This window comes from Asanoa ferruginea, assembly GCF_003387075.1.
Classification (GTDB): Bacteria; Actinomycetota; Actinomycetes; order Mycobacteriales; family Micromonosporaceae; genus Asanoa; species Asanoa ferruginea.
In genome coordinates this window covers 5673232-5729751 of sequence record NZ_QUMQ01000001.1, presented here as the reverse complement: position 1 = coordinate 5729751, position 56520 = coordinate 5673232, and the positions used below count along the sequence as shown (strand labels likewise).

The following is a 56520-nucleotide window of genomic DNA, read 5'->3' as shown; positions in this document are numbered from 1 at the left end:
GCGACATGCCGCCGACCCCTTTGTTTGGATCTAAATTTAGGCAGCAATCTAGGCCGGACGTGAAGGGGCCGTCAAGACCCTTCGATATGAGGTGGTGCGCCCCGAAAGGACCACTTTCGACAGTGCGCCCCGCATGCGGAAACGGGCTCGCTGACCTGCCGCCTTCCGGCGCGGTCAGCGAGCCCGTCGTGATGGCCCGATCAGCAGTCGGCTAATCGCCGTCGTACACCCGGAGGTGCGAACCCGTCTGCGGGTCGGTGATGTAGCGCCGCTTGGCGTTTTTGGAGATCTTTTCCCGGACCGCTTCGGCCAGGTCTATGTTCGTCATGGTCGCCAGACCCAGCACATAGATCACGACGTCGGCAAGCTCTTCGGAGAGACTCTCACTCTTCGTGCGCCATGCCTCGAACGCCTCGGCCAGTTCGCCTTGGATATAACAGAACTCGGTCGGAACGTCGCTCTTGTCGAAACCCTTCGCGACTTTGTTCTCCCACACGAGCTTCTGGGCATCGGCAATGTTCACGAGTGTTCCGGCTCGCTGTTTTCCGCAAACCACTGGTTGAGGCTGTCCAGCGACGCCTTACACGTGCGCTGCACAAACATCGCCTCGGTATTGACCATCGGGATCTCGGGAACATGGATCGGAATATCCAGGAACTCGCAGAGCTTTTCCCAACCGTCCGCAGGGGTCCAGACAAGCAATCGGTCACTCGGGACGGTCTGCCGGACCTCGTCGTTATACGCCAGCATTGCCTTTGCGACCGCCGCGGAGTCGAAGGCTTCCTCGCTCGATGCCAGCAGGCCGCTCTTCTGCCACATCGCCATCATCAGCTCGCGGTATTGGGCCCACTCCGGCACGACCCGCGCCCGCGCCGTCGACAGATCACGCATAAGTGTGTCGCCGAACAGCGCACTCCAGATGGTGCTCTTGATGCTGGCGGCCCACGAGTCGGCGTCGCGCGTGCTGAGGATCACCTTCGCGTCGGGATAGGCAACCATCAGTTCTCGCCAATAGAACGACCCGGGCCAGTCGACCGAGGCCGCATAGCCGCGAAAGACCTCCGACCACTCAGGTCGCCCTTCGAAGGCGTCGACCCAGTATTTGACTTGTCCGAGATCTTCCCAGACCCGCGTCATGTGATAGCACTGCCCGACGCCCGAGGTCTCCAGGAAGACCCGCTGAGCAAGGGTCGCGGTTCGCGGCAGCCCGGCACCTATCACCTTCATTTTCGACTCTCCTTTTCGATCATTTCCAGTGCTGTGCGAATCGGCCGGGCGGCAACCGCCTCAGACCGCGATCGGAGCCCGAATCGCCGGCTCGGGGTCGTAGCCACTGATCACGATGTCGTCGAAGGTGAACGCGTCTATCGATCGGCACCGTGGGGACAGCCGGAGCGTCGGCAACGGGCGTGGCCGCCGCTCGAGCTGAAGTCTTGCCTGCTCAACATGGTTGAGGTAGAGATGGACATCCCCGAACGAGTAGACGAGCTCGCCCGGCTGGAGGTCGCAGACCTGCGCGATCATCGACAGGAGCAGCGCATTCGATGCGATGTCGAACGGCACTCCCAGGAACAGGTCGCCGGAGCGCTGATAGACCTGGCACGACAAGACGCCGTCGAGCACATAGAACTGAACGAGCACGGGACAGGGCGGCAGGGCCATCTTCGGGAGGTCGGCCACATTCCAGGCGCTGACGACGTGCCTGCGCGAACCGGGATCGTGCTTGATGGAATCAATCACCGACAGGATCTGGTCGACTCCCGCACCATCGGGCGTGCCCCAGCTTCGCCACTGGTGCCCATAAATCGGCCCGAGCTCGCCGTCGGCATCCGCCCAGTCGTCCCAGATATAAACGTCGTGTTCTTGCAGCCACTTGACGTTGGTCTCGCCACGCAGGAACCAGAGAAGTTCCATGACGATGGCTTTCATGTTGAGCTTCTTGGTGGTGACGGCCGGGAAACCGTCGCGCAGGTCGAAGCGCATTTGATACCCGAAGACGCTCAGCGTGCCGGTGCCTGTGCGGTCGGATTTCCGCGCACCATTGTCCAGCACGTGTTGCAGAAGCTCGAGGTACTGCTTCATTCAATGCCTTCCGGTTCGAACACGCAACGACATGCCTCCCAGGGGGTAAGCGGCCACGCTAGCAGCTCCCCCTTAGCGGCGACAGCGGGCCGGACTCAGCACCTTCGATCTCGACATTGTGCATGCCGCCGGGGAGTTGTGGGGGGCGCGCACCCCGATCCTGGGTGTCGCAACGGCACCGAAGGCGGCACGTTGAATGACGGAAGCCGAGGTCAGCGCCTATGTGGCCGCCGACATCGACGGTCCGAAACGTCCGTTATCCTGTTCGCGGATGACAGAAATCCGCGCCACCGCTGGCGGCCCGGCGCATCGCTAGTTAGGGTTTGACCGGACGGCGGCGACGTCCTTAAGGTCCTCCGACATGGACACCCGCGACGAGCCCGGAACAGGACGCAGCTTGCTGCTCACTCCCGGCCCATCGCGGTTGCTCATCGCGGTCTCTTTGCTGGGCAGCGTGGGGCTTGGGCTCTATCAAGCCGGCAGTGTTGTCTACTTCGTGAAATACGTTGGGCTGACAACGACCCAGGTGGGCCTGGGCCTGTCCGTCGCCGGCCTGATCGGTCTGTTCTGCGGATTGCCGATCGGGCATCTCGTCGACCGGTTCGGTCCGCGACGCATCGCGATCGTGCTCGCGTGCGCGAAGGCCGCGACGCTGCTGGGTGCCCTGGCGGCCGAAAACTTCTGGCATTTCCTGCCGATCGTGATGCTGCTCAGCATCGCCGAGTCGGGCCTGGTCGTGTCCAACGAGGCCGTCATCGCCGGCCTGGTCTCGGGTCTGGCCAGGGTGCGACTGGCGGCCTGGCTCAGGTCGGCCTTCAACGTGGGCCTCGCCGCCGGTTCGATGCTCGCCGGTCTCGCGCTCGCCGTCGGCACCACCACTGCCTATCGCGGCTTGATCGGCTCTTATGTGGTCATCTCATTGCTGGTCGGATGGCTCTACGCGCGGCTGCCCGCGGTCGCAACGGCCGAGCACGCCGGACGGCGCTCCTGGATACGAGCGCTCGCCGGACTGCGCGATCGTCCTTATCTGGTGATGGCGCAGGTGCTGTGCCTATCGCAACTCGGTGACATCGTGCTGACCGTCGGACTGCCGCTCTGGGTTGTCTCGTTCACCCATGCGCCCACCTCATTCGCGGCCTGGCTCGGCACGATCAATACGGTTCTGGTGGCACTCCTACAGGTGCGCCTGGCGCGCTTCGCCGAAACGGTGGCCGCCTCGGTGCGGGCTCAATACTGGGCACTCGGTCTGATGGCGATTTGTTGTGTGCTGGCCGGGGCCGCTTCATCGGTAGCCACCTGGTCGGCCGTGGCACTCCTGGTCACCGCGGTCATCGCGCTTACCATCGGGGAGATGCTCGGGCAGAGCGCCCGTTGGCAACTTCGCTTCTCCTTCGCCGCGGCGGATGCCCAGGGTGCCTACGGAGCGGCCTTCCGGCTGGGCCTGATAGTCCCGTTCGCGCTCGGCCCGCTGCTGGTTACGGCGCTCATCAGCAACCTGCGCTTCGGCGGATGGCTGATTCTGGCGGCGATCTTCGTCGCCGGCATGGCGGCGAGCCGTTTCGCGATCGCCTGGGCGGAGAGCACCCGACCGCCGGAAGCGGAACGCGCGTCCGCGGCGGAGGTCGCCCGATGACGCGACTGGTCGTCGTTTACGACAAGGGCGCGGCGACCCCGGTAGAGGTGGGAGCCGGGCTCGGCGATCTCGGCGAGGTGGTCTTCGCCCTACCACCATCACCCTTCAACGACCGGCTGCTTCCGCTGGTCCGCGAACTCGGCGAGGTGCTCCCGCTGCCACCCGAGCGGGCCGGCGCCCAGGGTTCGGTGGAGGCGGTGCGGCGGCTGCGGCCCACCGCGGTGCTGACCTTCAGCGAGTCGCGCCTGCGGCTGACGGCGACGCTCACCGAAGCCCTCGGCCTGCCCGGGCACAGTGTGGACACCGCCAACGCGCTGACCGACAAGCGCCTGCAGCGCGCACGGCTGCGGGAGGCGGGGCTCACCGTCCGGAGCTCTCCGATCTCCGGTGCGGCGACCGGCCCCGGCTCCTGGGCCGACGCGCTCGCGGAGGTCGGGCTGCCAGCGGTCCTGAAACCCGCACGTGGGGAGGGCAGCCGCACCACCCACCTGGTCACCTCGGCCGCACCGCACCCGGACGCCGGGCCGGGAATGGTGCTGGAAGAATATCTGCCCGGTCGCGAGATGGCCGGGCACGGCGACTACGTCTCGGTGGAGAGTGTGGTCGCCCGCGGTGAGATCACCCATGTGGCGATCACCGGCAAGCACGCGCTCCTGCCACCGTTCCGCGAACAGGGCGACTTCTGGCCGGCACTGCTGGAGCCCGGCGAGGAGCAGCTGATCCAGCGGATGGCCGCGCGGGCGTTGCGGGCGCTGGGCGTCGACACGGGAGTGACGCACATCGAGATCAAGCTCACCCCGGCCGGCCCGCGAATCATCGAGGTCAACGGGCGGCAGGCGGGCTATCTCAACGGCTTCGCCAAGCAGGTGAGCAACGTCGACGTCGTGCGGCTCGCGGGCCTGGTGTCGCTCGGTGAGCGTCCCGACGTCGCACCGGTATCGGTCGCATCCGGCGTGGTCTTCCAGTTCTTCAACCCGGCGCCCACGTTCGCCTGCCGCATGCTTTCCGTGACCGGCACCCGTGACCTGCGCGCGCTGCCCGGCGTCACCGGATACCGGCGGCTGATTCATCCGGGCACCGAGATCGCCGGCGGCGTCATGACGAATCCGCTCGACGTCCTCTACGGATCCGCCCCCGATCACCTGGCCATGCTGCACCTGATCGAGCGGGCCGGAAAGCTGCTCGCCTTCACCTTCGGCCTTCCCTCCGGCGAGAGGATCGAGGTTAGTCCGGGCGAGATCGATGAAAGGACGGGGCATTGACCGCGCCATCAGCCGCTGGGCACCGGCGTTCGCTCGTCGACGCGTTCGAGGAGGTCGCCCGGCGTCATCCGGAGCGAACCGCGCTGTCGGACGGCCAGCGGAAGCTCTCCTACGCCGACCTGGCCCGCGCGTCGAGCCACGTCGCGGCGGCCATTGCCGCTCACGGGGTCGGGCGCGCCGGCTATGTCGGCATCCTCGTCGACCGGACCGTCACCACACCCGTGGCGATCCTCGGTGTGCTGAAATCGGGGGCCGCCTACGTTCCTCTTGACCCGACCTATCCAGCCGAGCGACTCAGCTACCTGGTCGCGGACTCGGCCGTGAAACTCGTGGTCGGCCGCCGGTCCGAGGTCGTCTCTTGTGGACTGACCGGCCTCGCGGTCGTGGATCCCGACGATCTCGACGCGCGGACCGGTCCGACGGCCGCGATCAGCGGGGACGATCCTGCCTACGTCATCTACACGTCTGGATCGACGGGCCAACCCAAAGGCTGTGTGGTGTCGCACGGCAACGTTCTGGCGCTCCTCGACAGCACGCTGCCGTTGTTCGATCTCAGCCCGGCCGACCGGTGGGCGATCTTTCACTCGCACAGTTTCGACTTCTCCGTGTGGGAGCTGTGGGGCGCGCTGTTGACCGGTGCGGCGGCAGCGTGCGTCCCACTCGAGGTGGCCCGGTCGCCCGAAGACTTCCTGGCCTTCCTCGACGCTGAGCAGATCTCCGTACTCAACCAGGTGCCGTCCGCCTTCCGCGGCTTGGTCCGCGCGCAACACGGAGATCTGCCGCCGCCCGCCTCGCTGAGGTATGTGATCTTCGGAGGCGAGCGGGTCGACGTGGCCGCGGTGCGGGACTTCATCGCGCGGCACAGCCAGATCCACCCAACGATGGTGAATATGTACGGCATCACCGAGATCACGGTCCACGCCACGTTCAAGGAACTGCGGGCCACCGACCTGCACGACGAGCAGGTGTCACCGATCGGCCGGGAGCTGCCCCACCTGCGCATCCAGATCAGGAGCGAGAGTGGCCAGCCGTTGCCGGACGGTGAGATCGGTGAGATGTGGATCGCCGGTTCCGGCGTTGCCTCGGGCTATCTCAACCGGCCGGAGTTGACCCAGGAGCGATTCCCCGAGGTCGACGGTGAGCGTTACTACCGCTCCGGCGATCTGGGACGGCGGCGCCCCGATGGCGAACTGGAGTATCTGGGTCGCAACGACGAGCAGGTCAAGCTGCGGGGGTTCCGCATCGAGCTGGCGGAGATCGACGCGGTGTTGCGCTCCCACGACGACGTGCGCGACGCGGCCGTGGCGGTCGTCGATCGGGCGTCCGTCGGTCAGGTCATCGCGGCGTTCGTCGTCGCCCGGCCCGGCACGCAGCCCGCCGACCTCCTCAAGTCGGTCCGGCGCCACGCCGCGGCGAAACTTCCCGCCCACATGGTGCCGTCCCGCTACCGGTTGGTGGACGCGCTGCCGCTGACCGCCTCGGGCAAGCTCGACCGCAACCGTCTTTCCGACCACAAGCAGGGAAGTGAGTAGTTCCGCATGGAGATGATGTCGGTAACCACGCCTCAGGAACGACTCGGTGGGATCTGGGAAGCGTTGCTGGAGGCGGAGGTTCAGCCGGACGACGATTTCTTCGACCTGGGCGGAGATTCGTTGTTGGTGGTCGAGCTGGTCACCCGGGCCCGGCAGGCCGGCCTACAGATCAAGGTCGGCGACGTTTTCGACAACCCGGTGCTCCGCGACCTGGCCGCCGCCGTCGGCCTGCCGGGCGCCGAAGACCAGCAGGCGCGGCCGGTCGCGCCCAGGGCGCTCTCGACCGAGCAGGTATGGACGTCATACCTCAGCCCGTGGAGCGGCCAGGCGCCGCCGTGCCTGGTTCCGTTCCGCGAGCAGGGCGACGGCGACCCGCTCTTCGTGCTCCCCTCGGGCGCCGGAAACATCCGGTTCATTACGGAAGCCAGTGCTTGGGGTGCCGGCCGGCCCGTCTACGGGTTCGAGGCACCCGGCTACCGGGGCGAGGTGCGGCCCTTGGCGTCGGTTCCCGACTATGCGGACCGTTATCTGCCAGAGCTCGTCGCGCGGCAGCCGCAGGGTCCCTACCGGCTGGCCGGCCTCTGCCTCGGTGGCGTCATAGCGCTCGAGATGGCCCGGCGGCTGCGGCAGCGGGGTCAGGAGGTCGCGTTCGTCGCGCTGGTGAACGCGCCCTCGATGGACCCCTTCATCGACCGCGGCTGGGGCATCGACGAGATCTTCGACTATCGCCTCCGCACCGTGCAGGAGCGGTTCGGCATGAGCGAAGGCGATGACGTCGAGAAGTTCTTCGACGTGATGCTGGAGCAGCGGTGGATCGAGCCAGACATGGCGCCCGCCGATTTCCTCCGGCTCCAGATGCTCTGGTCGTTCCTCGCGTTCGCGCAGACCCAACACGAGCTTCGCCCGTACGACGGCCGCGTGATCATGTTTGAAGACCCTGCGGCGGCCGATGCCGTCGCCCGCAACTGGCAGCCGCTCCTGCCCAACCTGGAGACCCACTGGATCTCGGGCGGAACCGACTATCTGGCGGCGATCGCCGCCAACCCCGTCGTTGCGCAAACCCTGCGGGATGAGATGGGCGCCTAACTCCGTCAAGGCGCTAGGTTCGTGCGGTGACCGTGCACCGGCTGTCCGCGCGCGACGCGCGACGCATCGCCGTGCGGGCGCAACTCCTCGACCGCAACCGGCCCGAGTCGATGCACGATGTCGTGCGGCACCTGACCTTCCTGCAAGCCGACCTCACCGCAGCGGTCGCGCCCAACGCCGATCTCGTGCTGTGGAGCCGGCTCGGTTCCGATTACGACCCGGCCGAGCTGGTCGACGCCCTCGACCGCCACCGGCTCGTCGAGCTGCTCGGCATGATCCGGCCCCGGGAAGACATCGCCCTCTACCGGGCGGAGATGGCCGAGTGGACCGGGCCCGACGACCCCGACGACTGGCGGCAGCTACGCAAGGAGTGGGTACGCGTCAATGACGCGTACCGCCGCGACATCCTGGCGAGGCTCGACATCGACGGGCCACTGCCGCAGTCGGCCCTGCCCAACACGTGCGCGGTCCCGTGGAGTTCGTCGGGGTGGAACAACGACCGCAACCGCGCCATGATGCTGCTGGCGATGGCGCGGCGCGGCGAGATCGCCGTGGCGGGCCGCGACGGCCGGGAGCAACTCTGGGATCTGGCGACCCGGATCTACCCCGACGACGTCACGCCCGCCGGCGAGGCACAGCTGATCCGCGCCGCCCGGCGGCTGCGTGCTCTGGGCATCGCCCGGGCGCGGGCCAACGACCTCGGCGAGGCCGGCGAGCCCGCGGTCGTCGAGGGCCTCCGCGGCACCTGGCGGGTCGATCCGGCCCAGCTCGACCAGCCGTTCGCCGGCCGGGCGGCGCTGCTCTCGCCGCTCGACCGGCTGGTCTTCGACCGCAAGCGGATGACCGACCTGTTCGCGTTCGACTACACGCTGGAGATGTATAAGCCCGCCGCCAAGCGCCGCTGGGGCTATTTCGCGCTGCCGATCCTCTACGGCGACCGCCTGGTCGGCAAGCTCGACGCGACCGCCGACCGCAAGGCCCGGGTGCTGCGGGTCGACGCGATCCACCGCGACGTGCCGTTCACGGCCGCGATGACCCGGGCCGTCGACGCCGAGATCCGCGACCTGGCCCACTGGCTGCGGCTGGCCCTCGACGTTCCTGGCTAGTGCGCCTGTGCTCAGCCGGTGAAGGCATCCCAGTCCGGAGCTGGATCGGTGCCACGCAGGAACGTGACGATCAGCGGATTGACGAGTTCTGGGCGCTCGAGCGGGAGGGTGTGCGTGCCCGGTAGCACCGCCAGGCGTGCCTCGGGCAGCGCGGCGACGACGGCCAGCGAGTGTTCGACGGTGACCTCGTCGCGGTCGCCTTGCAGCACCAGGGTCGGTGCCGTGATGCCGGCCAATGTGTCCAGTGGGATCTCGGGCTCGGTGGCGATCATGTGCATCATCTTGGCGTGCACGACCGGGAAGTGGTCGGGACCGTCCGGCGAAACAGGGTCGTAGGCCCGGCGCAGGAACGTGATCGCCTCGGGCGAGTTGAGGTAGGCCACCAGTTCTTCGCCGGCGACCCGGCCGGAGGAGTTGTAGTACTGGCCGATCAGCACCATCCGTGCCACCAGGTCCGGACGGCGCCGGGCCACCAGCAGCGCGACCACCGCCCCATCGCTCCACCCGACGAGGTGAGCCGGCGCGCCGACTTCCTGCTCCAGATAGGCGACCATGTCGTCGGCCATCACCGAGTAACTCACCGGACCCTCGACATCCGGCGTGTGTGCGTGCCCGCGGCGCTCGGGGACATGGACCCGGTAGCCGGCCTCGACGAGCGCCGGGACCTGAGCGAAGAACGAGGACGCACCGACGAAACCGCCGTGCAGCAGGACGAGCGGATCGCCCTCACCGGATACCTCGTGCCACGTGCGCAGCCCGACCACCTCGACATAGCCCGTCATGCCGTCACCGTATCCAGGGCCGCAGCTTCTCCGGGTTGCGGATCACCCAGATGTGCCTGATCCGGTCGCCCGCGACCTCGAACGCGAACACCGTGACCGTGACGCCGGCCTGTTGTGCCACCACGCCGGGCTGGCCGTTGACCGTGCGTTCCAGGAACGTCATGTCGCTGGGCGTCCGCTGTGCGATCCCGACCCAGGCCCGCGCGATCTCCTCGGCGCCGACGATCGGGTCCACGAAGGTGACGGCCAGGCCGCCGCCGTCGCCGGTCGCGGTGGCGTCGGGGTCGAGCAGGCCGACGAGGGCGTCGATGTCCTGGGCCTCCCAGGCCTTCTTGAAAGCCTTGACGGTGGCGGCCTGCCGGGCGGCCGGGGTCGTGGGAGCCGCCGCGGCGCGGGTCTTCCGGCGGGCCGACGAGGCCAGTTGGCGGCAGGCCGCCGGCGTGCGACCGACGACGTCAGCGACTTCGGCGAAGGAGTAGCCGAAGACGTCGTGGAGGATGAACGCGACCCGCTCGGCCGGGGTCATCGACTCGAGCACCACGAGGAACGCCATGCCGACCGACTCGTCGAGGGTGACCCGGTCGGCCGGGTCGACGATGGTGCTGTCGGGCAGCGGTTCGGGGATCCAGTCGCCCACGTAGCTCTCCCGTCTGACCCGCGCCGAGCCGAGCACGTTGAGGCAGATGCGGCTGGCGACCGTGGTCAGCCAGGCGCCGGGCGACTCGATGGCCGCCCGGTCCTGCGGTGTCAGGGCATACCAGCGGGCATAGGCCTCCTGCACCGCGTCTTCCGCCTCGGACAGCGAGCCCAACAGCCGGTAGGCGATGTTGATCAACTGCCGTCGCTCACTGATCACCGCACCCATGTCGCCACCCCCTCACCTTGTTCGACAAGACAGCGGACCGAAACGTGAGGCCTGACATTTCGCGGCGCCGGATTGTCGAACCACCATGACATCTTTCACCGAGCCGGCGTCCGCCGAGCGTCTGGAGCGGGCAGCCGCCGCCTTGACCGCCCACAACTTCGCCGTCGAGATCCTCGACGACGTCGCCGCCGCGCGCGCCCGCGTCAAAGAGCTGGTTCCCGAGGGTGCCAGTGTGTTCACCGGGGCCAGTGAGACGCTGCGCCGGTCGGGCATCGAGGAGGACATCGCGAGCAGCGGGCGCTACGACCCGGTCAAGGGCCGCACGGTGGCCATGGACCGCGCCACCACCGCCCGCGACATCTGGGCGATGATCTCCAGCCCCGACGTGATCCTGGGCAGCGTCCACGCGGTCACCGAGACCGGCTCCCTCGTCGCGGGCTCGGCCAGCGGCGGCCAACTACCCGGCTACGCCGGCGGTGCCGGCCACGCGATCTGGATCGTCGGTGCGCAGAAGGTGGTGCCCGACCTGAGCACCGCCCTGCGCCGCCTCGAGGAACACTGCCTCCCGCTGGAAAACGGCCGGGCGATGGAGGTGTACGGCCAGCCGAGCGCGCTCAACCGCATCCTCATCCTCAACGCCGAACCCCAACCGGGTCGCGGCACCGTCCTGCTCCTGCGCGAAGCCATCGGATTCTGAGTGGTTACGGCGTCAGTGGCAGCGTGGCGCGGATGTCGCCCAGGCCGCGGGCGACCAGCAACGTGCCGCCGGTCAGCGTCGCCCAGCCAGCGCCGTCCCAGCGGCGCCAGAGGCGGGTGTCGCAGTCCACCGTGACCGGCACCGACTCACCCGGCGCCGCCTCCGCCGCGGCCCAGCCCACCAGCCGCACCGGCTGGTCCGGTTCGGACGGTGCGAAGTAGACCTGCACCACCTCGCGGCTGGGCCTCGTTCCGGTGTTGGTCACGGTGACCGAGACGCTCGGGTGCGACCAGCGGGCGTCGCTGTAGGACCAGGTCGCGTAGCCGAGCCCGTGCCCGAACCAGAACGCCGGCGCGGGTGCCCGGCCCGCGTGGTGGCCCCGGTAGCCGATGAAGGTGCCCTCGGTGTAGGGCAGCTTGCCGTCGACCGGGGTCACCGACCAGGCCGGGCTCGCGCCGTCGGCGGCCGGGAACGTGGTGACCAGCCGGCCCGCCGGCTCGATGGCGCCGGTCAGCGCCGCCGCCACGGCGTGCCCGCCCTCCTGGCCGGGCAGGCCGGCCCAGAGGATCGCGTCGACCTGCTCGCGCCAGGGCATCAGCACCGGTGTCGCCGCGTTCACCACGACCACGGTCCGCGCTGCCGCACCGGCGACGGCGAAGACCAGGTCGTCCTGCCGGCCGGGCAGCCGCAGGGTGTGCTTGTCGACCGCTTCGGTCTCCTGCTCCTCGGTGAGGCCGACGACGACCACCGCCACGTCGGCCGCGGCCGCGGCGGCCACCGCGTCGGCGATCACCTCGTCGGGGTCGCGGGGCGCCGGGCGGGCCACGATGCCGAACCGGCCCACGCTGCCCATCGGGCCCGACGGGTCGAGGGTGACCACGCCTTCCAGCAGGTCGCCGGCCACGACCGGCACGCGGCTGGTCGCGACCGGCGGTGCCAGGACCTCGACGCCGAAGCCGCCTGGGGGCACCACCAGGTCGTACGCCACATCGAGTGCACCCACCCGCAACCGCCACGAGCCCGCGCCGATCGCGCCCACCTCGATCTCGCCGCCCACGGCGAACCGGGCCTGCACCGAGATCGTGGCGATCTGGCCGGCCAGCCCGTCGTCGAAGCCCGCCACGATCGACGACCCGCTGGCCACCCGCTCGTCGAGCACCGCGCCGTCGGCGCCGCGGATGGTGAACCGGAGATCGGGCAGGAAACCGGCCCGCGCCGGCACCGGCCGCGACCGCACCTCCACCCCGTCGGTCACCGTCGCGCCGGTCAACGCGTCGGCGACGCTGACCTGGTAGGGCGGGTTGACCTGGGCCGAGCCGCCGCCCATGCAGATGGTCTCGACCGCGTGCCGGCCGATCAGCGCGACCCGCGCGTCACCGGCCAGCGGCAGCACCTCGTCGCGGTTGGTCAGCACGGTCATCCCGGCCGCCGCCAGCCGCGTCAACTGCTCCCGCCGGGCCGGACTGTCGGGCGCCGGCAGGGCCGCAGGCCTGGTGCGGAGCGAGCCGAGCGCACCGACCCGGTCGGCGAGCCGGAGCAGCCGGGCCACATGATCGTCGACGACCGACGAGGTGACCTCGCCGGCCTCGACGGCGGCCACCAGCGCGTCACCCCACGGACCGTCAGGGCCGGGCATCACCAGGTCGAGCCCGCCGTTGGCGGCCGGCGCGGCGCTCTTGGTGGCGAACCAGTCGGAGACGACCAGCCCCGGGTAGGCCCACTCCCCCTTGAGGATGCCGTTGACGACGTGGTCCTGCTCGGTCGCCGGCACGCCGTTGACGTCGTTGTAGGCGGCCATCACCGACCAGGCGTCCGCCTCCGCGACGGCGATCTCGAACGGCAGCAGGTAGAGCTCGCGCAGCGTGGCCTCGTCGACGACGCTGTCGACAGTGGTGCGGTCGGTCTCCGACTCGTTGGCGATCAGGTGCTTGAGACAGGCGCCGACGCCGCTGTCCTGCATGCCGCGGACGTAGGCGGCGGCCAGCTTGCCGGTCAACAACGGATCTTCGGAGTAGGCCTCGAAGAGCCGCCCGCCAAGCGGCGACCGGTGCAGGTTGATCGTCGGACCGAGGACCACGTGGATGCCTTGCGCCATCGCCTCCTCGGCGAGCAGCCGACCGACCTCGTAGGCGGTGTCCGCGCTCCAGGCCGACGCGAGGAGGGTGGCGTTGGGCAGCAGCGCCACCACCGGGCCGCCGGCGAAGGTGAGCCCGCGTACCCCCGTCGGTCCGTCGGACATTCGCACCTCGCCCAGGCCGACGGCCGGCTCCGGCGCGAGCGTGAACACGCTGGCACCCGTCAGCAGCCGCACTTTCGCGGGCAGGTCGAGCGATTCCGCGAGCTTCCGGTAGTCCATCAGGCCAAACCTCCGAAGCCGGAACGGGTCTTGAAAGGATTCAATCGCCGTCTCGCCAGAGTAGAAGGACAACGGTCAATGGGTCAACCCTGGTCCGCCAACCCTGGCAGCAGGGCGATGGCGGTGTCGAGGTCGGGCTCGAGGCTGCGGTCCGCGTCGTCGGCCGGGAGGCGATCGGCGGCCGTCGCCAGTGTGGCGGGTAGCCGGCTGCCCCGTTGCCGCACGGCCCGCGTCGCCGCCACCAGCTCGCAGGCGACGACCACGGCGGCCGCGTCGAGCCCGGCGGCGAGCCGGGTCACCGACTGGGTCGCGAAGCTCGCGTGCTCCTCGGCGCCCAGCGACAGCACGCCGCCGGAAGCCGCCGCGACCGCACCGCCGGCTTGGCCGCGCAGGTCGGCGAGGGCGCTGTGTGCGACGTACTCCAGGATCATCACGCCCGAGCTGTCCTCGGGGCCGGCGGCGAGGAACGCGCGCAATCCCGTCGTCTGCGGGTCGACCAGGCTCGCGAGGCGGGCCGCCGACAGAGCGGTGGTCTGCGCGAGCGCGCTGCAGAGCGCGTCGGTGGCCGCGGCCAGCGCCGCGGTGTGGAAGTTGCCGTTGTGCAGGGGGCCGGCGGTGTCGACGAGCGGGTTCTCGGCCGCGGCGTTGAGCGCGACCGTGAGCACGGCGTCCAGCCGGTCGGCGGCGTCCAGGGCCGTGCCGTGCACCTGCGGCAACGCCCGATACGCGTAGGAGTCCTGCACCCTGCGGGCCGGCGGGGTCCAGCTCTCGGTCAGGCCGCGCACCAGCGCCGCCACCCGCGCCTGGCCAGGAAACGGGTTCGCAGCCTGGACCGCGGCGGCGAACGGCTCCGGCGAGGCGTCGACCGCCGCCATCGACAGGGCCGCGACGGTGACCATCGCCCGCAGCAGCCGGTCGGCGTCGCACCACGCCAACGCCGCCGCGCCGATGGTCGCCGCGCTGCTGCTGATCAACGGCAGCGCGTCGGCGTCGTCGATGTCGACCGGTGGCATCGCGCCGCCCTGCCACGGTCGCTCGCCGAGCAGGCACAGGCCGGTGGTGGCGAGCGCGGTCAGGTCGCCGGTGCCGATCGCACCGATCCGGCGGGCCGGTGGGGTGAGTCGCTGGTTCAGCGCGTCGACCAGTGCGGCGACGACCCGCGGGTGGATGCCGGCTCCGCCCGCCGCGAGCTGGTTGACCCGGACGGCGAGCATCGCGCGGGCCTGGTCGGCCGGCATGGGTGATCCGGCGCCGGCGGCGTGACTGCGCAGCAGCCGCAGCCCGTTGCCTCCGGTCGCCGGCGTGTGTTTGTTGGCGCCGACGGCCGTGGTGCGGCCATAGACCGGTGCACCGGCGAGCTGCCGGGCGGAGTCGGCGGCCGCGGCGATCCGGCCCCAGCCGGCGTCGGTGACCCGCACCTCGGCGCCGCCGCGGGCGATCGTCTCGACGTCGCGCGACCGCAGGCCGGCGCCGTCGAGGTCGACGGTGGGACCCGGGCTCACGAGGCGAGGGGCTGGCTGCGCGGCGCCCTGATGTCGTTGCACTGCTCGCACACGGACTCGGGGATCAGGTTGGCCCGCATCAGCAGAGCGAAGACCTTGCAACCGATGCAGAAGGCGAACACCGACTCGAGGACCGCCGCCACGATGACGAGCCCGATCAGGACCTTGCCGGCGGTGGCCAGCCCGAAGCCGGCCCAGAGGACCGCCGCCGTCGTGGTGATGACGGCGCCCATGCCCTGCGCGAAGCGTTTCGGCGGCCCGGGAACCGGTTTGGCCGCGACCGGCAGCAGCGGCGTGACGACCCGGGTGACCAGTTGCCCGAGCGGCGAGAGCGTCGGACCGGTCGCCACCCGGGCCAGGAACCCGTATGCGATGGCGACCGCCAGCCACCGCAGGTCGAAGATCAGGGTGACGGCCGCCAGGACCACGACGCCGCCCGCGACCAGGCGCGCCGAGACCTCGTTGACGGGGTTCGGGAAGCTGAACAGGTTGCGCCACATGTGTCGCTCCGGAGTGAGACGACGACTTGCCCTAGACCATAACCTATCAAGTCAGTAGGGTTGCTCGACATGAGCGTCACTGACGAACTGCTCACCAACGCCGCCCGCTATGCCGACACCTTCGACAAGGGCGAACTGCCACTGCCCCCGGCCCGCAACGTGGCCGTGGTGGCCTGCATGGACGCCCGGCTCAACCCATACGGGCTGCTCGGCCTCAGCGAGGGCGACGCACACGTGATCCGCAACGCCGGCGGCGTGGTCACCGCCGACCAGCTCCGCAGCCTCGCGATCAGCCAGCGGCTGCTGGGCACCACCGAGATCATCCTTATCCACCACACCGACTGCGGGATGCTGACCTTCAGCGACGACGCGTTCAAGGCCGCGATCCAGGCCGAGACCGGGCAGAAGCCGGCCTGGGCGGCGGAGGCGTTCTCCGACCTCGACGAAGACGTCCGCCAGTCGATCCGGCGCATCCAGGCCGACCCGTTCATCCCGGTCAAGGATTCGGTGCGCGGCTTCGTCTACGACGTGCACACCGGCGCGCTGCGCGAGGTCAAGTAACTCCTATCGGTTGATCATTCGCTGCATGTGCTCGGGGTAGCGCTCCCCCAGGATCTCGACCCGGTCAGCGGCAGCGGTGAGCTCCTTCAGGTCTTCGGGCGTGAGGTCGACGTCGACCGCGCCGCTGTTCTCGTGCAAGCGGTGGAGCTTCGTCGTGCCGGGGATGGGCACGATCGACGGGTGCTGGGCGAGCAACCAGGCCAGCGCGACCTGCGCGTTGGTGGCACCCTTGCGGGCGGCGATGGTGGTCAGCAGGTCGACCAGGTCCTGGTTGGCCGCACGGGCCTGCGCGGTGAACCGCGGAAGGGTGTTGCGCACGTCCGTGTCGTCGAACGCCGTGTCGCTCGTGATCGCCCCGGTCAGGAAGCCCTTGCCGAGCGGGCTGAACGGCACGAACCCGATGCCGAGCTCGATCAGCGTCGGCAGGATCCGCTCCTCGGGCTCGCGCCACCACAGGGAGTATTCGCTCTGCAGCGCGGCGACCGGCTGCACGGCATGCGCGCGGCGGATGACGTCGACGCCGGCCTCGGACAGGCCGAAATGCTTGACCGTGCCGGCCGCGATCAGCTCGCGCACCGCGCCGGCCACATCTTCGATCGGCACCTCAGGATCGACGCGGTGCTGGTAGAGCAGGTCGATGTGGTCGACGCCCAGCCGCCGAAGGGAGTCCTCAACGGAGGCCTTGATGTGCTCGGGCCGGCTGTTCAGGCCGCCGGTCCGGTTGCCGTCGAAGGCGAACCCGAACTTGGTCGCGATAACCACCTGATCGCGCAGGGGTGCCAGGGCTTGACCGACAAGCTCTTCGTTGACGAACGGGCCGTACATCTGCGCGGTGTCGAAGAAGGTTATGCCCCGGTCGACGGCCGCGCGGATGAGGTCGATGCCGACCCGATCGTCAACCGGCGGCCCGAAGGCGTGGCTGAGCCCCATGCAGCCCAGCCCGATAGCCGAAACGTCCAAACCGCTGTCGCCAAGGGTACGAGTGTCCACAATGCTCTCCTAATCAAGGGTTGTCAGTCGACGCGCCGGCCGCCGAGCCACTTCACCATCGCCGGGTCGCGGTGGTCGAAGAAGGCCGACGCGCCCGTGTCCAGGCCGGCGATCCGGGACATCTCGTCGTCGGTGAGTTCGAAGTCGAAGACGTCGAGGTTCTCCGCCATCCGCTCCTGGCGCACCGACTTAGGGATGACGATGACGTCACGCTGGATGAGCCAGCGCAGCACGACCTGGGCGACCGACCTGCCGTGCGCACCGCCGATCTCCACCAAAGCCGGGTTGGTGAACAGGTCGTTGCGGCCTTCGGCGAAGGGACCCCAGGACTCGATGCGTACGCCGCCGTGTTCGCGCATGACTTCCTGGTCGGCCCGGCGCTGGAAGAAGGGGTGCGTCTCGACCTGGTTGACCGCCGGCGCGACGTCGTTGTGCTCGATCAGATCCACGAGCCGGTCCGGGTAGAAGTTGGACACCCCGATCGCCCTGATCAAACCCTCGCGGTGCAGCTTCTGCATCGCCCGCCAGGAGCTGTAGTAGTCGCCCATCGGCTGATGGATGAGATAAAGGTCCAGGTAGTCCAGGCCGAGCCGGCGCAGCGATCGGTCGAACTCCCGCTTCGCGGTGTCCTCTCCCGTGTGCTGGATCCACATCTTGGTCGTGACGAACAGCTCGTCGCGAGGGATGCCGCTGTCGGCGATGGCGCGGCCGACCGCTTCCTCGTTGCCGTAGGAGGCGGCGGTGTCGATCGACCGGTAGCCCGCGGCGAGGGCGTCGGTGACGACCTGCTCGGTCTGCTCCGCCGGCACCTGGAAGACACCGAACCCGAGGACCGGCATCTGAACGCCGTTGTTGAGGGTGATGTGTGGGGTCACGACGACCAGGAAACCGGACTTTCCGTGCAGGAGGCAGTGACGGTCTTCCCCGGTAATGCCAGACCCTCCCTGCCGTGCGGCCGCCGTCATAGGGTCGATCCATGGAAAACCGGGACGAGGTGCGCGACTTCCTCACCACGCGCCGCGAACGTCTCACCCCTGAACAGGCCGGGGTGCCGCTGTTCGGCGGCAAGCGGCGGGTCAAAGGGCTCCGCCGGGAGGAGGTCGCGATGCTCGCCGGGATGAGCACCGACTACTACACCCGCCTCGAGCGCGGCAACCTGAGCGGCGTCTCCCGCTCGGTGCTCGAGTCGCTCGCCGGTGCGCTCCAGCTCGACGAGGCCGAACGCACGCACCTGTTCGACCTGGCCGAGACGGCCACCGGTCGGCCCGCACGCCGGTCGGCGAGCCGGTCCGGCGTGCGCCAGGGTGTGCAGCGGATTCTCGACACCATCAATGCTCCGGCGTACGCGCGAAACGGGCGGATGGACATCCTGGCCACCAACCGGCTCGGCCGGGCGCTGTTCGCCGACGCCATCCGCGGCGGCGGCTTCAACCTCGCCCGTTACCTGTTCCTCGACCCGCGGTCACAGGAGTTCTATCGCGAGTGGCAGACCGTCGCCGCCGACTGCGTGGCCGCGCTACGCACCGAGGCCGGCCGCAACCCCTACGACCGCGGGCTGACCGACCTGGTCGGCGAGCTGAGCACCCGCAGCGAACGGTTCCGCACCTGGTGGGCCACCCACAACGTGAAACTGCACTTCACCGCGACCAAGACGATGCACCACCCGATCGCGGGCGACCTCGAGCTCACCGGCGAAGCCCTCCAACTCCCTGGCGACCCGGGCCTGACCATCATCACCTACACCTGTGAGCCGGCCAGCCCGTCCGCGGAGGCCCTGACCTTCCTCGCGAGCTGGAGCGCCCGGGAGGCGCACACGGAGCCGCGCTAGTCACGCGATGAGCAGGCGGAGGCCGAGCTCCGCCGCGTCGAGCGTGAGGAGATCGCGGTTGCGGTCGGCCCACCGGCCCGAGTCGAGGTCGGCACGGAGCTCGCGCACGGCCCGCTGCTCGGCCTCGGGCCCGACCGTGGTCCACACCGACGTGCCGCGGCGTACGCCTTCGTCGAGGTATGCCTCGGGCCGGCGCCAGTAGGCCTCGAAGAAGCCGTCGACGCAGTCCCAGGGAACGGGCACCGGCTCTGTGCGGGCTCCGATCGCGCTGGCCAGCTCGGTCAGTGAAGGCCGGCCGACCCGGTAGGCACCGATCTCGGGCAGGTAGTCGCGGGTCAGCCAGAACCGGTGCAACCAGCCGGCGTCGGTGGTCTCGTGGGTGAACACCACGACGCGGCGGGCGACGCGACGCATCTCGCGCAGGCCGGCGATCGGGTCGGGCCAGTGATGGATGGTGGCGAACGCCATGGCGGCGTCGAAGGACTGGTCGGCGAACGGAAGGCTCCCCGCGGTCGCCGCCACGGCCGGCGGCGCACCCGCGGCACGCTGGGCCCGCATGAGCGCCGACGGCTCGACCGCGGTGACGGCACGGTCCGGGGGCTCGTAGGAGCCGGTGCCGGCCCCGATGTTCAACACCGTGTCCGCGTCGCCGAGCGCGGCCCAGAACTGTGCGGCGATCCTGGGCTCGGTGCGCCGCGTCGCGGTGTAGGTGGCGCCGATGGAGTCGTAAAGCTGTGTGCCGGGCATGCCGGGATCGTCCCCAGCCGCGACGAATACTGTCAAGCGGCGCCGTCGGGCCAGGCGCAGACGCAGACGCGGTTGCCGGCGCGATCGGAGAGCGTCCACGCCGCGGGCGCGCTGGAGTCGTCGACGATCCGGCCACCCGCCGCGAGGGCGGCGGCCAGGCGCTCCTCGACGTGCTCGCGCGCGACGGTCACGTCGACGTGCATCGCGTGTCGCAGCGGCTTCGCCGGGTCGAGGTCCTGCATCCAGACCGTCGATCCGTGGCCGAGCGGGTCGACGGCGTTGTCGTCGGCGGCGCCGGTGTAGCCGAGGACCGCGCGCCAGAAGCCGACATCGATCGCGTCCGGTCGCGACGCGACAGCGAGTTGCACCTCTTGCGCACGGGCGCGATCGACGACGGCGCTGTGTTCGCGCGCCACCGCGGAGACCGCCCGGGCGAGGTGAACGTGCTGTTGCTCCAGGTGCCAGATGTCGCGGGTCAACCGCACCGTGAGTTGGTCGTCGGCGATCGTCATCAGCGCGCCGGCGCCATCGAAACCGGCGACCTGCGCCACCGCTGCGGCCAGCCGGACCGCGTCGGCCAACGACGGGACGCGGTATACCGCCATCGCACCGCCGTGCAACACCACCCAGTCCGCGACACCGTCCGCGGCGAGGAACCCCTGCCAGCCCTCATTGCTCATCGGTGCACGTTAATCGGTCGGCCCAGCCGCTGTCAGGTCGCTAGGGTGTGGCCCGTGACGGTGCACGAGCCAGGGGCAAGAGTCTTCGGCGAGGTGGCCGACGAATACGACCGGATCCGGCCTGGCTATCCACCCGCGCTGGTTGACGATGTTCTCGCCTATGCGCGGCTCGGCGGTGCGCCGGCCATCGAGATCGGTGCCGGCACCGGCAAGGCGACCGTGGCGTTCGCGCGCCGGGGCGTCGCCGTCACCGCGGTCGAGCCCGACGAGAAGATGGCCGCCGTCCTGGCCGGTCGGGTGTCCGACGTGACCGTGGTGGCCTCGTCGTTCGAGGAGCATCTGCCGACCCGGCGATACGGGCTGCTCTACAGCGCGCAGGCCTGGCACTGGACGGATCCGGCCGTGCGGTGGCAACGAGCCGCGGACGCGCTCGCACCGGGCGGGGCGCTCGCCCTGTTCTGGAACATCGACCGGCCCGCCGACCCAGACGTGCGGGCGGTCGTCCTCGCCGCGCACCGCCGGCACACGCCGCAGATCGTGCCGAACTTCGAAACCTCCGACGAGCGATCGCTGCGCTCATCGTGGCCCGGCACCGACCTGGTCGCGCTGCCCGAGTTCGGTGACCTTTCCGAGCGGCTCTACCGCTGGGACCGCCCGATGTCGACCGTCGACTACGTCGCCTACCTGTCCACGCGCTCCGACTACCGCCTGCTCGACGGCGACGTGCGGGCGAGGCTCTTCCTCGACATTGAGGGCTCGCTCGGCGACCAGGTCGACCTCCACGTCGAGACAGCGCTCTACCTGGCCCGCCGTCGTTAATCGATTGGCCGCACCGCGCGAGATCGTTACGTTGCCGGCCATGCAGATTCGCGACGAACGAGTAAGTGACCGGGACGCGGTGGGCGCCCTCCAGCGGACCGCTTTCGGTGCCGGTGAACACGGCGACACAGTGGCGCGACTCGTGGACGCGCTGCGGCGCGACGATCCGGCGGCGTTGTCGCTGGTGGCCGACGAGGCGGGCGAGGTCGTGGGGCACGTCATGTTCAGCCGCGCGCTGGTCGATGCCCCGCAGCGGCTGGTCGAGGTGCGGTCGCTGAGCCCGCTCGGGGTCGCGCCGCAGTGGCAGCGCCGCGGCGTGGGTTCCGCGCTCATCCGGGCCGGGCTGGAGCGACTCGACGGGAGTGGCGTCCCGCTGGTCTTCCTGGAGGGCGACCCGGCCTACTATTCGCGCGCCGGCTTCAGCGCGGCCGTCGAGCACGACTTCCGCAAGCCGTCGCTGCGCATCCCCGACGCGGCCTTCCAGGTCATGAAGCTGTCGGCCTACGAGAGCTGGATGACCGGAACGTTCGTCTATGCGCACACCTTCTGGGACTACGACTGCGTCGGTCGCCGCTAGAACGTCACGTCAACGGGAGGTGCGGCGCTTCGCGCTGGACTGGCGGACCGCGAGCTCCGGCTGGAAGACCACGTGCCGGTGTTCGTGGTGGTCGGCGTCGGTCGACTCCTCGAGCAGCAACTGCGCCGCTGTGCGGCCCAACTGCTCGCGGGGCTGGCGGACCGACGAGAGCGGCACGGCCGCACCGGCCGCGAACTCGATGTCGTCGTAGCCGACCAGCGCGACATCGTCCGGCACCCGCAACCCGTGCGCGGTCAGCGCCTGGAGCACCCCGAGCGCGACCAGGTCGTTGGCGCAGAAGATCGCGGTGGGCCGCCGCGACAACGGCAGCGCCACGATCTCGTCAGCCGCCTGGCGGCCCGCGGAGACCGACAGCATCGGCGTCTCGACCGCCAGTGGCCCCGACAGGCCGTGCTCGGCGAGCGCGGCCTGGGCGCCGGCCAGGCGGTCGGCCACCTGGCGCAGGCTGGTCGGGCCGCCGACGAACGCGATCCGCTTGTGTCCCCGCTCGGCCAGGTGTTGCGCGGCGATCCGGCCGCCGAGCACGTCGTCGACGGCGACCGAGCACTGGTTGGCCAGGCCCGCACCGCGGTCGACCAGCACCACCGGGATGCCGCGTTTGGCCATCCGGTCCAGCCGCGGCTGCTTGCCGTCGCTGACCGGGGTCACCAGGATGCCCTGCACGCGCTGCTCTTCGAGCACGTCGAGGTGGCGGTGCTCGCGGGCCGAGTCGCCGCCGCTGTTGCAGACCACCACCATGCCGCCGGCGCCTTCGACGATCGCCTCCGCGCCGCGGACCACGTCGGTGAAGAACGGGTTGGAGACGTCGAGCACCACGATCGCCACGGTGCGGCTGCGGCCCGCCCGGAGTTGCCGGGCCGAGTCGTTGCGGACGAAGCCAAGCTCTTCGATCGCGTCCTGGACGCGCTTGCGGGTCTGCGGCGAGACGATGTCGGGGCGGTTGAGCACGTTGCTCACCGTGCCGAGCGACACGCCGGCCCGCTGCGCGACCTCTTTGATGCTCGCCGCCATGGTCGATCAGCGTACGCGATCCACTGAAACGTCTCACTCCTTGACTCCTCAGCGTGGCGGCGGATATCGTCGATGCGTCGTATGAAACGTTTCATGTTCGAGGCCACGCGCGGAGGACCACCCATGACCGAGCTTGCCCCGTCCACCCGGAGCCGCGTGCTCGCGGCGCTGCGCGACCAGCGGATCGAGACCGCCTCGTGGGCGTTCGGAAACTCGGGAACCCGGTTCAAGGTGTTCGCGCAGCCGGGCGTGCCACGCGACCCCTACGAGAAGATCGCCGACGCGGCCACCGTGCACCGCTTCACGGGCGTCGCGCCCACGGTCGCCCTGCACATCCCGTGGGACAAGGTCGACGACTACGCGGCACTCGCGGCGTATGCGAAGGAGCAGGGCGTCGCGCTCGGCGCCATCAACGCCAACGTGTTCCAGGACGACGACTACAAGCTCGGCTCGGTGACCAACCCCGATCCCGCGATCCGCGCGAAGGCCCTGGCCCACCTCATCGAGTGCGTCGACATCATGGACGCCACCGGCTCCCGCGACCTGAAGCTCTGGTTCTCCGACGGCACCAACTATCCCGGCCAGGACAGCATCCGCGCGCGCCAGGACCGCCTCGCGTCAGCGCTGTCGGCGACCTACGAGCGACTCGGCGACGACCAGCGGATGTTGTTGGAATACAAGCTGTTCGAGCCCGCCTTCTACATGACCGACGTGCCCGACTGGGGCACCTCCTACGCCCACTGCCTCCAGTTGGGCGACAAGGCACAGGTTGTCATTGACACCGGACATCATGCACCGGGTACGAACATCGAGTTCATCGTCGCCTTCCTGCTGCGGGCCGGAAAGCTCGGCGGTTTCGACTTCAACTCGCGCTTCTACGCCGACGACGACCTGATGGTGGGCTCGGCCGACCCGTTCCAGCTCTTCCGGATCATGCAGGAGATCGTCTCGGCGGACGCGCTCAACCCGGCGGCCGGCATCGCGTTCATGCTCGACCAGTGCCACAACATCGAGCCGAAGATCCAGGCCGTCATCCGCTCGGTGATGAACGTGCAGGAAGCGACAGCAAAAGCATTGCTCGTCGATGCCCCCGCGCTGGCCGCGGCACAGGAGAATGGTGACGTGCTGGAAGCCAACGCCGCGTTGATGGACGCTTACCACACCGACGTCCGGCCCCTGCTCCGCGAGTTGCGGGCAGACCAGGGTCTCGACCCCGACCCCATCGCCGCCTTCAAGGGCTCCGGCTACTACGAGACCGTGCAGGCCGCACGAGTGGGCGGCGAAGCCGCCGGATGGGGAGCCTGAACAAATGTCCGTTGTGGACCAACTGATCGACCGGTCGAATAGGCTCGGCGCCGATCCGCGCAACACCAACTACGCGGGCGGGAACACCTCGGCGAAGGGCACCGACACCGACCCGGTGACCGGTGGCGACGTGGAGCTGTTGTGGGTCAAGGGCTCCGGCGGTGACCTCGGCACCCTCACACCGGGCGGGCTCGCGGTGCTGCGGCTGGACCGGCTGCGGGCGCTGGTCGAGGTCTACCCGGGGGTCGAGCGTGAAGACGAGATGGTCGCCGCGTTCGACTTCTGCCTGCATGGCAAGGGTGGTGCGGCGCCGTCGATCGACACCGCGATGCACGGTCTGGTCGACGCCGCGCACGTCGATCACCTGCACCCCGACTCCGGCATCGCGCTGGCGACCGCGGCCGACGGGCCGGCGCTGACCAAGGAGATCTTCGGCGACCGGGTCCTCTGGGTGCCCTGGCGCCGTCCCGGCTTCCAACTCGGCCTCGACATCGCTGCCGTCCGCACGGCCAACCCGGCCGCGATCGGCGTCATCCTCGGCGGCCACGGGATCACCGCGTGGGGCGCCACCAGCGCGGAATGCGAAGCCAACTCGGGCGAGATCATCCGTGCCGCCGCCGCCTACATCGCCGAGCACGGCCGGCCCGACCCGTTCGGGGCGCCGCTGGCCGGCTACGAACCACTCCCGGAGCAGGAGCGCCACGCGCGGGCCGCCGCCCTGGCCCCGGTGATCCGCGGGCTGGCCGGCACCGACCGCCGGGTGGTCGGCCACTACACCGACACCCCCGAGGTGCTCGACTTCCTCGCCCGCGCCGAACACCCCAGGCTGGCCGCCCTCGGCACCTCCTGCCCCGACCACTTCCTGCGCACCAAGGTCCGCCCACTGGTCCTCGACCTGCCGGCCAGCACACCACACGACGAGGCGGTCGAACGCCTCAAGACGCTCCACGAGCAATACCGGGCCGACTACCGCGCCTACTACGAGCGGCACGCCACCGACGACTCGCCGGCGATGCGCGGCGCCGACCCGGCCATCGTGCTCGTGCCCGGCGTCGGCATGTTCTCCTTCGGCGCCAACAAACAGACCGCCCGCGTCGCCGGCGAGTTCTACCTCAACGCCATCAACGTGATGCGCGGCGCCGAAGCCGTCTCCCGCTACACGCCGATCGACGAGGCCGAGAAGTTCCGCATCGAATACTGGCAACTCGAAGAAGCCAAACTCCAACGCCTACCCACACCCAAGCCCCTGGCCACCCGGATCGCGTTCGTCACCGGCGGCGGCTCCGGCATCGGCCGCGCCATCGCACACCGCCTCGCCGGCGAGGGCGCCTGCGTGGTCGTCGCCGACCGCGACGGCACCGCCGCCGCCAAGGTAGCGGCCGAGATCGGCGGCACCGACACCGCGATCCCGGTCACCGCCGACGTCACCGACACCGCCGCGATCGTGGCCGCGCTCCACGAAGCGGCCCTGGCGTTCGGCGGCGTCGATCTGGTCGTCAACAACGCGGGCCTGTCCATCTCCAAGCCCCTGCTGGAGACCACCGAGGCCGACTGGGACCTACAGCACGACGTGATGGCCAAGGGCTCGTTCCTGGTCTCGCGGGAGGCCGCGCGGATCCTCGTCGACCAGGGGATGGGTGGCGACATCATCTACATCTCCTCGAAGAACTCCATCTTCGCCGGCCCCAACAACGTCGCCTACGGCTCCGCCAAAGCCGACCAGGCCCACCAGGTCCGCCTGCTCGCCGCCGAACTCGGCGCACACGGCATCAGGGTCAACGGCATCAACCCCGACGGTGTCGTCCGCGGCTCCGGCATCTTCGCCGGCGGCTGGGGCGCCAAACGCGCCGCCGTCTACGGCGTCAAGGAGCAGGACCTCGGTGCCTACTACGCCCAGCGCACCCTGCTCAAGCTCGAAGTGCTCCCGGAAACCGTCGCCAACGCGGTGTTCGCGTTGACCGCCGGCGACCTGTCCCACACCACCGGCCTGCACGTGCCGGTCGACGCCGGCGTCCCGGCCGCCTTCCTGCGGTGAACGCCTACGCGGCCGTCGACCTCGGCGCGTCCAGCGGCCGCGTCGTCGTGGGTCGGGTCGGCGACGGCCGGCTCGACCTGGAGACCGTGCACCGGTTTCCGAACAACCCGGTCCGGGCCGGCGGCACGCTGCACTGGGACGTGCTGGCGCTCTACGCGGGCATCCTCGACGGGTTGCGCGCCGCCGGCCCGGTGCACAGCGTCGGCGTCGACGCCTGGGCGGTCGACTACGGCCTGGTCGACGCCACCGGCGCGCTGCTCGGCAACCCGGTGCACTATCGCGACGGGCGCACCGACGGCTGGCGGGCGACAGCCCAACGGCTCGGCGAGCAGCGGCTCTACGCCACCACCGGCCTGCAACAACTCCCGTTCAACACCCTCTACCAACTCACCGCGGCGTCCGGCAGCCCGCAACTGGCCGCCGCAAGGCACCTCCTGCTCATCCCCGACCTGGTGGGCTACTGGCTCACCGGGGAGATCGGCGCCGAAGAGACAAACGCTTCCACCACCCAGTTGTACGACGTCCGCGCCCGAGCCTGGGCCACGGACCTGATCGCGGATGCCGGCCTGCCCACCTCGCTGTTCCCGCCGCTGCGCCGCCCCGGCGATCGGATCGGGCCCGTCCGCGCCGATGCCGCGCTCCCCTACCCCACCGACGTGGTCGCCGTCGGCTCGCACGACACCGCCTCGGCCGTCGTCGGCGTGCCGGCCGACGGCCCCGACTTCGCCTATATCTCCTGCGGCACCTGGTCCCTGGTCGGCGTGGAACTCGACGCGCCGGTGCTCACCGAAGACAGCCGGCGGGCCAACTTCACCAACGAGGGCGGCGTCGACGGCACGATCCGCTACCTGCGCAACGTGATGGGCCTCTGGCTGCTCCAGGAGTGCCTGCGCGAGTGGGGCGACGGCGACCTCGACGCGCTGCTGCGGGCCGCCGCGGCCGAGCCCGCGTTCGGCGCCGTCGTCGACGCCGACGACCCGGTCTTCCTGCCCCCGGGTGATATGCCGGCACGGATCGCACGGGAGTGCCGCCGCACCGGGCAATCCGCGCCGGAGAGCCGGCCAGCGCTCGTCCGGTGCATCATGGACAGTCTCGCGCTGGCCCACCGCCGGGCGGTCCGCGCCGCCATCGCACTGTCCGGCCGCGACGTGCGGGTCGTGCACCTGGTCGGTGGCGGTGCCCGCAACGCGCTGCTGTGCCAGCTCACCGCCGACGCCTGCGGCCTGGCGGTGGTGGCCGGCCCGGTGGAGGCCACCGCGGTCGGCAACGTGCTGGTCCAGGCCCGCGCCGCCGGCGCGCTCCGCGGAGGCCTGGCTGAGTTGCGCAAGCTGGCCCGCGAGACGCACGAACTCCTCGCCTACGCCCCTCGGGGTGACACCGCCGCGTGGGACGCCGCCGCGGGCCGGCTCGGGTGAGCTCCGGGCCGCGCGCGGCCACGGTCGCGACGTTCGCCTGCTCGCCCGGCCGCCACAGATCCGCGACCAACTCCAGCTCAGCCCCGCCGGCCCGGGCCTGACGCGCTGCTGGTCGGTTCGGCGGGCGCCGTGCTCGCGCTGGTGCTCTCGGGGCCGGCCGTCGCGCGCTTCGGCTCCCGGCGGGTTGTCACGGTCAGCGCGGTGCTGTTCGCGGCCGGCCTGGCGACGATGTCCATCGGCGCGCTCGCCGGCCTGGCACCGGCCGCGATCGGCCTGTTCGTGCTCGGCATGGCCACCGGCGCGTGGGACGTCTCGATGAACCTCCAAGGCACCGTCGTCGAACGGCGGCTCGACCGGTCGATCATGTCGCGGTAGCACGCCGGCTTCCCGGTCGGCAGCGTCGCGGGTGCGCTGGCCGGTGCCGCGCTGGTCGCTCTCGACGTGCCGTTCGCCGCCCACCTGAGCGTGATCGCCGTTGTCGTCGCCATCGCCGTGCCGGCCTTCGCCCGCGGCTTCCTGCCGGACATCCGCGTGGACAAGCAGGCGCGCACCGGTTTCGCCGCCTGGCGCGAACGCCGGACCCTCCTCATCGGACTGTTCGTGCTCGCCTTCACCCTCGCCGAGGGCGCCGGCAACGACTGGATCGTGATCGCCGCGGTCGACGGCCGCCACACTTCGGCGGCGCTCGGGACGCTCGCGTTCGCGGCCTTCCTGGCCGCCATGACGATCGGGCGGTGGTGCGGGCCGTGGCTGCTGCACCGCTACGGCCGGGCCGCCGTGCTGCGGGTGCTCGCGTTGACGGGCCTGGCCGGCGCCGCCCTGTTCGTGTTCGCGCCCACCCTGCCGCTGGCGGTGGCCGGCACCGTGCTCTGGGACCTGGGCGCCGCGCTGGGCTTCCCGGTCGGGATGAGCGCCGCGGCCGAAGACCCCGAATTGGCCGCGGGCCGGGTCAGCGTGGTCGCGTCGATCGGCTATTGCGCGTTCCTGGCCGGTCGCCCGCTGCTCGGCCTGCTCGGCGACCGGGTGACCGTGCTGCGCGCGCTGACCGCCATCGCAGTGCTCTTCGGCTTTGCCGCGCTGCTCGCCGGGTCGGCGGTGGGCGAGCGCCCTACCACCGGTCCCAGTGTGCGAACGTCGCCGCACCGGCCCGTGGACCGGGTCTGAAGTCGGTGCCGACGGTGTAGGCGACCGGCGTCAACGCCGCCTGCACCACGGTGTCGAAGGGAATGCCGAGCAGGTCGGCCACCTCGCGCTCATAGCTGAGGTGGCTGGTCGTCCACGCGGTGCCCAATCCGCGCTCGCGGGCGGCGAGCATGAAGCTCCAGAATGCGGGAACGACCGAACCCCAGGCACCGGCCTGCCCACGGATGCCGTCGAGTTCGGAGCGGGAATCAACCCGCACGCACGGGATCAGCAGCAGCGGCATCTCGTGCAGGTGCGCGGCGAGGTGGTCGAGGCTGCCGGCAATCTTGCGCCACTCGGCGGAGCCGAAGCTCATCCGGCTGAAGGCCGGCCCGGCCGCGTCGTGCGCCGGCATCGCCAGCCCACGCCGCCACCAGCCGGCGACGGCGGCGATGGTGGCCGGATCCTCGACGAACACGAAGTCCCAGCGCTGCCGGTTGCGGCCGCTGGGCGCCTGCCGGGCGATCTCGACGCACTCGTCGATGACCGCCCGGGGCACCGGACGGCCCGGATCGAGCCGCCGGCGCACCGCCCGGGTGGTCGTGAGCACCTGGTCGGCACTGAGCCCGAGCCCGCGCGTGCTAGTCATTTCGACACCTCATCGACGGATAGGCGGAGCCGGCGCAGCCCGGTAATGCCGCCACCACGTTGGCGGCCAGGCAGAGCCGCAACGGCCCGGTCATGCCAGCACCAGGTTGGCAGCCAGGCAGAACCGACGCAGCCCGGTCATGCCGCCACCACGTTGGCAGCCAGGCAGAACCGACGCAGCCCGGTCATGCCGCCACCACGTTGGCGGCCAGGCAGAGCCGGAACAGCCCGGTCATGCCAGCGCCAGGTTGGCGGCCAGGCAGAGCCGGAACAGCCCGGTCATGCCGGCACCAGGTTGGCGGTCACTGCCGGCAGGACGCCTGGGAAGCGCGCGTCGACCTCGGCGGCCCGCAGCTCGTGGCGGCGGAAGCTGCCGCTCGGGGTGACGCGCAGGATGCCTGCCTCGCGGAGCACCTTGAGGTGGTGGGACAGCGTCGACATGCTGACCTCCGAGAGCGCGTCGAACTTGCCGCACACCACGCCGCCGGAAGATGCCAGCTGGCGGACGACGCTCAGCCGCACCGGGTCGGAGAGCGCCGCCAGCAAGGTGGCGAGCTCGATCGAGGCCAGATCGGGATGGTGGAGGGCGCGCACCAGCCCATGCTAGCCTCGGTTTCGAGACTTCGCCAATCATCGAAATCAGGCCCTCACATGTCCCACGACACCGTCATCTTCACTGGTCAGGGTGACGACCACGCCGATCCCTGGCACGACCTGCCGGCCACCAGTGCCGCCCTGGCCGACCTGCTCGGGCCGGCGACGAGCGTCAACGACGTCGACCGCCTCGAGGCAGCGCTCGACGGCGCCGAGCTGTTCGTCGTCAACGCGACCGCCTACCGGGTCGAGCCGGTGCCCGGCGACGCCACCTTCGTCGCCGCCGTGCAGGCCTTCCTGGCCCGTGGCGGCGGGTTGCTCGCCATGCACAGTGCGACAGTCGCCTTCCCGGGCTCGCCGGCCTGGCGCGCCATCCTCGGCGCGGTCTGGGAGCACGGTCGCACGTTCCACCCGCCGCTCGGCCCGAGCAAGGTCCACCGCACCGCGGTCGCACACCCGGTCGCCGATGGCCTCGGCGACTTCGAGGTCGTCGACGAGCGCTACACCGACCTCGACGTGGTCGTCGGCGTCACACCGCTGTTCACCCACGAGGAGGCCGGCACCAGCCACCCGGTGGTCTGGGCCCGCGAGGTCGGCGGCGGCCGGCTGGTCTACGACGCGCTCGGCCACGACACCCGGTCCTATGCGGAGCCCGCGCACGCCGCACTGCTACGCCGAGCCGCGACCTGGCTACGCGGCGCCAACTGAGTATCCGGGCTCATCACCACGCTTGCGCCGGGGTGGCAGGCTGGCGCTCGTGCGGAAGGCAACGGGGGTTGTCGCGGGCGCCGCGATAGCGGTGCTCGCGGTGGTGGTGGGCGCGGCGTGGCTGGCGCGCGACGGGGCGACGAGGGGGCGCCCCGATCGCGCCGACGGGGTCGGCAACTGGCGGGCGGTGCACAGCGCCTTCGCCGTCGACGACGATTGGATGGGCGGCCCGCAGGTGCTGGTCGCCGACCCCGACGGCTGCTATGCGGGCTTCGGGCGCGACGGGCTGTCCACCGGCTACTGGGTCGGCGAGGGCGACTGCCTGCGGTCCACAGTGGTGACTCCCAAGCGGTTCACCGGCGGCGACAGCCTGCCGGGCGAAGACCGCAACAGCGTCCTGTCGGCCGTGCCCGCGCACGGCGGCGGCTACCTCGCGATCACCAAGCACACCTTCCACGGCGACGCCTACGCCTACAACACGGCCATCCTGCGCGGCGACGGCACCCCAGACGGGTGGCGCACGGTCGCCCAGTTCGATGCCGACAAGGGCGAAGACCCGTTCGCCAGCCACGTCGGGCCGCTGTCGCTGGCCGCCACCGAGACCGGCTACGTCGCGGTCGGCCGGCACAACGACCGCACGCTGGCCTGGCTGTCGACCAACGGCGAGCAGTGGCGGGCGGTCGACCTGCCGACCCCGCCGCGGGCGCGGAGCACCGGCGTCAACAGCGTCGCCGCAGCGCCCGACGGGCGGCTGGTCGCGATCGGCACCAGTGCCGAACGCGACCAGCACTACACGGTCGTCACCTGGGTATCGACTGACGGTGGCCGGAAATGGCGGCTGGCAACGGTGCCCGACCTCGGCGGCGACCCGCAACTGGCGGTGCTGCTGCACGACGGCCACCGGTTCGTCGCACTCGGCGGCGCCGACGGCGACATCCGCGGCGCGGCGTTGGTGCTCACCTCCGCCGACGGCACGGCGTGGCAGCGCGAAGACCCCGACGCCCGGATGCTGACCGCCGCGACCGCGCTGCCGGACGGCACCGTGGTCGCGGTCGGCAGCACCGGCGAGGAACGCGACAGCGACGAGGCCGGCGGCACCCGCGAGTGTGCCGCCGCCTGGCTGCGCAGCGATGCCGGCACCTGGACCCGCGAGGAGTTGGGCTGCGACGGCGTGCCGACCTCGCTGGTCCGGCTCCGCGACGGCCGGGTCGCGGCCGTGCACTGGACCACCTTGTTCGTGCGGCGAGCCGAAGCCTAGGCGCGGTTGGCGGCCGGGATCCGGGTCGGGCCGAACGCCGCCTGGATCCAGTTGGGGTAGGCGACCGGCGGGCGGCTCACCTCGTCGAGTTCGGCGAGGTCCTGCTCGGTCAGCGTCAGGTCGCTCGCGGCGATGTTGTCGGTGAGCTGGTCGAGCTTGCGGGCGCCGACGACGACGCTGGTGACCGCGCGCTGTGCGAGCAGCCAGGCGATCGCGACCCGGGCCGGGCTGACCTCGTGTCGCGCGGCGACGACGCGCAGCGCGTCGACGATCGCGAAGCCGGCCTCCTCGTCGAACGGGACGAAGTCGGCGCCCGCCTGGATCCGGCGGGAGTCCAACTCGGTTGCCACACCGCCGCGGTCGAACTTGCCCGACAGGAAACCGCCGGCGAGCGGGCTCCACACCGTCAGGCTCAGTCCCGCGTCCTCGGCCATCGGCACCAGGTCGCGCTCGGCGTCGCGGGAGACCAGCGAGTAGTGCGTCTGGTTGGCCACGAACCGCGCCTGGTTGTGCAGCGCGGAGACGCCCAGCGCCTTGCTGATCTGCCAGGCGGCCAGGTTGGAGCTGCCGATGTAGCGGATCTTGCCCTGGCGTACGGCGTCGTCGAGGGCGCTGAGCGTCTCCTCGATCGGCGTTACGTGGTCGTGGTTGTGGATCTGGTAGAGGTCGATGTAGTCGGTGCCGAGCCGGCGCAGGCTGTCTTCCAGCGACCGCATCACGTGCAGCCGGGTCAGGCCCTGGTCGTTGGGGCCGGGCCCGACGGGTGCCAGCAGCTTGGTGCCGATCACCACGTCGCGGCGGCGCTTCCCGATCGCCCGGCCGAGCAGCTCCTCGCTCTCGCCGTCGGCGTACACGTCGGCGGTGTCGATGAAGTTGACCCCGGCGTCGAGCGCGGTGCCGACGACCTGGTTGACCTGCTCCTGCCCCAGTGCGCCGAGCTTGCTGAACACCGGGTGGTCCTTGCCGCCGAACGTCATCGTGCCGAGCGAGATCTCCGAGACCCACACCCCGGTGCGACCCAATAGGCGGTATTTCACTGTCTGCCCCTTTTCCCCGTCACGCTGTCCGGACATCGTGTCCGACAATTACGCTACACCGTGTCCGGGCAAGGTGTAGTGTGATCTCCGTGCCATCGATCACCCGACGCCGCAGCGCGGGTCCCGGGCGGCCGGCCTCGGGCGAGCGGGACATCCTGGCCGCGACCCGGCGGCTGTTGTCCGGTGGCGCCAACTTCACCGAGCTCGGCGTGCAACAGATCGCCACCGAGGCCGGTGTCGCCCGCTCGACCTTCTACGCCCATTTCCGCGACAAGGTCGACCTGGTCATGCGGCTGGCCAGCGACCTGGTGGCCACGTCCTTCAGTGTCGCCTCGGCCTGGGAGCCCGACGAGGGCGTCGACCGGATGGCGGGCGCCTTCCAGGAGGTGCTCGGGATCTACCGCGAGCACGCCGGCGTCGTCCGCGCGATCAACGAGGTCGCCGGCTACGACGCGACCGTGCGCGACTTCTGGAACGGTCGGCTCGGCCAGTTCGTCGACCGGACACTGGCGGTGCTCCGCGTCGAGCAGGAGGCCGGCCGGGTCGCCGCGAGCGTCGACCTGGTCAGTGTCGCCCGCATCATCGTCATCGGCGGCGAGCGGGCCATCGTCGACCAGATCACCGCTCGCGAACCCGCCACCGACGCCGCCTTCGCCCGCGAGTTGGCGCAGACCTGGTGGCTCGGGGTCTACCGCCGCGGACCCGTCGAGTCGCGCACGGTCAGGTAGGTCGGCAACACCACCGCGCGGCGCAACGGTTGGTGCTCCAATCGCGACACGAGCAGCGACACCGCGACCCGGCCGGCCTGCTCGATCGGCGCGGTCAGCGTGGTCAGCGGCGGGTTGCTGAAGTCGGCGCCGAAGATGTCGTCGCAACCGACCACGCTCAGGTCGGCCGGCACCCGCACGCCGCGCTCGCGCAGCCGGGTCAGCATGCCGATCGCGAACAGGTCGTTGAACGCCACGCAGGCCGTGGCACCGCTGTTGAGCACCGCGTCGGCGGCCGCGGTGCCCGAACCGCGACCGGACGGGAACGGGCCGACCCGCTGGGCGCCCAGCTTGTGGCGCTCGAGCGCGGCCTTCATCGCCTGCCAGCGGGCCTGGTTGGACCACGACTGCTGCGGCCCGGAGACGTAGACGATGTCGCGGTGGCCGAGCGAGACCAGGTGCTCGACCGCCTGGGCGATGCCGGCGGGGGTGTCGATCACGACCGACGGCACGCCGCGCACGTTGCGGTTGACGGTGACCAGCGGGATCTCGTCGGCCAGCGCGACCAACGATCGCGCCGGCAGCCGGGACGCGCCGAGGATCGCACCGTCGAGCGAGCGGCGCATGGTGTGCAGCATCTCGATCTCGTGCTCGCCCGAGTCTTCGGTGTCGATCAGCAGGTGGGCGTAGCCGGCCGCCTTGAGCTGCTGCTGGGTGCCGCGGATCATGCCGAAGTAGAACGGGTTGGTGACGTCGGAGACGACCAGGGCGACCGTGCCGGTGCGACCGGACGCGAGCGCCCGGGCCGTCGGGTGCGGCACGTAGTCGAGTTCGCGGGCGGCGGCCTGGATCCGCTCGCGGGTGGCGGCGCTGACCCGGCCCGGCCGGGACAGGGCGCGGGACACCGTCGACGTCGCCACGCCGGTCGCCGCGGCGATGTCGGCGATGGTCACCGGCCGCCGCCGTCCGTCGTCCACGGCGCCAGCAAACCACCGATGGCAACACATGGCAAACGGTTGTCACGCCGGAATCCGGCTGACTAGCGTCGGCCCACAACATCGACCATTCCCACTCCTTCCCCGAGGAGTTTCCGATGCACAGACGCACCTTCGCCGCGCTGATCAGCGCGCTCTTGCTGGGTTCGGCACTCACCGCCTGCGGCTCCGATGACGACGGCGGCGGCACGACCGGTGACAACTCCGGCGTCACCCTCACCATGCTCATGGGCGTCAACAACATCTACCCCGAGCAGCAACGGGCGTGGTTCACCGAGGTCTCCAGCAAGTTCCAGAAGGAGACCGGCGCGACCGTGCGGTTCGAGACGTTCGCCTCCGCCAACGACGAGCTCACAAAGATCCAGACCTCGGTGGTCGCCGGCCAGGGCCCCGACGTCTACGCACTGGGCACGACCTTCACCCCGACGGCTTACGCGACGGGCGCGTTCGTCGAGTTGCAGCAGGACGACTGGGACAAGGTCGGCGGCCGCGACCGGTTCCTGCCGGCCACCCTCGGCATCTCCGGCCCCGACGAGCAGCACCAGGTCGGCATCCCGTTCGCCAGCCGCCCGTTCGTGATGGCCTACAACAAAGACCTGCTCACCGCCGCCGGCATCGACAAGCCCGCCGACAGCTGGGACGGCCTGCGTGACCAGGCCAAGCAGCTCACCAAAGACGGCAAATACGGGCTGGCGATCGGCTACGCCGACGGGTTCGACCCGTGGAAGTTCATCTGGGCGATGACCACCCAGGCCGGCAGCCCGCTCGTCAAAGACGGCAAGGCCACGCTCGACAGCCCCAACACCAAGCTCGCCTACCAGAGCTACCTCGGCTGGCTGGCCACCGACAAGGTGGTCGATCCGGCCGCCGTGGGCTGGAAGAACGCACAGGCGATCGCCGCGTTCGGCGAGGGCAAGGCGGCGTTCCTGCCGATGGTCTCGGCCAGTTCCAAGGTGACCCTCGACAAGTCGGCGGTGGCCGGCAAATACGCCTACGCGGTGATGCCGACGATCCCGCCCGGCGCGACCGCGCTGCCGGCCGGCGGTGTCCCGGCGACCAGCATCCTGTCCGGCGACAACGTCGTGGTCGCCAAATACAGCAAGCACAAGGACCTGGCGCTGGCCCTGGTCAAGCAGCTGACCAGCGAAGAGTCGCAGACCAGCTACTACAAGACGTTCGGTGAGCTGCCGACCAACCAGGCCGCGGCCAAGGCCCTGGGCAGCGACCCGGCGCTGGCCGCGATCGTCGACTCGGCCGGCAAGTCGGTCAACACGCCGTTCACCGGCGCCTGGGGTCAGGTGCAGCTCGCGCTGACCAACGTGGTGGTGCAGTCGATCCCCGACCTGTCGGCCGGCAAGGTCGACGACGGCAAGCTGACCGGGCTGCTCGGCCAGGCTCAATCGACCGCGCAGGGCGCGCTCGACAAGGCCAAGTGAGCGAGCGCCGCCGCCCCGCGACCCGGCAGGGACGTCCACTCTGGATGTTCCTGCCGGGTGGCGTGCTCACCCTGCTGGTGATCGTCGTCCCGCTGGCGGTCGCTCTCTACATCTCGCTGCTCGACCTCGACCAGTATTCGATCCGGGAATGGGTCGGCGCCGACTTCATCGCGTTCGACAACTACGTCGAGGCGGTCCGCGACTCGCATCTCGTGCACGCGATCGGCATCAGCCTCGGCTACTCGGCGCTGGTCTCGCTCGCCTGCGTGCCGCTCGGGCTGGCCGCCGCGATCGCGACCCAGGACCGGTTCCGCGGCCGCGGGCTGGTGCGCTCGATCCTGCTGATCCCCTACGTGCTGCCGGCGTTCGTGGTCGGCAGCACGTGGCGGATCATCTTCCAGCCCGATGGCATCGCCAACCGGGTGCTGGGCACCGACGGCCTGTGGCTCAACGGGCCGCGCAGCTTCTGGGCGCTGGTCCTGGTGCAACTCTGGTCCGGCTGGCCGCTGGTCTACCTGCTGGCCGCGGCCGGCCTCCAGTCGGTCGACGCGAGCGTGCACGAGGCGGCGGCGCTCGACGGCGCCGGTTGGTGGGCCAAGCTGCGCTACGTCGTGCTGCCCCAGCTCCGCGGCCCGGTCTCGCTCGCGCTGGTCATCTCGTTCCTGCACAACGTCAACAGCTTCACGCTGCCGTTCGTGCTCTTCGGCGTGCCGAGCCCGGTCGACGTGGAGGTGCTGCCCGTGCTGACCTATGTGGAGAGTTTCCAGAACTTCGAGTTCGGGCTCAGCGTCGCGATGGCCGTGATCTCGCTGGTGCTGGTCGCCATCCCGATGGCGGTCTACCTGCGCGCCGTGCGCCTCGACACCGGCCGCGAGCGGGGCTCGCGATGAAGCCGCGCTCGGAGGAGGTTGCCCGGCTGCTGCCCGGTCCGCTGCGCGCGGTGGTGCTGACCGTGCTGCTGCTGATCGTGCTGGGTCCGCTGGCCTACATGGCGCTCGCGAGCGTCAGCTCCGACCTGGCGGTGGCCCGTGGCGCGCTCTGGCCCGACGGCTTCCACATCGACAACTACGCCAAGATCTGGTCGACCACCAACCTCGGTCGGGGCCTGGTCAACAGCGTGCTGATCGCCGGGGCCGTCGCGGTCATCAGTGCGTTCGTCGCGCTGCTGTCCGCGTACGTCCTCGTGCGCTATGCCTTCCGCGGCCGCGTCACGGTGCTCCGCGGCCTGCTCGCGCTCCAGAGCATCCCCGGCACGCTGCTCCTGCTCCCGGTGTTCGTGCTGTTCGCCAGCGCCGCCACCGCGCTCGGCGTCACCATCATCGGCACCCGGTGGGCCGTGCTGATCACCTATCTGACCTTCGCGCTGCCGTTCTCGACGTGGGTGATGGTCACCTACCTGCGCGAGCTGCCGCCGGAGCTCGACGAGGCCGCCCGGGTCGACGGCGCCTCGCCCTGGCGGGTGCTCACCCGGGTGATCGCGCCGCTGAGCTGGCCCGGCCTGGTCGTCAGTGGCGTGTTCGCGTTCCTGCTGGGCTGGAACGACGTACTGTTCGCCTCGGTGCTGACCAACCCCGACAGCCGCACCGCCGCGGTCGAGTTGCAGATCTTCGGCGCCAGCCAGGAAGGCGGCGCCCTGCCGGTCTACGGGCAGCTGATGGCGGCGGCCCTGGTCTGTGCGGTGCCGGTAGTCGCGCTCTACCTGGTCTTCCAGCGCTATCTGGTGGCCGGGCTGACCACGGGAGGCGTGCGATGACGCAGTGGACCCTGTCCGGCTTCGGTGACGAGATCGACCCCGACCCGGTGGTGCAGCTCGCCGTGCTGGCCGCGCTCGGCGCCCGGCACCTGGAGCTGCGCAGCGCCTGGGAGGTCAACGTCGTCGACCTCGACGCGGGCCAGCTCGACCGGATCGCGGCGCTGCTCGCCGAGCGCGGCATGGCGGTCTCCGCGATCGCGTCGCCGATCGGCAAGGTCGACATCACCGACGATCCGGCCGGTGAGCGCGTGCGGCTGAAAAGCGCGATCGCAGCCGCGCACCGCCTGGAGTGCCGCTACATCCGGCTGTTCTCCTTCTACCGCGCACCCGGCATCAGCGCCGAGGAGATCCGCGACGAGGTGCTGCGCCGGATGCGGGAATGGGCCACCGTCGCCGAGCGCGAAGGCGTCACGCTGGTGCACGAGAACGAGAAGGAGATCTACGGCGACACCCCGGATCGCGTACGCGACCTGGTCGAGTCGGTCGGCTCGCCGGCGCTGCGGGTGGCCTGGGACAACGCCAACTTCGTGCAGGTCGGCGTGCGGCCGTTCACCGACGGATACGCCATGCTCCGCCCGCACCTCGAGTATCTACAGGTCAAGGACGCGGTCGCGGCGACCGGCGCGGTGGTGCCGGCCGGGCACGGCGACGGCGAGCTACGCGAGACGCTGACCGCGCTGCGCGACGACGGCTACACCGGCTTCGCCTCGCTCGAACCGCACCTCGCGCTGCAGAGCGCGACCGGCGGCTTCTCCGGCCCGGCGGAGTTCGGCCGGGCCGCCCGCGCCTTCGCCGCCCTCACCGAATCGATCGGAGTCGAAACGCGATGACCAGCATCCCTGTCGGCATTGTCGGTGCCGGCATCATCGGCGACGCCCACGCCCAGGCGGTGGCCCGACATCCGCGCCTGCGGCTGGCCGCCGTCATCGACCAGGACCCGGCGGCCCGCGCCGCACTGGCCGCGAAGACGGGCGCGACCGCGTTCGCCGACCTGGCCGACGCCTTGGCCGCGGGCCCGATCGGGCTGGTCGCCATCTGCACCCCGACCGGGCTACACGTCGAGCAGGCCGAGGAGGCGCTGGCGGCCGGCGTGCACGTGCTGGTGGAAAAGCCGCTCGACGCCGGGCCGGCCGCCGCCCGCCGGCTCGCCGACCGCGCCGACGAGTTCGCCGCGAAGGGGCTGGTCGCCTCCGTGGTCAGCCAGCACCGCTTCGACCCGGCCAGCGTCGCGGTCGCGGCGGCCGTGCACGGCGGCGGGCTCGGGCAGATCACGTCGGCGGTGGCGACGGTGCCGTGGTGGCGGGCGCAGAGCTACTACGACTCGGCCGACTGGCGGGGCACCCGCCGGCTCGACGGCGGCGGTGCGCTGATGAACCAGGGCGTGCACACCGTCGACCTGCTGCTCTGGCTGCTCGGCGCGCCGGTCGAGGTGGCCGCCTACACCGCCCGGCTGGCCCACGAGCGGATCGAGGTCGAAGATGTCGCGGCCGCCACGCTGCGGTTCGCGTCCGGCGCGCTGGCGACCCTGCACGCGACCACCGCCGGCCATCCCGGGCTCGGCGTCCGGTTGCAGGTGCACGGCACCGGCGGCTCCGCGGTCATCCACGACGACCAGCTCGAATACCTGCACGCGACGGGCGTCGAGCGGGCCGACGACGCGGTGCCGGCGAGCGAGTTGCGCGGCGCGCCGAAGCCCGACGACAGCTTCGTGCTGGGCCACCTGCGCCAATACGACGACGTGGTGGCCGCCATCGACGGGGGGCGGCCACCCGGTGTGGGGCTGCGCGACGGTCTGCTCGCGGTCGCCGTCGTGCACGCGGTGTACGCGTCGGCGGCGCTCGGCCGGCCGGTCGCGGTCGACGACGTGCTCGCCGGCAGCTTCGACGACCTGGCGGAGGCGGCCCGATGAGGTTCTCGGTGTTCACGGCGTCGACTCCACAGTGGAACCCGGCCGAGGCAGCCGCCGAGCTGGCCGCGCAGGGCTGGGACGGCATCGAGTGGCGGGTCACCGACCAGGACGACGCGCCGGTGCCGGGCTTCTGGACCGGCAACCGGGCCACCTGGCCGCTGCGCGGGCTCGAGGAGAGCCTGCCCGAGATCGCCCGGATCACCCGCGACGCGGGCCTCGACTTCTCCGGCATCGGCGGCTACGTGCCGAGCAACGAGCGCTCCGACGTCGAACGGATGCTGGCCGCTACGGCGGCCCTGGGCGCCGGGCGGGTCCGGGTCACCATGCCGAAGCTGGGCACCGCGCCCTATCCCGAGCTGTTCGCGGCCACCCGCGACGACCTGGCCTGGGCGGCCGAGCGGGCCGCCGCGCACGGGGTCACCGCGCTGGTCGAGCTGCACCACGGCACGATCGCCGCCGCCGCGTCGGCCGCGCTGCGCCTCGTCGATGGACTCGACCCGGCCCGGGTCGGTGTCATCCACGACGTCGGCAACCTGATCATCGAGGGCCACGAGGACCATCTGGCCGCCTTCGAGCTGCTGGGCCCCTATCTGGCACACGTACACGTGAAGAATGTGGCCTGGCGTCCGGTCGGCACCCGGGCTGACGGGTCGACCGCGTGGGCACCGGACTGGGCACCACTGCGCACCGGCCAGGCCGACCTAGGGGCCTACTTCACGGCGCTGCGGGCCGTCGGTTACGACAACTGGGTGACCGTGGAAGACTTCTCGACGGCGCTACCGCTCGCGGAGCGCACCCGGGACAACCTCGCCTACCTGCGCACGCTCGCGGGTTAACCCCGACGGAGGGCAGCCGTGAAGATCGTCGACGCGCGGGTGATCGTGACCAGCCCCGGCCGCAACTTCGTCACCCTCAAACTGATCACCGACGACGGCCTGACCGGGGTCGGCGATGCCACGCTCAACGGGCGCGAGCTGGCGGTCGCCGCCTACCTGACCGAGCACGTGGTGCCGGCGCTGATCGGCCGCGACGCCAGCCGGATCGAAGACACCTGGCAATACCTCTACAAGGGTGCCTACTGGCGGCGCGGCCCGGTGACGATGACCGCGATCGCCGCGGTCGACACGGCGCTGTGGGACATCAAGGGCAAGGCCGCCGGCATGCCGGTCTACCAGCTCCTCGGCGGTCGCAGCCGGGAAGGCGTCACGGTGTACGGGCACGCCAACGCGGAAGACACCGAAGGGGTGCTCGCCGAGGTGGCCCGCTACGTCGACCTGGGCTACAAAGCCGTGCGGGTGCAGGCCGGCGTGCCCGGGCTGGCCACGACCTACGGCGTCAGCGGCGACAAGATGTTCTACGAGCCGGCCGACGCGGCGATTCCGAGCGAGGCCGTCTGGTCGACCGAGCGCTACCTGACCCACACGCCGAGCGTGTTCGCCCGGGTCCGCGACGAGTTCGGCCCGCAGTTGCGGCTGCTGCACGACGTGCACCACCGGCTCACCCCGATCGAGGCCGGCCGGCTGGGCAAGAGCCTCGAGCCCTACGCACTGACCTGGATGGAAGACCCGACACCGGCCGAGTTGCAGCAGAGCCTGCGGCTGATCCGCCAGCACACCACGACCCCGATCGCGATCGGTGAGGTGTTCAACACCATCTGGGACTGCCAGCAGCTCATCGCGGAGCAGCTCATCGACTACATCCGGGCCACCGTGGTGCACGCCGGCGGCATCACCCACCTGCGCCGGATCTTCGACCTGGCCGCGCTGCACCAGGTGCGCAGCGGCTCGCACGGCGCGACCGACCTCTCGCCGGTCTGCATGTCGGCGGCGCTGCACCTCGACATCTCGATCCCCAACTTCGGCCTTCAGGAATACATGCGACACACGGCCGAGACCGACGCGGTCTTCCCGCACGGCTACCACTTCGCCGACGGCTACCTGCACCCGTCGGAGGAGCCCGGGCTGGGTGTGGACATCGACGAGGAGCTGGCCGCCCAATACCCTTACCGCCCGGCCGCGCTGCCGGTCAACCGGCTCGAAGACGGCACACTGCACAGCTGGTGAACTTTCCGTCGATCGTGCAAAAGTTGCGGCGATCCTCTTAGAACTTTCGCTCGCAACCATCTATCTTTTTGGCCCCGAGTGCCATTATCGTCGGTCTATCCCCGTAACACTCCCGACACAACCCGGGTCGCTCCGCAGGCGCGTCGGCGGCGCCTGAATCGATTCACCCATCCCACGTGACGGCTTCACCCTGCTGTCGCGACGCTGGCGGCTGCCTGCCGCCGAGAGGACGGACGACGATGACCGAAACTCCGTTGGACCCCGCCGCACGCAGCCGGCTCACCCGGCGCAACATCCTGAAGGCCTCCGGCGCCGCCGCCGCCGCCATCGGCGCGGCCGGGCTGCCGGTGCTGTCGACCAGCGCACCCGCGATCGGCGACCGCGGCCTGCACGCCGACGAGCTGATCCCAGCGAAGCGGCGCGGCATCATCCTCTACTCCGTGCGCGACCGGATCTCGGCCGCGCCCGACGACAGCGGCATCCCCTACGGCTTCGAGCGGGTGCTGGCCCGGGTCGCCGAGCTCGGCTACAAGGAGGTCGAGTTCGCCGGCTACACCCAGCACACCTCGATCCTCGGCCGGCAGATCACCCCGGCGGAGATCCGCAAGATCCTCGACGACAACGGGCTGGTCGCCAACGGCACGCACACCTCGATCAACCCGACCACCTTCACCGAGCAGCTCGACATCTCCGAGACGCTCGGCATGAAGCACATCGGCACGGGCTCCGACCCGACGAACTCCGCCTACACGGCGGACTGGGACGCGGCCGCCGACGTCTGGAACGAGCTCGGCCGGCAGGCCAAGCGCCGTGGGATGAAGCTCTACACCCACAACCACGACGCGGCGTACGGGTTCCTGCTCGACGAGGGCCCGCTGGACGCCAACGGCAAGCCGACCCGCTCGTCGGGCATGCGCAAGCTCGAATACTTCTTCGGCAAGGCCGACCCGAAGTATGTCTTCTTCGAGCTCGACATCTACTGGGCCTACGTGGCCCGGTTCAAGCACCAGAAGTTCATCGACAAGCGCGGCGTCGAGCGCACCGACCTGTTCGACCCGATCCTCAACGTGGCCTCGCGCGGCGACCGGTTCCCGCTGTTCCACGCCAAGGACGGCAACCGCAACAGCGCTTTGAGCAACGGGTACGAGATGGTGCCGCTCGGCGAGGGCGACATCAACTTCCAGCAGTTCTTCGAGACCATCGGCGACGCCGACTACCGGCACGCCAACTGGGAGCAGGACAACGCGCCCGGCGGCACGGCCAACCCCGGCCAGTCGCTCGACTTCGCCGCGATCTCCTACCAGAACATGAGCGAGCTGACCATCTACAAGCGCGGCCACTGAGCCGGGCCGGGCGCGGCGGCGCGCGCCCGGCCTCCGAGGCAACCCAATACCCCGGAGGAAAGATGCCATCCACCCTCCGCCGACGGCTGGCAGTGCTGGCCGCGGCGACCATCGGACTACCGCTTGTGGCACTGGCACCCACCAGTGCCCAGGCGGACCCCCGGGCCACGGACCCGGAACAGCTTGTCGCGGCCGAGAACGGCCCGCCGGCCCTACGTTCCGAGGCGCGGGCACCGAAGAACTACAAGGTGCTCGTCTTCACCAAGACCGACGGCGTCCGTCGGCCGTCCATCCAGGACGGTGTCGCGACGATCCGCGCACTGGCCAAGGACAACGGCTTCACCGTGACGGCCAGCCAGGACGCGGGCGTGTTCACTGCCGACAACCTGGCCAATTTCCGCGCGGTGGTGTTCCTCAACACCACCGGTGACATCCTCAACGCGGCGCAGCAGGGCGCGTTCGAGGCCTACATCAAGGCCGGCGGCGGCTACGTCGGCGTGCACGCGGCGGCCGAGACCGAGCCGGACTGGCCGTTCTACCAGGCGCTGGTCGGCGCGAAGGTGGCCAGTGCCACCGGTGTCGAAGCCGGCAACGTCGACATCGCCGACCGGGTCCACCCGGCGACCGAGACGGTGCCGCGCACGCTGACGCTGACCGAGGAGTGGTATAACTTCACCGCCAACGTCCGGGGCCAGTCACACGTGCTCGGCACGGTCGACGAGAAGAGCGTCACCGGCGGCACGATGGGCTTCGACCATCCGATCACCTGGTGCAAGGACTATCAGGGCGGGCGGTCCTTCTACACCGGGCTCGGCCACTCGATCGAGACCTACCGGGCCACGGCCTACAAGAAGCACCTGCTCGGCGGCATCCAGTGGGCGTCCGGCGTGGTCGAGGGCGACTGCGGCGCGACCGTGCTGGCCAACTACGAGAAGGTCACCCTCAACGACGAGCCCGGCGAGCCGATGTCGCTGGCCGTGCTGCCCGACGGCCGGGTGCTGCACAACACCCGCGGCGGCCAGATCCGGCTCTACGACCCGGCGACCAACGCGAGCCCGGTGATCACCACGATCCCGGTCTACTCGCACGACGAAGACGGCCTACAGACGCTGGCGATCGACCCCGACTTCGCCACCAACAAGTGGGTCTACGTCTACTACGCGCCGCCGCTGAGCACCCCCGTCGACAACCCGGCGACCCCGGGCGTCAACGAGGGCGACGCGCCGGCGACCAGCACCGACCCGACGACGTGGGACAAGTTCAAGGGCTACAACCAGCTTTCCCGGTTCAAGCTGGTTGACGGCGCCACCCCGCACCTCGACCTGGCCACCGAGCAGCAGATCATCCGGGTCGACACCGACCGCGGCATCTGCTGCCACGTCGCGGGCAAGGTGAAGTTCGACGGCAAGGGCAACCTGTTCCTGATTACCGGCGACGACACCAATGCCGGCGGCTCGGACGGGTTCACCCCGATCAACGACTCGCCCAACCAGGGCCCGGGCTACGACGCCCGGCGTTCGGCGGGCAACACCAACGACCTGCGCGGCAAGCTGCTGCGGATCAAGGTGAAGGCCAACGGCACCTACACCGTGCCGAACGGCAACCTGTTCCCCGAGGCGCAGGACACCGCTGGCAAGACCCGTCCGGAGATCTTCCTGATGGGGCTGCGCAACCCGTTCCGGTTCGACGTCGACAGCACCGGCCGGGTGTACGTCGGTGACTACTCCCCCGACTCGCGGGTGTCCAACCCGCTGCGCGGGCCGGAGGGCACCGGCCGCTGGTTGAGCACCAACACGGCCGGCAACTACGGCTGGCCGCTGTGCGTCTCGCCAAGTTTGGCCTATGTGGACTTCGACTTCGCGACCCGCACCTCGGGTGCGCCATTCAACTGCGGCGCTCCGGTGAACGACTCGCGGCACAACACCGGCCTGTCCGTGCTTCCGGCGGTGCAGCAGGCGCAGTTCTGGTACACGTACGAGGCTCGTACGCCATGCAGCAGTGCCTATCTCCAGAACCCACCGATCCCCTGCGACTTCAAGTGGCCGGTGATCGGCACGGGTGGCGTCGGCCCGCACGGCGGCCCCATCTACAAATACGCCGCCGACAGCACCTCGGAAGTGAAGTTCCCGGAGTACTACAACAACTCGGTCGTGTTCGGCGAGTTCACCCGGGACAAGATCTTCATGATGCGCACCGACGGCAAGGGCAACCTGACCGGCGTCGAGCAGTTCCTGCCCGGCGTGGTGTTCGACAACCCGATGGAGATGGAGTTCGGCCCCGACGGCGCGCTCTATGTCCTGGAATACGGCGACGGCTTCTTCAACGCCAACCCCGACGCGCAACTCTCCGTCATCCGGTATGTGAAGGGCACCCGGTCGCCGGTGGTCAAGCTGTCCGCGACACCGACGTCGGGGCAGGCACCGCTGAACGTCGCGTTCTCCTCGGCCGGCACCTTCGACCCCGACCCGGGCGAGTCCATCTCCTACGCCTGGGACTTCACCAACGACGGCACCGTCGACTCGGCGGACCCGAACCCCTCGTTCACGTACACCCAGAATGGCTCCTATGTGGCCAAGCTGACGGTGACCGACTCGAGCGGCAAGACGGGTGTGCTGACGACGGTCATCGTGGTCGGCAACACGGCGCCCACGGTGCGGGTGACCTCGCCGCTGGCGGGGACGTTCTTCGACTGGGGCGACTCGATCCCTTACACGGTCGAGGTATCCGACCCCGAGGATGGTCCGATCGACTGCTCGCGCGTGGTGGTGACGTTCGTGCTCGGTCACGACACCCACGGTCACCCGGACGGCTCGACGACCGGTTGCACCGGCACGGTGCAGTCACCGGCCGACGGCGCCGACCACGCGGGCGGCTATCTCTACGGCGGGATCAGCGCCTCCTACACCGACCTCGGTGGTGGCGGGCAGCCGCCGCTGACCACGGTCGGCCAGGCGGTCATCCAGACGCCGCGACAGCAGGCCGAGTTCGCGCAGGTGCAGACCGGCGTGACGGTCGCCAACACCGGTGACACCGGCGGCGGCCAGCACGTCAACGGCATCGACCCGGGCGACAACATCGCCTTCGACCCGATCAACCTGGGTGGCGTGGCGACCGTGACACTGCGGCACTCGGGCGGCTCGGCGACCACCGTGGGCACCCCGCGGGCGACCGTCGAGTTGCGGGCCGACTCACCCACCGGCCCGGTGGTGGCCACCGCGACGCTCAACGCGACGACCGGCAACGGCGCCTTCGTCGACACCCCGGTCCCGGTCAGCTACCCGGCCGGCACGCACAAGCTCTACCTGGTCTTCGGCGCCGTGACCGGCGGCCCGACGACCGGCCTGGTCAACCTCAACTGGGTCCAGTTCGACTGAAGTTCGTCGCGAAGCGGCCCGCCGTCCCCTGTGGGGTGGCGGGCCGTTTCGGCGATCATGCATCCCCGCGACGCGAGCTACGCTCACGACAAAAGCTCGGTTTCACCGGCCTTAGGGAGACACCTGTGGCAAAACCCACCATCGTCCTCGTGCACGGCGCGTGGGCCGACGCGTCGAGCTGGAACGCCGTCGCGACGCCCCTTCAGGAGCAGGGCTTCACCGTCCTCGCACCGACCAACCTGCTGCGTGGCGTGACCATCGACGCGCCCTACATCGCGTCGTTCCTCGCCCAGCGCACGACCGGCCCCGTCGTCCTGGTCGGTCACTCCTACGGCGGGTTCGTCATCACCAACGCGGCGACCGGCGGCGGCGACGTGCGGGCGCTGGTCTACGTCGACGCGTTCGTCCCCGACGAGGGTGAGTTCGTCTTCCAGATTCTGGGCGGCTCCGGCTCGGCACTCGCCGTTCCCGACCCGACCACCGTGCTCGACCTCGCCGGCTACCCGGGCGCTCCTGAGGGCGACGTCGAGGCGTTCCTCAAGCCCGAGACCGTGCACACCTCGTTCGCACAGGACCTGCCCGAGGCCGACCGCGCTCTGATCGCCGCCGGCCAGCGGCCCATCACGCTCAGCGCCAACACCACCCCGTCCGGTCCCGCCGCGTGGAAGTCGCTGCCGAGTTGGGCCGTCGTCGGCCTGCAGGACAAGGTGATCCCGCCGGACACCCAGCGCCAGATGGCCGAGCGCGCCGGTGCCACCATCACCACCGCGGACGCGTCACACGTGTCCATGGTGTCGCAGCCCAAGGTGACCATCGAGGCCATCCTGGCCGCGGCCGCCTCGGTCGAGTAACACCCTCGCCCCACGACAGAGGAGCTCAGCCGAAGCGCTTCGAACCGCCTCGGCTGAGCCCTTCGCGGAGATATGGTCGGCTGTATCCATTTTGGCCGCGTTCTGTCGTTAGGGAGACCGCATGGCAAAGCCCACCATTGTCCTCGTGCACGGCGCCTGGGCCGACGCGTCGAGTTGGAACGCCGTGGCGTCCACCCTCCAGGGTCAGGGCTTCACCGTCTTCGCACCGACCAACCTGCTCCGGGGCGTCACGATCGACGCGCCCTATGTGGCCTCGTTCCTGGCCGGACGCACCAGCGGCCCGGTCGTGCTGGTCGGCCACTCCTACGGCGGGTTCGTCGTCACCAACGCCGCGACCGGCGGTGGCGACGTGCGGGCGCTGGTCTACATCGACGCGTTCATCCCCGACGAGGGTGAGACGACCTTCCAGATCATCGGCGGTTCCAGCTCGGCCCTCGCCGTGCCCGACCCGACGACGGTCTTCGACCCGGTGCCCTACCCGGGCGGGCCGCCGGGTGACGTCGAGGCGTTCCTCAAGCCCGACGCGGTGCACAACTCGTTCGCGCAGGACCTGCCGGAGGCCGATCGCTGGCTGATCGCGGCCGGCCAGCGGCCGCTGACGCTGAGCGCCAACAACATCCCGTCGGGCGCGCCGGCCTGGAAGTCGCTGCCGAGTTGGTCGGTCATCGGCCTCCAGGACCGGATCATCCCGGCCGACGTCCAGCGCCGCATGTGCGAGCGCGCCAACGCGACGATCAGCACCGCCGAGGCCTCACACGTCTCCATGATCTCGCAGCCGCAGGTGACGATCGACGCGATCCTGTCCGCGGCCGCGTCCATCAGCTAGGCCCTGATTGATAACTGAGGCCCGCCGCAGCCCGGCCTCAGTTATCCAACAGGGCCTAAATCCGTTGCCGGTCGTTGGCCCTGACGGCAGACTCGCCAGGTGGATGAGGTGCAGCGGGGCCAACGCCGGATGTCCTTCAACGCGGCTGCGGAGACTTACCGGCGCGGCCGGCCTCCCTACCCGGAAGCGGTCTTCGATCTGCTGGTCAGCCGTTGTGGGTTGCGGCCCGGCACCCGGGTGCTCGAGATCGGCGCCGGCACGGGCCTGGCGACCGGGCCTTTGCTGGCGCGTGGCGCCGACGTCGTCGCCGTCGAGCCGGGCGCCAACCTCGCTGAAATCCTCGCCGCCACCCACCCGGCCGCCGAGGTGGTGATCAGCGACTTCGAGACCGCTGAGCTCACGGGCTCGTTCGACCTCGCGGTGGCCGCGACCTCACTCCATTGGGTCGATCCGGTCGCCGCGATCGCGAAACTCGGCGACCTGGTCAGACCAGGCGGCTGGCTGGCGGCCTGGTGGACAGATTTCGGCGACGTCAACCGCCCGACGACGTTCCGCGACCGGCTCGACGACGTCTACCACGACCTGCTGCCGGGCGGACCCGGCTATCGCGACAGCCGCCCATACATGCTCGACACCGAGCGCTGGCGCGGCGTGCTGACCGCGGGCGGCTGGTTCGGCGACGTCTCGGTCGACGTCATCGAGTGGGAGCAGACACTGACACCCGAGGCGGCGCGCGAGCTGTGGTCGACGTTCCCCAACATCGCCGAGCTCAGCCCGGCCGACCACGAGCAGTTCCTCAGCCGGCTCGCCGGCCTCATCGACGGCGAAGTGGCTGACCCTCGGCTGACGGCGGTCTACACCGCCGCGCGCACCGGCTAACGGACCGCCGAGAGGCCGTTGCGGACCTCCTTGGCGAAGAGCTCCGGCTCCTGCCAGGCGGCGAAGTGGTTGCCCATGTCGACCTCGTTGAAATAGATGAGGTCCGGGTAGGCGGCTTCGGTCCACGACTTCGGCGCCTGGTAGAGCTCGTGCGGGAAGACACTGACGGCGGCCGGCACCCGCACGCCCTTGGCGTCGAAGAAGCCGAGCTTGTTCTCCCAGTAGAGCCGCGCCGACGAGACGCCCGTGTTGGTCAGCCAGGTCAGCGTGATGTTGTCGAGGACCTCGTCGCGGGTCAGGCTGCCGACCGGCTGCTCGTCGACGAACGCCATCGAGATGTCGTCGTAGCTCTGCGCGTCGTGGTCGAGCATCCAGGCCGCGAGGCCGATCGGCGAATCGGCGATGCCGTAGAGCGTCTGCGGGTGCAGGCCCATCTCCACGGCGTACCCGATTCCCTTAGTGAACATGAATGTGAGCTGGTCGAACGCGCGACTCTCGTCTTTGGACAGACCGGTCGGCCGCGGGTCGCCGGCGCCGAGCACATTGGACGCGATCACCTTCGAGACCGCGGCCGGGACGGTTCCGGGCATGTTGGAGTGGATGCCGAGCAGCCCGTCGGCGGCCTGCACACCCATCAGGTCGGTGATGATCGCTCCCCAGTCGCCGCCCTGCGCCGCGTAGCGCGAATAGCCGAGGCGGTTCATCAACACCGTCCAGGCGCGGGCGATGTGGTCGGGATCCCAGCCGGTGGTGTCGGGGCGGCCGGAGAATCCATACCCCGGCATCGACGGAATCACCACGTGGAAGGCGTCCTCGGCGCGGCCGCCGTGTGCCTCTGGATCGGTGAGCGGGCCGATGGCCGACAGCATCTCCACGACGGAGCCCGGCCACCCGTGCGTGATGATCAACGGCAGCGCGTCGTCGTTCTTGGAACGCACGTGGATGAAGTGAATGTCGAGACCATCGATGGTGGTCAGAAACTGTGGAAAGGCGTTGAGCCGCTGCTCGACCCGGCGCCAGTCGTAGTCGCCACCCCAATAGCTGGCGAGCGCGCGCATCGTGTCTTCCTGCACACCCTGCGACGCGTCGTCGACGGGTTCGCTTTCGGGCCAGCGGGTGGCGGCGATGCGCCTGCGGAGGTCGTCGAGATCCGACTCGGGAACCTCGACGGTGAACGGCCTGATCGCGTCGCGTTGCCCAGACAACTCGGACTCCTCTCAACGTTTGAACGTGGCATGCCGCGCGCCAGCGGCTGATCCACGGCACGTCGAGGAAATGGAGCGCGTCATCCTGGGCCGGCGCCGAAGGCCAGCCAGCACGCCAGGTGTATGAAACTTCAGCGTAAGCCCGACCCGTCATGCGGTGTCGAGGAACGCCCGGATCCGTGCGGCGATCGGCGGCCAGTCGGGGCTGAGCCAGATGACGTGGGTGTGCGCGTGGCTTTCGACGAGGGTGGCGTGCCGGATGGTGCTGGCGAGGGATTCGGCGTGGGCGAACGGCACGCCGCGGTCGGTGCGAGTAGCGATCACCAGCGTGGGCTGGTCGATCTGGGCGGTGACATCGCGCGTCGGGCGTAGGTCGTTGCGGAAACCTCGGCCCGAGCGCATGTGCGTGAACAGGTCCACGAGCGCCGCGCGATCTTCGTCGGACAGCGCGGCGAGGACCGTTCCGGACGGCACGGTCGACAGGCCGCGCAGCATGAACCGCAAGCCGGCGTCCGGCGCCAGCCGCATGAGGGTGCGGACGCCGGCCCAGGTGGCCCGTTCGGTCACCGCGTTGAAGGCGACGTGCGAACCGAGTCGGGTCAGCCGATCCGGAAAGGGCAGGAAGCTCACCGCGCTGAGCAGTATCAGCCGCTCGACGAGGTCGGGATGGCGGGCCGCCATCGTCGCCGCCGTCGGCCCGCCGCCGGATATACCAACGGCGGCCGCGACGCGGTCGATGCCCAACTGAGCGCAGAGCGCGGCCACCAGGTCGCAGTAGTCCTCGATGGATCGGGACAGCGGGGTTCGGCCGTAGCCGGGGCGCGACGGAGCCAGGATCGTGCGATCGAAGGCCTCCTCGCCCAGCGCGAGACCGGCCCGCACGTGGCCGCCGTGGAAGACCAGCACGACGCCGTCGCCGCGGGCATCCAGGCGGAATTCGATCTGCCCGGCTGCCAGCTTGGCGACGGTCGTGGGGCGAAGGACCCGGCGCATCGAACCGCAGCATAATCGGTGGCCGATTTCCTTGGGTGCTGGTTGGTTGGCGGTATGAGTACATTCGGCGATCCCTCGTTCTACGGCGAGCGTTACGCGCACGAATACGACGACCGCACCGAGCTCGACCCGGGCCCGGCCGTGGCGTTCCTCAGCAAGCTGGTGCCGGCCGGCGGGCGGGTTCTGGAGCTGGCCACCGGCACCGGCCGGGTGGCGATCCCGCTCGCGGCGACCGGTGTCGCGGTCGACGGCATCGAGGGCTCCATCGAAATGGTCGAGCGGATGCGGGCCAGGCCCGGCGGCGCGGAGATCTCCACAGTGGTGGGTGACATGGCCGACCTCGACGGCCTCGACGGCCCCTACGACCTCGCCTATCTGGTCTTCAACACGCTCTTCAACCTGACCTCGCAGGAGCGTCAGATCGACTGCTTCCGCAACGTCGCCCGGGTGCTCGCACCCGGCGGGCTTTTCGTCATCGAGGCGTTCGTCCAGGACCTGACCGTCTTCGACCGCGGGCAGCGGGTCAACACGCGAGCGCTCAGCGAAGACGTGGTCGACATGGAATACCAGTTGCACGATCCGGTCGCGCAGACGGTCACCTACCAGCGGGTGACGATCGATGCCGCCGGCACCACACTGCGGCCGCTGCTGCTCCGCTATGCCTGGCCGAGCGAGCTTGACCTGATGGCCCGCCTGGCCGGCCTGCGGCGAGCGGCGCGCTATTCCGGCTGGGACAGCGCGCCGTTCACCAAGACCAGCAACCAACACGTGACGGTGTACGAGAAAGCGTGACGCTCTAGAAGGCGAAGAACCACCACTGATTGGTGTACGGGAAATCCGATCCGAAGCAGTCCCACTGCCGCAGTTCGGTCAGGTCGTAGCGGTCGGCGGGCGGAACGTCGACGCACTTGTGGTCGTAGACGGGCCGCATCTGGTAAAGGCCGTTGGGTCCCTGCACGAACTCGAACATCTGCTGCCAGCCGGGGCTGCAGTCCCAGGTCTGGATCCGTTGCCCGTTCTCGAAGCGGCCGTCGAGGACGTCGAGGCACTTGTCGGGGTTCTGGTAGAGCAGGAAGATCGGCTTGATCCGCCAGGCGGTCACGCCGTTGACGCGGCCGATGTTCTCCAGCTCGAACTTCTGGTTGTTGGTGTCGAAGCAGCTGTATTGCTGCACGACCGCGCCATTGTGGAAGTTCCAGTCGCGGATGTCGATGCACTTCCGCGACATGTCGTTGACGATGTAGTAGGTGCCGCCGGAGCCCGGCGTCACGTGGTGATAGGTGTAGGGCGCCGCCTGCGCCGGGCCGCTGACCAGCACCAGGCCGGTCACCGCCAGCAGCAGCACCGCGAGAGCACGGCTCAGCTGTTTCATCACGGGCGGACCGTAGCCAGCCGACCTATTTTTGATCTATCCGGAGCGGCCCGGCACCTCTGGTGAGGGGTGCCGGGCCGGTCGCGCGGAATTCAGGGTCAGCAGCTCGCCTTGTAGGCGGCCGCCTGGCCCTCGGCGCTGGACAGGTTGTCCTTGGTGATGATGGTCGAGCCGGTCTGGATGTTGGCCTCGTTCGGCTCACCCTTGAGGGCCTTGATCGCCTGCTGCACGCCCTGGACGCCGATGTCGCCGGGCTGCTGCGCGATCAGCGCCTGCACGGTGCCGTCCTGGAGCGCCTTGATCTGCTCCGGGCCGGCGTCGAAGCCGACGACGTTGACCTTGCCCTGCTTGCCGGCCTGGCGGATACCGGTCGCGGAGCCCTGCGCCGAGAAGAGGTTCGACGCGAAGATGCCCACGATGTCGGGGTCCTTCTGCAGTGCGGCGCTCACGATCGAGGCGGCCTTGGCCGGGTCGTTCTGCGAGTACTGCACGCCCAGGTAGGTGAACTTCGGGTCGGCCTTGGCGGCGTCACCGAAGCCCTTGTCGCGGGCGTCGGTGGTGCTGATGCCGGGCTGCACGCCGACGCCGAGGACCTTGCCGCCGTTGGGGGCGAGCTTCTGGATGGCCTCGAACGCGGCCTTGCCACCCGCGCTGTTGTCCGACGAGATCGCCGACACCGCGACCGACGGGTCGTTGAGCGTGGTGTCGACCAGCACGATCTTGATGCCCTGGGCCTTGGCCTGTGCGATCGGCTGCTGCATCGCCGAGACGTCGGTCGGTGCGATCAGGATCGCGTCGGGCTTCGACGCGATGACCGACTGGAGCACCGGGGTCTGCAGGGTCGGGTCGAACTTCTGCGCACCCTGGACCGAGACGGTGGCGCCTTCCTTGGCCGCCTCGTCCTTGATGCCGCATTCCATCGTGATGTAGAACGCGTCGCCGGCGACACCCTGGACGAACGCCAGCTTGTAGTTGCCGGACTTGGCGCCGCCGGCGGTGGAGCCGCCGCTGTCGCTGTCGGAGCCACAGGCGGCCGCGCCGAGCGCGACGGCGGCCAACGCGGCGACTATGGCGGTTGACTTGCGCTTCATGCTGATCCCTTTCTCGATGCGCTTCCTGCACGGGACAGGAATGGCAGGCGTGTTTTCGTGCCTCTCACCGCGGCTGCACGGCGGAGCTGGTCGACGTAGACGACGGCGACGAGCACCGCGCCGACGACGACCTGCTGCCAGAACGGCTGGACGCCGGTCTGGATGAACCCGTTCTGCAGCACGATCGGGATGAACAGTCCGATGACGGTGCCGAACACGGAACCGATGCCACCGAACAGGCTGGTGCCGCCGATGGCGACGCCGGCGATGACGTTCAGCGGCGTGTTGGACTGGCCGCCGATCGTCGTGGACTGGAAGAAACCGAGGTTGAGCAGGCCGGCGAAACCGGCCAGCAGCCCCGCGAACGCGTACACCTTGATGAGGTGTCGCTCGACCTTGACACCGGCCCGGCGGCCCGCTTCGGCGTTGGAACCGATGGCGTAGGTGTAGAGGCCGAAGCGGGTGCGGTGCAGGAGCACGATGCCGAAGATGACGACCACCGCGGAGATCACCGCGATCGTCGGCACCTGGCCGACGATGTTGCCGAAGCCGATGTCGTCGACCAGCGTCTTCGGGGCGTCGCGCAGGTCGAGGCCCTTGGTGATGATCTGCGCGAAGCCGAGGGCGGCGCTGAGTGAGCCGAGCGTGACCACGAGGGGTGGCACCTTGGCCTTGGCCACCAGGATGCCGTTGAGCAGGCCCCAGGCCAGGCCGGAGGCGAGGGCCGCGACGAGTCCGATGAGGACGGTGCCCCAGCCCTGGCCGCCGAACGCGACCATGATCTTGTCGGCGACGACGCCGCTGAACACCAGCACGCTGCCGACCGACAGGTCGATGCCGCCGGTGATGATCACGAAGGTCATACCGACGCCGAGTACGGCGTAGATGGCCGTGTTCTGCACGATGCCGCGGATGTTGAACCCGGTGAGGAACGTGTCGGGGCGCAACGCGGTGAACACCGCGATCGTCACGATCAGCAGGATCAGGATCTGCAGCGCCTGGAGGCGGGAGACCCGGCTGAGCCGGCCGGTCGGCGCGTCCTCGGTGGAGACCGGCGTCGCCGCCTTCGTCGTGGTCATGACGCCTCCTGTGCCACTGCACCGGTCATGGCTGACACCAGTTGCTCCATCGAGGTGTCGGCCTTGTTGTAGGTGGCGACCCGGCGGCCGCGCCACATCACCTGGATGCGGTCGGCGACCTCCATGACGTGCGGCATCGAGTGGCTGATGAACACCACGCCGATCCCCTCGCCGCTGACCCGGCGGACGAGTTCGAGCACGTTCTGGGTCTGCACCACGCCCAGCGCCGCCGTCGGCTCGTCCAGGAAGATGACCTTCTGGGCCCAGGCCGCGGCGCGGGCCACCGCGATGCCCTGGCGCTGGCCGCCGGACATCCCGCCGACCGTGCCGTTGAGGTCGCGCACGGTCGCGCCGAGCCGGTCGAACGCGCTGCGGCTGCCGTCGCGCATCGCCTTGCTGTCCATGAAGCCGAGCTTGCCGAGCAGGCCCTTGCGCATCACCTCGCGGCCCAGATACATGTTCTGCACCGGGGACAGGTGCGGCGCGAGCGCGAGGTCCTGGAAGACGGTCTCCATGCCTAGCTCGCGGGCGTCGGTCGGCGAGGCGAGCTGCACCGGTTTCCCGTCGAAGAGAACCTCGCCCGCGTCGGCGCTCTCGGCTCCACTGAGGATCCGCACCAGCGTGCTCTTGCCGGCGCCGTTGTCACCGATCAGGGCGACCACCTCACCGGCCTGCACGTCGAAGTTGGCGTCGGTCAGCGCCTCTACGTGCCCGTAGTGCTTGGTGATCCCACGCGCTTCGAGTACCGCTGTCATGGCTACTTCACCGCCTCCGTGTAGGGCCGCGCCCGCCCCGCCACCGTGTCGAGGCAGGTCTGCAACCGCTGGCGCGCAACGGTGTCCAGGAACTCCTGTCGTGCCGGCCCATTCAGGCCGATTGCCTCTTTCCAGATGGACCGGCCCGCGATGAAGCCGGACGCGCCACCCTCGTCGCAGGACACCCGCAGCACGTTCTGGAACTCGTCGAAGCCGACGCCCGCGGAGAGCACGGCCCACGGTGCCTTGACCGACTCGGCGACCCGGCGGCAACCGCGGGCCGAGCCCGGGTATTCGATCTTCACCAGGTCGACGCCGGTGTCGGCGATCTGCACCGCCGCCTCGACGATCAGATCCTCACGCTGCTGCGCGGTCAGTTCCTCACCAGGCAGGGCGTAGATCAGGTTCTCCACCACCGACGGGATGCCGACCGCCTTGCAGTCGGCGGCCACCTCGCGGACGATGTCGAGCACCTCGGCCGAGATGTCCGGGCCGTCGCCGATCGGCCGGCCCGGGCGAAGTTGGACGAGGAACTTGACCGCGTCGCCGCCCTGGGCCTTGACCCACGCGGCGTCCTGCTTCGGGTCGCGGTGGGTCCGCGGCTCGCCGTTGTAGTTGCCCCGGTCGGCCGGCTCGGCCGCGACCAGCAGGCCACAACTCGCCGCCCGGGCGCTCGCCTTGGTCACCGAGGGCACGCCGTAGGTCGGGTCGAGCAGGATCGCGCTGGCGAGCGGGGTGAGCGCCGCGGCGACGTCGATCTTCGCCTGGTGCATGTCGCTCTCGCTGGCGTCCTGGCCGATCGCGGCGAACATCCGGCGCAACGTGTTGCGCTGGTCCATCGCGACGATCGAGAACACGCCGTTGGCGTCCGCGATCGCGTTCAGTCCGGTATTTCGCTCCGTCATGAGTTGTCCTTCCTCGTGCTCGCTGCGGCCGCGCCGGCGGTGACGTCCGCCTGGTCCGCCGTGTCGAGAAACTGTCGAGTCACTTTGTCCAGTGGGACGTCGTACGCGGCGCAGGCGCCGAACATCGCGGCACCGCGCGCGCCCGGCTGCTCCAGGGCGGAGATCCGCAGTCGCGGGATCACCCCCGCCTTGGCCCGCCGCACG

At 70.1% G+C, this 56520-nt stretch carries 56 protein-coding genes and 1 pseudogene (2 of these 57 cut by a window edge); 31 read left to right on the top strand and 26 right to left on the bottom strand.

The features are described 5' to 3' along the window. From DFJ67_RS26840 to DFJ67_RS26825, 4 genes are all read right to left on the bottom strand, one after another. Positions 1–7: the 5' portion of an ROK family transcriptional regulator gene (locus DFJ67_RS26840; RefSeq protein WP_116070566.1), read on the bottom strand. 1205 nt of this gene lie to the left of the window's left edge; only the first 7 of its 1212 coding nucleotides appear in the window; its start codon is at positions 5–7; its stop codon lies beyond the left edge, outside the window. 204 nt (positions 8–211) lie between these two features. Next, on the bottom strand, positions 212–523 hold the full coding sequence (locus tag DFJ67_RS26835; RefSeq protein ID WP_116070565.1) for a MazG-like family protein: 312 nt from the start codon (positions 521–523) through the stop codon (positions 212–214). Beyond that, positions 520–1227: a sulfotransferase family protein gene (locus DFJ67_RS26830; protein WP_116070564.1), complete on the bottom strand. Its 708-nt coding sequence runs from the start codon at positions 1225–1227 to the stop codon at positions 520–522. The genes DFJ67_RS26835 and DFJ67_RS26830 overlap by 4 nt, the downstream gene beginning before the upstream one ends. Before the next feature lie 60 nt (positions 1228–1287). After that, positions 1288–2082 carry a thymidylate synthase gene (locus tag DFJ67_RS26825; RefSeq protein ID WP_116070563.1) on the bottom strand — a complete coding sequence of 265 codons (795 nt, stop codon included), beginning with the start codon at positions 2080–2082 and terminating at the stop codon, positions 1288–1290. Between the two features lie 361 nt (positions 2083–2443). Here DFJ67_RS26825 and DFJ67_RS26820 point away from each other — a divergent pair, with 361 nt between their 5' ends. The 5 genes from DFJ67_RS26820 to DFJ67_RS26800 are packed head-to-tail and all read left to right on the top strand — an operon-like array spanning position 2444 to position 8701. Further along, on the top strand, positions 2444–3715 hold the full coding sequence (locus DFJ67_RS26820; RefSeq protein ID WP_116070562.1) for an MFS transporter: 1272 nt from the start codon (positions 2444–2446) through the stop codon (positions 3713–3715). Further along, entirely contained in the window at positions 3712–4977 is a 1266-nt protein-coding gene (locus DFJ67_RS26815; protein WP_239096975.1) for an ATP-grasp domain-containing protein, read from the top strand. Before DFJ67_RS26820 ends, DFJ67_RS26815 begins: the two co-directional genes overlap by 4 nt. Then, positions 4974–6509 carry an amino acid adenylation domain-containing protein gene (locus DFJ67_RS26810; protein WP_116070561.1) on the top strand — a complete coding sequence of 512 codons (1536 nt, stop codon included), beginning with the start codon at positions 4974–4976 and terminating at the stop codon, positions 6507–6509. The genes DFJ67_RS26815 and DFJ67_RS26810 overlap by 4 nt, the downstream gene beginning before the upstream one ends. Before the next feature lie 6 nt (positions 6510–6515). Further along, positions 6516–7595 carry a thioesterase domain-containing protein gene (locus tag DFJ67_RS26805; protein WP_116070560.1) on the top strand — a complete coding sequence of 360 codons (1080 nt, stop codon included), beginning with the start codon at positions 6516–6518 and terminating at the stop codon, positions 7593–7595. Positions 7596–7621: 26 nt separating this feature from the next. Next, positions 7622–8701 (top strand): DNA glycosylase AlkZ-like family protein, encoded by a 1080-nt coding sequence (locus DFJ67_RS26800; protein WP_116070559.1) that lies wholly within the window; start codon positions 7622–7624, stop codon positions 8699–8701. 11 nt (positions 8702–8712) lie between these two features. Here DFJ67_RS26800 and DFJ67_RS26795 read toward each other — a convergent pair whose 3' ends face one another. Together DFJ67_RS26795 and sigJ are read right to left on the bottom strand one after the other, a co-directional pair. Further along, positions 8713–9483, bottom strand: coding sequence for an alpha/beta fold hydrolase (locus tag DFJ67_RS26795; RefSeq protein WP_116070558.1), 771 nt, complete (start codon positions 9481–9483; stop codon positions 8713–8715). A 4-nt stretch (positions 9484–9487) separates the two neighbouring features. After that, positions 9488–10348 carry an RNA polymerase sigma factor SigJ gene (gene sigJ, locus DFJ67_RS26790; protein ID WP_116070557.1) on the bottom strand — a complete coding sequence of 287 codons (861 nt, stop codon included), beginning with the start codon at positions 10346–10348 and terminating at the stop codon, positions 9488–9490. Between the two features lie 85 nt (positions 10349–10433). Between sigJ and DFJ67_RS26785 the strand changes: the two genes are divergently transcribed. Next, positions 10434–11045: an LUD domain-containing protein gene (locus tag DFJ67_RS26785; protein ID WP_116070556.1), complete on the top strand. Its 612-nt coding sequence runs from the start codon at positions 10434–10436 to the stop codon at positions 11043–11045. Positions 11046–11049: 4 nt separating this feature from the next. On the opposite strand, the gene DFJ67_RS26780 is transcribed toward DFJ67_RS26785, so the two are convergent. From DFJ67_RS26780 to DFJ67_RS42880, 3 genes are all read right to left on the bottom strand, one after another. Further along, a complete protein-coding gene (locus DFJ67_RS26780; RefSeq protein ID WP_116070555.1) occupies positions 11050–13401 on the bottom strand; it encodes a glycoside hydrolase family 3 protein in 2352 nt (783 codons plus the stop codon). Positions 13402–13484: 83 nt separating this feature from the next. Beyond that, on the bottom strand, positions 13485–14903 hold the full coding sequence (locus tag DFJ67_RS26775; RefSeq protein ID WP_170215992.1) for an aromatic amino acid lyase: 1419 nt from the start codon (positions 14901–14903) through the stop codon (positions 13485–13487). Next, positions 14900–15403, bottom strand: coding sequence for a DUF4395 domain-containing protein (locus DFJ67_RS42880; RefSeq protein ID WP_170215991.1), 504 nt, complete (start codon positions 15401–15403; stop codon positions 14900–14902). Before DFJ67_RS42880 ends, DFJ67_RS26775 begins: the two co-directional genes overlap by 4 nt. Positions 15404–15472: 69 nt before the next feature. Here DFJ67_RS42880 and DFJ67_RS26770 point away from each other — a divergent pair, with 69 nt between their 5' ends. Further along, positions 15473–15964 (top strand): beta-class carbonic anhydrase, encoded by a 492-nt coding sequence (locus DFJ67_RS26770; RefSeq protein ID WP_116070553.1) that lies wholly within the window; start codon positions 15473–15475, stop codon positions 15962–15964. A gap of 3 nt (positions 15965–15967) precedes the next feature. Here DFJ67_RS26770 and DFJ67_RS26765 read toward each other — a convergent pair whose 3' ends face one another. Continuing rightward, positions 15968–16954 (bottom strand): aldo/keto reductase, encoded by a 987-nt coding sequence (locus DFJ67_RS26765; protein ID WP_116070552.1) that lies wholly within the window; start codon positions 16952–16954, stop codon positions 15968–15970. Between the two features lie 23 nt (positions 16955–16977). Further along, entirely contained in the window at positions 16978–17829 is an 852-nt protein-coding gene (locus DFJ67_RS26760) for an aldo/keto reductase (RefSeq protein ID WP_239096974.1), read from the bottom strand. Between the two features lie 101 nt (positions 17830–17930). Here DFJ67_RS26760 and DFJ67_RS26755 point away from each other — a divergent pair, with 101 nt between their 5' ends. Beyond that, positions 17931–18782, top strand: a complete 852-nt coding sequence (locus DFJ67_RS26755; protein WP_116070551.1) for a helix-turn-helix domain-containing protein — start codon at positions 17931–17933, stop codon at positions 18780–18782. On the opposite strand, the pseudogene DFJ67_RS26750 reads toward DFJ67_RS26755, so the two are convergent. Together DFJ67_RS26750 and DFJ67_RS26745 are read right to left on the bottom strand one after the other, a co-directional pair. Continuing rightward, positions 18783–19523: pseudogene (locus DFJ67_RS26750) on the bottom strand (class I SAM-dependent methyltransferase); the annotation flags it as partial. Between the two features lie 38 nt (positions 19524–19561). Then, a complete protein-coding gene (locus tag DFJ67_RS26745) occupies positions 19562–20209 on the bottom strand; it encodes a VOC family protein (protein WP_116070549.1) in 648 nt (215 codons plus the stop codon). Between the two features lie 54 nt (positions 20210–20263). Here DFJ67_RS26745 and DFJ67_RS26740 point away from each other — a divergent pair, with 54 nt between their 5' ends. Both DFJ67_RS26740 and DFJ67_RS26735 read left to right on the top strand, forming a co-directional pair. Further along, positions 20264–21028 (top strand): class I SAM-dependent methyltransferase, encoded by a 765-nt coding sequence (locus tag DFJ67_RS26740; RefSeq protein WP_170215990.1) that lies wholly within the window; start codon positions 20264–20266, stop codon positions 21026–21028. 40 nt (positions 21029–21068) lie between these two features. Then, positions 21069–21605, top strand: a complete 537-nt coding sequence (locus tag DFJ67_RS26735) for a GNAT family N-acetyltransferase (protein ID WP_116070547.1) — start codon at positions 21069–21071, stop codon at positions 21603–21605. Positions 21606–21614: 9 nt separating this feature from the next. On the opposite strand, the gene DFJ67_RS26730 is transcribed toward DFJ67_RS26735, so the two are convergent. Further along, entirely contained in the window at positions 21615–22637 is a 1023-nt protein-coding gene (locus DFJ67_RS26730; RefSeq protein ID WP_116070546.1) for a LacI family DNA-binding transcriptional regulator, read from the bottom strand. Between the two features lie 123 nt (positions 22638–22760). On the opposite strand from DFJ67_RS26730, the gene rhaI reads away from it, so the two are divergent. The 5 genes from rhaI to DFJ67_RS26705 all read left to right on the top strand — a co-directional run bounded on the left by rhaI (position 22761) and on the right by DFJ67_RS26705 (position 28556). After that, positions 22761–23942, top strand: a complete 1182-nt coding sequence (gene rhaI, locus DFJ67_RS26725; protein WP_116070545.1) for an L-rhamnose isomerase — start codon at positions 22761–22763, stop codon at positions 23940–23942. Positions 23943–23946: 4 nt separating this feature from the next. Beyond that, positions 23947–25977, top strand: a complete 2031-nt coding sequence (locus tag DFJ67_RS26720; protein ID WP_116070544.1) for a bifunctional aldolase/short-chain dehydrogenase — start codon at positions 23947–23949, stop codon at positions 25975–25977. Further along, positions 25974–27392 (top strand): rhamnulokinase, encoded by a 1419-nt coding sequence (locus tag DFJ67_RS26715; RefSeq protein ID WP_116070543.1) that lies wholly within the window; start codon positions 25974–25976, stop codon positions 27390–27392. Before DFJ67_RS26720 ends, DFJ67_RS26715 begins: the two co-directional genes overlap by 4 nt. A 129-nt stretch (positions 27393–27521) precedes the next feature. Further along, complete coding sequence (locus tag DFJ67_RS26710) at positions 27522–27767, top strand: MFS transporter (protein WP_116070542.1); 246 nt, start codon at positions 27522–27524, stop codon at positions 27765–27767. A gap of 36 nt (positions 27768–27803) precedes the next feature. Further along, complete coding sequence (locus DFJ67_RS26705) at positions 27804–28556, top strand: MFS transporter (protein ID WP_342353853.1); 753 nt, start codon at positions 27804–27806, stop codon at positions 28554–28556. Here DFJ67_RS26705 and DFJ67_RS26700 read toward each other — a convergent pair. Continuing rightward, entirely contained in the window at positions 28501–29163 is a 663-nt protein-coding gene (locus tag DFJ67_RS26700; protein WP_116070540.1) for a nitroreductase family protein, read from the bottom strand. The two genes, DFJ67_RS26705 and DFJ67_RS26700, sit on opposite strands and share 56 nt — an antisense overlap. A gap of 278 nt (positions 29164–29441) precedes the next feature. Next, positions 29442–29756, bottom strand: a complete 315-nt coding sequence (locus DFJ67_RS26695; protein ID WP_116070539.1) for an ArsR/SmtB family transcription factor — start codon at positions 29754–29756, stop codon at positions 29442–29444. A 57-nt stretch (positions 29757–29813) separates the two neighbouring features. Between DFJ67_RS26695 and DFJ67_RS26690 the strand changes: the two genes are divergently transcribed. Both DFJ67_RS26690 and DFJ67_RS26685 read left to right on the top strand, forming a co-directional pair. Next, a complete protein-coding gene (locus tag DFJ67_RS26690; protein ID WP_116070538.1) occupies positions 29814–30464 on the top strand; it encodes a ThuA domain-containing protein in 651 nt (216 codons plus the stop codon). Between the two features lie 49 nt (positions 30465–30513). Then, positions 30514–31722, top strand: coding sequence for a glycoside hydrolase family protein (locus DFJ67_RS26685; RefSeq protein ID WP_147315611.1), 1209 nt, complete (start codon positions 30514–30516; stop codon positions 31720–31722). On the opposite strand, the gene DFJ67_RS26680 is transcribed toward DFJ67_RS26685, so the two are convergent. After that, complete coding sequence (locus DFJ67_RS26680) at positions 31719–32759, bottom strand: aldo/keto reductase (protein WP_116070536.1); 1041 nt, start codon at positions 32757–32759, stop codon at positions 31719–31721. The two genes, DFJ67_RS26685 and DFJ67_RS26680, sit on opposite strands and share 4 nt — an antisense overlap. 89 nt (positions 32760–32848) lie before the next feature. On the opposite strand from DFJ67_RS26680, the gene DFJ67_RS26675 reads away from it, so the two are divergent. After that, entirely contained in the window at positions 32849–33487 is a 639-nt protein-coding gene (locus DFJ67_RS26675) for a TetR/AcrR family transcriptional regulator (RefSeq protein ID WP_147315610.1), read from the top strand. On the opposite strand, the gene DFJ67_RS26670 is transcribed toward DFJ67_RS26675, so the two are convergent. Beyond that, the gene (locus DFJ67_RS26670; protein WP_203783092.1) at positions 33448–34443 is read right to left on the bottom strand and encodes a LacI family DNA-binding transcriptional regulator; all 996 of its coding nucleotides are present in this window, start codon (positions 34441–34443) and stop codon (positions 33448–33450) included. The genes DFJ67_RS26675 and DFJ67_RS26670 overlap by 40 nt on opposite strands. Before the next feature lie 116 nt (positions 34444–34559). On the opposite strand from DFJ67_RS26670, the gene DFJ67_RS26665 reads away from it, so the two are divergent. The 12 genes from DFJ67_RS26665 to DFJ67_RS26610 all read left to right on the top strand — a co-directional run bounded on the left by DFJ67_RS26665 (position 34560) and on the right by DFJ67_RS26610 (position 48916). Beyond that, positions 34560–35897, top strand: coding sequence for a sugar ABC transporter substrate-binding protein (locus DFJ67_RS26665; protein ID WP_116070533.1), 1338 nt, complete (start codon positions 34560–34562; stop codon positions 35895–35897). Then, a complete protein-coding gene (locus tag DFJ67_RS26660; protein ID WP_239096973.1) occupies positions 35894–36787 on the top strand; it encodes a carbohydrate ABC transporter permease in 894 nt (297 codons plus the stop codon). The genes DFJ67_RS26665 and DFJ67_RS26660 overlap by 4 nt, the downstream gene beginning before the upstream one ends. Further along, positions 36784–37650: a carbohydrate ABC transporter permease gene (locus DFJ67_RS26655; RefSeq protein ID WP_116070531.1), complete on the top strand. Its 867-nt coding sequence runs from the start codon at positions 36784–36786 to the stop codon at positions 37648–37650. The genes DFJ67_RS26660 and DFJ67_RS26655 overlap by 4 nt, the downstream gene beginning before the upstream one ends. Continuing rightward, positions 37647–38480: a sugar phosphate isomerase/epimerase family protein gene (locus DFJ67_RS26650; protein ID WP_116070530.1), complete on the top strand. Its 834-nt coding sequence runs from the start codon at positions 37647–37649 to the stop codon at positions 38478–38480. Before DFJ67_RS26655 ends, DFJ67_RS26650 begins: the two co-directional genes overlap by 4 nt. Then, a complete protein-coding gene (locus tag DFJ67_RS26645) occupies positions 38477–39559 on the top strand; it encodes a Gfo/Idh/MocA family protein (protein ID WP_116070529.1) in 1083 nt (360 codons plus the stop codon). The genes DFJ67_RS26650 and DFJ67_RS26645 overlap by 4 nt, the downstream gene beginning before the upstream one ends. Then, the gene (locus tag DFJ67_RS26640) at positions 39556–40395 is read left to right on the top strand and encodes a sugar phosphate isomerase/epimerase family protein (protein WP_116070528.1); all 840 of its coding nucleotides are present in this window, start codon (positions 39556–39558) and stop codon (positions 40393–40395) included. The genes DFJ67_RS26645 and DFJ67_RS26640 overlap by 4 nt, the downstream gene beginning before the upstream one ends. An 18-nt stretch (positions 40396–40413) precedes the next feature. Then, positions 40414–41622, top strand: coding sequence for a D-mannonate dehydratase ManD (gene manD / locus DFJ67_RS26635; protein ID WP_116070527.1), 1209 nt, complete (start codon positions 40414–40416; stop codon positions 41620–41622). Positions 41623–41861: 239 nt separating this feature from the next. Then, positions 41862–42965 carry a sugar phosphate isomerase/epimerase family protein gene (locus DFJ67_RS26630; RefSeq protein WP_116070526.1) on the top strand — a complete coding sequence of 368 codons (1104 nt, stop codon included), beginning with the start codon at positions 41862–41864 and terminating at the stop codon, positions 42963–42965. 62 nt (positions 42966–43027) lie between these two features. Continuing rightward, entirely contained in the window at positions 43028–46339 is a 3312-nt protein-coding gene (locus tag DFJ67_RS26625) for a ThuA domain-containing protein (protein ID WP_116070525.1), read from the top strand. Positions 46340–46464: 125 nt separating this feature from the next. Beyond that, positions 46465–47190, top strand: a complete 726-nt coding sequence (locus tag DFJ67_RS26620) for an alpha/beta fold hydrolase (protein ID WP_116070524.1) — start codon at positions 46465–46467, stop codon at positions 47188–47190. Between the two features lie 121 nt (positions 47191–47311). Continuing rightward, a complete protein-coding gene (locus DFJ67_RS26615; protein ID WP_116070523.1) occupies positions 47312–48037 on the top strand; it encodes an alpha/beta hydrolase in 726 nt (241 codons plus the stop codon). Between the two features lie 99 nt (positions 48038–48136). Then, positions 48137–48916: a class I SAM-dependent methyltransferase gene (locus DFJ67_RS26610; protein WP_147315609.1), complete on the top strand. Its 780-nt coding sequence runs from the start codon at positions 48137–48139 to the stop codon at positions 48914–48916. Here the strand turns inward: DFJ67_RS26610 and DFJ67_RS26605 are convergent. Both DFJ67_RS26605 and DFJ67_RS26600 read right to left on the bottom strand, forming a co-directional pair. After that, the gene (locus DFJ67_RS26605; protein ID WP_116070521.1) at positions 48913–50121 is read right to left on the bottom strand and encodes an epoxide hydrolase family protein; all 1209 of its coding nucleotides are present in this window, start codon (positions 50119–50121) and stop codon (positions 48913–48915) included. The two genes, DFJ67_RS26610 and DFJ67_RS26605, sit on opposite strands and share 4 nt — an antisense overlap. Positions 50122–50271: 150 nt before the next feature. Then, a complete protein-coding gene (locus DFJ67_RS26600) occupies positions 50272–51114 on the bottom strand; it encodes an alpha/beta fold hydrolase (RefSeq protein WP_116070520.1) in 843 nt (280 codons plus the stop codon). Positions 51115–51168: 54 nt separating this feature from the next. Between DFJ67_RS26600 and DFJ67_RS26595 the strand changes: the two genes are divergently transcribed. After that, positions 51169–51906, top strand: a complete 738-nt coding sequence (locus DFJ67_RS26595; RefSeq protein ID WP_116070519.1) for a class I SAM-dependent methyltransferase — start codon at positions 51169–51171, stop codon at positions 51904–51906. Positions 51907–51910: 4 nt separating this feature from the next. Here DFJ67_RS26595 and DFJ67_RS26590 read toward each other — a convergent pair whose 3' ends face one another. The 6 genes from DFJ67_RS26590 to DFJ67_RS26565 form a co-directional block, all read right to left on the bottom strand. Then, positions 51911–52486 (bottom strand): RICIN domain-containing protein, encoded by a 576-nt coding sequence (locus DFJ67_RS26590; RefSeq protein WP_116070518.1) that lies wholly within the window; start codon positions 52484–52486, stop codon positions 51911–51913. Positions 52487–52584: 98 nt separating this feature from the next. Continuing rightward, positions 52585–53577 carry an ABC transporter substrate-binding protein gene (locus tag DFJ67_RS26585; RefSeq protein WP_116070517.1) on the bottom strand — a complete coding sequence of 331 codons (993 nt, stop codon included), beginning with the start codon at positions 53575–53577 and terminating at the stop codon, positions 52585–52587. Further along, complete coding sequence (locus DFJ67_RS26580) at positions 53574–54656, bottom strand: ABC transporter permease (protein ID WP_116070516.1); 1083 nt, start codon at positions 54654–54656, stop codon at positions 53574–53576. Before DFJ67_RS26580 ends, DFJ67_RS26585 begins: the two co-directional genes overlap by 4 nt. Further along, positions 54653–55411 carry an ATP-binding cassette domain-containing protein gene (locus DFJ67_RS26575; RefSeq protein WP_116070515.1) on the bottom strand — a complete coding sequence of 253 codons (759 nt, stop codon included), beginning with the start codon at positions 55409–55411 and terminating at the stop codon, positions 54653–54655. Before DFJ67_RS26575 ends, DFJ67_RS26580 begins: the two co-directional genes overlap by 4 nt. A 2-nt stretch (positions 55412–55413) precedes the next feature. Then, positions 55414–56316 (bottom strand): hypothetical protein, encoded by a 903-nt coding sequence (locus tag DFJ67_RS26570; RefSeq protein ID WP_116070514.1) that lies wholly within the window; start codon positions 56314–56316, stop codon positions 55414–55416. Continuing rightward, positions 56313–56520, bottom strand: the end of a protein-coding gene (locus DFJ67_RS26565) for an FGGY-family carbohydrate kinase (protein WP_116070513.1). It continues 1196 nt past the right edge of the window; only the last 208 of its 1404 coding nucleotides appear in the window; its start codon lies beyond the right edge, outside the window; the stop codon is at positions 56313–56315. The genes DFJ67_RS26570 and DFJ67_RS26565 overlap by 4 nt, the downstream gene beginning before the upstream one ends.

Coding starts and splice junctions, on each gene's coding strand:
- DFJ67_RS26570 (WP_116070514.1), bottom strand. CDS start 56,316: ATGACGGAGCGAAATACCGGACTGAACGCGATCGCGGACGCCAACGGC.
- DFJ67_RS26735 (WP_116070547.1), top strand. CDS start 21,069: ATGCAGATTCGCGACGAACGAGTAAGTGACCGGGACGCGGTGGGCGCC.
- DFJ67_RS26650 (WP_116070530.1), top strand. CDS start 37,647: ATGACGCAGTGGACCCTGTCCGGCTTCGGTGACGAGATCGACCCCGAC.
- DFJ67_RS26640 (WP_116070528.1), top strand. CDS start 39,556: ATGAGGTTCTCGGTGTTCACGGCGTCGACTCCACAGTGGAACCCGGCC.
- DFJ67_RS26585 (WP_116070517.1), bottom strand. CDS start 53,577: ATGAAGCGCAAGTCAACCGCCATAGTCGCCGCGTTGGCCGCCGTCGCG.
- DFJ67_RS26785 (WP_116070556.1), top strand. CDS start 10,434: ATGACATCTTTCACCGAGCCGGCGTCCGCCGAGCGTCTGGAGCGGGCA.
- DFJ67_RS26600 (WP_116070520.1), bottom strand. CDS start 51,114: ATGCGCCGGGTCCTTCGCCCCACGACCGTCGCCAAGCTGGCAGCCGGG.
- DFJ67_RS26830 (WP_116070564.1), bottom strand. CDS start 1,227: ATGAAGGTGATAGGTGCCGGGCTGCCGCGAACCGCGACCCTTGCTCAG.
- DFJ67_RS26625 (WP_116070525.1), top strand. CDS start 43,028: ATGCCATCCACCCTCCGCCGACGGCTGGCAGTGCTGGCCGCGGCGACC.
- DFJ67_RS26780 (WP_116070555.1), bottom strand. CDS start 13,401: ATGGACTACCGGAAGCTCGCGGAATCGCTCGACCTGCCCGCGAAAGTG.
- DFJ67_RS26745 (WP_116070549.1), bottom strand. CDS start 20,209: ATGAGCAATGAGGGCTGGCAGGGGTTCCTCGCCGCGGACGGTGTCGCG.
- DFJ67_RS26805 (WP_116070560.1), top strand. CDS start 6,516: ATGGAGATGATGTCGGTAACCACGCCTCAGGAACGACTCGGTGGGATC.
- DFJ67_RS26655 (WP_116070531.1), top strand. CDS start 36,784: ATGAAGCCGCGCTCGGAGGAGGTTGCCCGGCTGCTGCCCGGTCCGCTG.
- DFJ67_RS26770 (WP_116070553.1), top strand. CDS start 15,473: ATGAGCGTCACTGACGAACTGCTCACCAACGCCGCCCGCTATGCCGAC.
- DFJ67_RS26575 (WP_116070515.1), bottom strand. CDS start 55,411: ATGACAGCGGTACTCGAAGCGCGTGGGATCACCAAGCACTACGGGCAC.
- DFJ67_RS42880 (WP_170215991.1), bottom strand. CDS start 15,403: ATGTGGCGCAACCTGTTCAGCTTCCCGAACCCCGTCAACGAGGTCTCG.
- DFJ67_RS26665 (WP_116070533.1), top strand. CDS start 34,560: ATGCACAGACGCACCTTCGCCGCGCTGATCAGCGCGCTCTTGCTGGGT.
- DFJ67_RS26690 (WP_116070538.1), top strand. CDS start 29,814: ATGTCCCACGACACCGTCATCTTCACTGGTCAGGGTGACGACCACGCC.
- DFJ67_RS26645 (WP_116070529.1), top strand. CDS start 38,477: ATGACCAGCATCCCTGTCGGCATTGTCGGTGCCGGCATCATCGGCGAC.
- DFJ67_RS26820 (WP_116070562.1), top strand. CDS start 2,444: ATGGACACCCGCGACGAGCCCGGAACAGGACGCAGCTTGCTGCTCACT.
- DFJ67_RS26730 (WP_116070546.1), bottom strand. CDS start 22,637: ATGGCGGCGAGCATCAAAGAGGTCGCGCAGCGGGCCGGCGTGTCGCTC.
- DFJ67_RS26615 (WP_116070523.1), top strand. CDS start 47,312: ATGGCAAAGCCCACCATTGTCCTCGTGCACGGCGCCTGGGCCGACGCG.
- DFJ67_RS26795 (WP_116070558.1), bottom strand. CDS start 9,483: ATGACGGGCTATGTCGAGGTGGTCGGGCTGCGCACGTGGCACGAGGTA.
- sigJ (WP_116070557.1), bottom strand. CDS start 10,348: ATGGGTGCGGTGATCAGTGAGCGACGGCAGTTGATCAACATCGCCTAC.
- DFJ67_RS26720 (WP_116070544.1), top strand. CDS start 23,947: ATGTCCGTTGTGGACCAACTGATCGACCGGTCGAATAGGCTCGGCGCC.
- DFJ67_RS26755 (WP_116070551.1), top strand. CDS start 17,931: ATGGAAAACCGGGACGAGGTGCGCGACTTCCTCACCACGCGCCGCGAA.
- DFJ67_RS26700 (WP_116070540.1), bottom strand. CDS start 29,163: ATGACTAGCACGCGCGGGCTCGGGCTCAGTGCCGACCAGGTGCTCACG.
- DFJ67_RS26825 (WP_116070563.1), bottom strand. CDS start 2,082: ATGAAGCAGTACCTCGAGCTTCTGCAACACGTGCTGGACAATGGTGCG.
- DFJ67_RS26590 (WP_116070518.1), bottom strand. CDS start 52,486: ATGAAACAGCTGAGCCGTGCTCTCGCGGTGCTGCTGCTGGCGGTGACC.
- rhaI (WP_116070545.1), top strand. CDS start 22,761: ATGACCGAGCTTGCCCCGTCCACCCGGAGCCGCGTGCTCGCGGCGCTG.
- DFJ67_RS26630 (WP_116070526.1), top strand. CDS start 41,862: ATGACCGAAACTCCGTTGGACCCCGCCGCACGCAGCCGGCTCACCCGG.
- DFJ67_RS26595 (WP_116070519.1), top strand. CDS start 51,169: ATGAGTACATTCGGCGATCCCTCGTTCTACGGCGAGCGTTACGCGCAC.
- DFJ67_RS26580 (WP_116070516.1), bottom strand. CDS start 54,656: ATGACCACGACGAAGGCGGCGACGCCGGTCTCCACCGAGGACGCGCCG.
- DFJ67_RS26815 (WP_239096975.1), top strand. CDS start 3,712: ATGACGCGACTGGTCGTCGTTTACGACAAGGGCGCGGCGACCCCGGTA.